Here is a 54,970-nt window from a genome sequence, read left to right on the forward strand (position 1 = left end):
GCTTAATAGAAATAAATGTAGAGTTTCGGAACCTCTGAGAGTTTCGCCTACATACTAGAAATCTACGCATAAGGAAGTGAAGCCATGATAGAAATGAAAGATGTATGGAAGACCTACCCTAATGGTGTCATGGCCATCAACGGTATTGATGTGTCCATTTCCAAGGGAGAATTTGTCTACGTTGTCGGTCCTAGTGGAGCAGGTAAATCGACGTTTATAAAATTAATGTACCGTGAAGTGAAGCCGACCAAAGGTGTAGTTATTGTAAACGGCTACAATCTAGCACAAATAAAAGAGAAACGAATCCCAATGCTACGTCGTAGTCTCGGTGTAGTATTCCAAGATTTTAGATTACTACCTACATTAACAGTCTATGAAAACATTGCCTTTGCTCTAGAAGTAATTGAGGAAAGCCCATCTTCTATTAAAAGAAGTGTCATGAACGTCTTAGATATTGTAAAAATGAAGAACAAAGCACGTTTTTTACCACATGAGTTATCAGGTGGAGAACAACAACGAGTAGCGATTGCTAGAGCAATTGTCAACAGTCCAGCCGTGCTAATTGCGGACGAGCCTACTGGAAACTTGGACCCAGATACATCTTGGGGAATCATGAAAACATTAGAGGAAATTAATAACAGAGGCACAACGATTGTTATGGCTACTCATAACAAGGAAATTGTAAATACGACTCGTAAACGTGTTATTGCCATTGAAAGTGGTTGTATTGCTCGTGATGAGCTTAAAGGAGGTTACGGCTATGAAAGGTAGAACGCTCCTCCGCCACGGAAAAGAAGGGACGAAAAATCTAGCAAGAAACGGCTGGATGACATTCGCCTCTATAAGTGCAGTAGCGATTATGTTACTTATTGTAGGTGTGTTTCTTTTATTGATTTTAAACTTAAATCACTTTGCTACTAGCGTAGAAGAAGATGTAGAAATAAGAGTTTTCATTGATTTAGCAGCAACAAAGGATCAACAAGAAGAACTTCGTAAAAAAATACAACGAATTCCTAATGTACAATCAATAACTTATTTACCAAAAGAAGAAGGATTAGAAGAATTCATTGATAGTTTAGGTGAACAAGGGGAGATTTTTGAACAATTACGAACAGAAAACCCCCTTTATGACGTCTTTATTGTGCAAGCACTCTCACCGCAACAAACTGAGGAAATCGCTAATAAAATTGAACCACTTCCATATGTAGAAGATGTTGGCTATGGAAAGGATGTTGTTGAACAACTATTCGCTTTCACTGGATTAGCTAGGCAGATTGGGCTTTTCTTAATCATCGGGTTAATGTTTACAACGATGTTTTTAATTGCCAATACGATTAAACTAACGATCATTGCTAGAAAAACAGAAATAAAGATTATGAAACTTGTAGGAGCGACGAATAGTTTCATTCGTTGGCCATTTTTCATCGAAGGATTGCTGTTAGGCTTGATCGGCTCATTCATCCCGGTTGGTATTTTAGCATATACGTACGAAAAGCTTTATGTTAGCTTTGGACAAAAGTTAGAATTAATGTTTATTGGCTTACTTCCATCTGATCCACTCATTTTCGAAGTGAGCGCAATTCTAATTGGAATTGGTGCCTTTATTGGTGTTTGGGGAAGTATGACTTCCGTTCGAAAGTTTTTAAAAGTTTAATAGATAAATCACGCCAACCATTAGTGTTTAAGGGGGAACTGAAACGATGAAACAGAGACTTTTTCTTGTGTTTACAGTCTTAATAGTAGCGATGGGAAGTTTTCTAACGACGCTAGGATCAGAAAATGTTGAAGCAAATACGCAACTGCAGCATAAAATTCAAAACATACAAGAGGAACGCGAGGGTAATAAAGACGATCTTAAGCAAAAAGAGAATGAGATTAAAGAAATCGAACGCGAAATGAATAAGGTAAAAGACGAAATTCGTGTAATTGATCATAAAAGTGAGGCAACAAATCAAGAAATTCGTGCAAAAGATAAAGAAATTGAAGCTACAAAAGAAAGAATTGAAGAGTTATTGGCAGAAATTAAGCTGCTAGAGGAAAGAATAGCTGAACGGGATGAATTATTAAAAAACCGCGTTCGTTCCATGTACAAAAATGGTGGCTCTGTCAATTATATGGAGGTTATCCTTGGAGCACAAAGTTTCGGCGACCTTATTAACCGAATTTCGGCATTGAATACGATCACTCAGCAAGATCATAATATCTTAGAAATTCACCATAATGAAAAAATGGCTGTTGAAGAAGCAAAAATTGCAATGGAAAAAGAATTAACTTCATTAGAAACTCAATTAGCTGAATTAGAGGTACTAAAAGCAACGCTAGAAAAGCAGCGTAAGGAAAAAGATCGCTTAATGTCACAATTAGAAGAGCAAGAAGGGCAACTTCATGCTGATCTAGGTGAACTTGAAGAAATTGATGAAATCCTTGCTGCACAGGAACGAGCCATGAAACAGGAGCTTGCAGCTTGGCAAGAGCGTCAAAAGCAGTTGGAAGCCGAACGGAAGCGGTTAGAGGAAGAACAAAAGCGTAAACAGGAAGAAGCATCTAGAAGCGGTTCGACTAACACCAATAACTCTACGGAATCCAGTACACCAAGTAATCCAACACCAGCGGTAACTGCTGAAGGGCAATTTATGCGTCCGACTACAGGTGCGATATCATCGCCATACGGAATGCGGTGGGGAAGAATGCACCATGGGATTGATATAGGTAAAGCTGGTAGATCTGGTGATGTTCATGTCGTCGCTGCTGAAGCTGGTACCGTAATCCGTTCATATTATTCACCAAGTTATGGGAATACGGTAATGATATCTCATAACGTTAATGGACAAGTTATTACGACCTTATATGCTCATTTAGAAAATCGCATGGTATCCGATGGTCAACGAGTGACTAAAGGTCAATTGTTAGGGTATATGGGTAATACTGGTCAATCATTTGGCGCACATTTACACTTTGAAGTACACGAGGGACCTTGGAACGGTGCTAAGTCGAACTCAGTAAATCCATTGAACTACATTCCGAGATAGTTTCGTTGATTATTGTTTGCTACTAGTGTAAAGTATTGTTTATATTAAAAAGATTAAGCTTAGTGTTTGACACCTCTCATCAAGAATCACTAACTTAAAAATTATACATTCTATAATGAGGTAGCTCGTCATATACTACTATTGAAAGAAAGGCATTGCATCATGAAAATGATGTAATGCCTTTTCCGTAAAAAATGAGGTGAAAAAATGTATATTAACCGCAAAATCGTAGCTCTTTTTATTTTCCTGGCTTTTTTAGTAGGGGCTGGGGGAACATATGCAGCGTTTGCTGTTTTTGATCTAAGTGCTCCGAAGCAAGTAAAAACTGGAGTTGTAGAGAAAGATCAAACGGAAACAACAAAAGAAGAGGTCAGTCCTGAGATATCAATGGAAGAAGTGTTAGCAAAGTTTGGGAAAGCTTATCAAATTATTAATGAAAACTACGTCGAAGAAATTGAAGATCAAAAGCTATTAGAAGGCGCCATTCAAGGCATGCTAGAAACCCTTAATGACCCATATTCTGTTTATATGGATCAACGCACAGCTAAGCAATTTATGGACTCATTAGATTCTCATTTTCAAGGAATTGGTGCAGAAGTAAGTATGACAAACGGAAAAGTAACAATTGTTGCTCCGTTTCGCGATTCTCCAGCCGAAAAGGCTGGTTTAAGGCCGAATGACCAAATTATTAAAATCGATGGTGAAGATACCGAAGGCTTATCATTACACGAAGCCGTTTTAAAAATTCGTGGGGAGAAAGGAACTGTCGTTAACCTAACAATTGAAAGGCCTGGTGTGACGGAACCAATCGAACTTCCTGTAACAAGAGATGATATTCCAATTGAAACGATTAGAACGAAATTACTTGAGCGAAACGGCAAGAAAATTGCCTTAATTGAAATCACATCATTTTCAGAGGGGACAGCAAAAGATTTTGCTGTGGCGTTAGCCGACTATGAAAAAGAAGGGATTTCAGGGCTAATTATCGATGTTCGAGGCAATCCAGGTGGCTATTTGCGAAGTGTCCAGGAAATCGGTCATTTGCTCGTTCCTAATGGCAAGCCAATCGTTCAAATTGAAAAACGTAATGGTGAACGTGAACGCTACGTGTCTTCATTAAAAGAAGAAAAAGACTATCCGATTATAACGCTTATTAATAGTGGGAGTGCTTCAGCTTCAGAAATCTTAGCTGCGGCATTGAAAGAAGCGGGCGGACATGATGTTGTCGGTGAAACGACATTTGGTAAAGGTACTGTTCAGCAGGCGTTGCAAATGGGTGACGGTAGCGAGATCAAGTTAACTTTATATCGGTGGTTGACGTCAGCAGGGAACAATATTAACGAAGTCGGTGTTGATCCTACAATTGAGATTAAGCAACCAGATTATTTCTACGTTGCACCTTTAAATATTGAAGAACCTTTGAAATACGATATGATGGGTGAGCAAATTAAAAATGCGCAAATCATGTTAAAAGGTCTAGGCTTAGAGCCAGGGCGAGTGGATGGCTATTTTGGAGAACAAACCAAAACCGCAGTTTCAGCCTTCCAACGTACGAATAACCTTGCAGTCACAGGTGAGATTGACGAGAAAACTGCACAGGAACTTCAAAGTAAAATCATTCAAGAAGTTCGCAATGAAGAGAATGATCGTCAGTTAAAGACAGCGATTGAATTAATATTACAGAAATAAAACAAATAGCTGAGGTTAAAGGAGTTATCACCTTTAATCTCAGCTATTTTTTCGAAGTTAAGTTTGGCATTTTATTAATTGAATGAATTTCATCATTACCTTAATCGAGCTATATCAATCTAAATATAGTTACGAATGGTTTTAACGCAACTACATTTAGAACCTAGTAGCGGTAATAATGAATGATGAAAATCGTTGAATTCCGAAAAAATAAATGTAATTTTAAGCCAGACTAGTTATAATGAATGTAAGTGAGTGAATTTCATCATTACCTTAATCGAGCTATATCAAAGTTGCTAATGGTTTTAACGCAACTACATCTAGAACTTAGAAGCGAAAATAATGAATGATGAATTTCATTGAAGTATGTTTTAAAATGGGAAGGGTGCTGAAAAATTGGACTTTAACGTAATCGGCATGGAACTATTAAAAGCAATAGGACTGTTTTTTATACATCCGCTATTTTATATCCTTCTAATGTTTAGCTTATTTTTGGGTTACAAACGAGTGCAAAGGGAAAGAGCTATGTTTCATACTCGAGTGTATGATGTAGTCGACGATCTCATTTACCCCGTCCTACCAGGCTTACTTGCCGGTTTTGTTCTCTCAATTTTAATCGTTGCTATTGGAGTTGTTATCCCAATTGGCATAATTGTTTTATTTGCTCTAGTTTATGGAGTTATCTTATTAACAGGACAGGCTCGGTGGTTATCGCCTGCCTATATAGGTGGAATAACACTACTAGTCGCCATGCTTCTTCCTAAGTTTGAGACAGGAACAGTGATTATTGATCAATGGATTGCTGAAGTTCATTCTGTTCATTTAGGTGGACTAGCTTTACTTGTCAGTTTGTTCCTGATTACTGAAGGTGCATTAATTTTAAAAACTGGCTATAAACAAAGCTCACCAAAATTATTGAAGAGTAAACGCGGGAAAATTATTGGAGCGCAAGAAGCGCAAAGAGTATGGATATTACCCGTATTTTTATTGCTACCAATGGGACCGCTTTTCCCAATTGAGTTTTGGCCATTATTAAATGCTGACGTACCTCAATTAGGACTTATAGCAGTTCCTTTTGCGGTTGGCTTTCAGCAGGTGATTCGCAGTACAATCCCTGTTCATGCTATTATAAACAATGGTAAACGAGTTTTACTTATCGGTATATTTGTATTAGCCTTGAGTGTTCTTAGCTTGTACTTCCCTATTTTTGTTCCGATTGTAGCAATTGCGCTAATTTTTGGAAGGGAAACACTCACATTCCTTTTAAGGTTGAAAGAAGAAAAGGAAACAAATATGTACACACAAAGAGAAAATGGACTTGTCATCCTTGGGGTTATTCCCAAATCACCAGCAGAAAAAATGGCTGTTAAAGTAGGCGAAGTAGTCACTAAGGTTAATGGAGTTCGCGTAAGAAATGCTCAGCAATTCTATGAAGGCTTGCAGCTTAACTCAGCATTCTGTAAGCTAGAAATTATTGATGAGAATGGCGAACTTCGTTTTGCACACACTTCTCTTTATACTGGCGAACATCATCAAATTGGTATCCTCTTTGTTGCTGATGAGCCTAAATATGAAAATAATGTTATGTAGGTGTCTAACCTAATCATGATAATATACGTTGGAGGGAGCAGGGAGTAAATGCTCAATGTCCTTTTAGCGCTCATTTTACCATTCTTCATGATGCTTTTTTTTACAAGAGTATCATATAGCAAATTTGGAGCGCTTTTAGTAACATTAATGATTGTCATTTTTGCCTTTGATGGCTTAAAACAAACAATCCCAGTAATAATTGCAGGAACTGTTTCTATCGCAGCTGGATATTGGATGTCGCTGCGAATTCAAAAGAAAAACCGTGGAGTATAACCGGTTTTTTTCAGAGGTCTAACAAGCCATTCATAAGCAAAACATGCGATTTCACACTAGAAATCACATGTTTTTTTATTGTTATCTGTCCCTGAAATTTCTTGAACGAGCGACTAAAAGTCGGTAGAGTTTTACACCGAAGAGAAAGGAAATTCAGCGGTCTTTATAAGAGTTCTATAACAGAAACTGAAACGATAAGGTCTATGTCGCTGAAATTTCTTGAACGAGCCTCTAAAATTCGTTAGAGTTTTACAGCGAAGAGAAAGGAAATTCAGCGACACTACAAAAAAGTAGTTGCTCTTCCCTTAGAAGAAGCAACTACCCTTAAAATCTTATGGAGATATTTTCCAATTAATAAATTAGCACTTATACTCGCAATTTTTCCTCGTATACCAATTCCAACAAACCCAAAGGCTAATGACGTAATACACGATAAAAATATACAATGCTAAATCTGCAGTCCCTGTCGTGTCAATTGACCAACCAAAAATTTTCGGGATAAAGAAGGCACCATATGCTGCAAACGCGGCAATTAAACCGAGAATTGGAGCGACTGCTTTTTCTTCAAAGATAAACGGTACCATTCTAAATGTTGATCCATTGGCGATCCCTGTTCCAGCAAATAAAATAAGAAACATAATTAGGAAGCCGTAAAAATTCTGATTGTGAAGGAAGAAAATTACACCACTTGTTGCAATAATCATACTTACAATGACCCAAAATGTAACCTTTGCACCACTGTTAACTTTATCAGATATCCAACCTCCTAATGGGCGGACACTGGCACCAACGAATGGTCCTAAAAAGGCGAAGGTAACAGCACTAACTTCAGGGAATTCAGAACGGATTAGTAAAGGAAAGGCTGCAGCAAATCCAATAAAAGATCCGAAGCACATAATATAAAGCCAAGCCATAATCCATGTATGCTTAAGCTTCAACACCGATAACTGCGCGCCAATACTTTGCTTAACGACTGGTGGCTCATCCATGAAAAATAATGTTAAGAAGAAGGCGATGATAATTGGTATCACCCATATAAATGCAGCGTTTTGAATGTAGACCTCAGTGCCGTCTGGCATAATTTGCGCGCCACCAGTTAGAGCCCCGATAAAGCCAACACCAATCACCAACGGAGCAACGAATTGAACGACACTGACACCGAGATTTCCAATGCCAACATTAATTCCATTCGCAGTTCCTTTACTTTTTTTCGGGAAAAATGGATTTAAAGTTGCTGTAGAAGAAGCTAAATTACCGCCGCCAAGACCGCATAACGCTGCTAATAGTAACATCATTGAATATGGTGTCTCTGGATTTTGAACTGCGAAGCCAATGCCGATTGCTGGAATTAACAAAACGGCTGTTGTAATCAAAGTTGTTCTTTTTCCACCTAGGATACTAGGCAAAAATGTATATACTAACCGTAATGTTGCTCCTGTTAAACCGGGTAGGGCAGCGAGGGTAAATAATTCCCCTTTAGTAAATTGAAAACCAACATCATTAAGTCTAACGGCAGTCACTGACCATAGTTGCCAAACGCAAAAAGCAAGAATGAGTGCAAATACCGATATTCGTAAATTTTTATTAGCGATTTTTTTTCCTTCATTTTCCCAAAAATGCTCGTTTTCGGGAGTCCAATTAATAAGTTTTGCCATAGTTCATTCCTCCGGTACTAATTGATCTGGCATTAACAACATGCCAATAATGCTTACTACAAGTTGAGTTTACCATTGTTTGGATTTTGTCGAATGTAATTTTTATCACAGTAGGAATATACGTTCGTAATTGATGTTTGAATGTGTTATCCTTGTGATATAATGAGTAGAGAGCATAAAACAGATTTTTTTTCACAATTATACAGCAACGCCTAAAAAATCGTTCACTAAAAATACAAAATTGGAGGGGGCAAATTTGGAGCAATTTCAGCTTGTTTCAAAGTATGAGCCACAAGGTGATCAGCCACAAGCGATCACAGAGCTAGTATCCGGATTAAAAGAAAGAAAACAGATGCAAACGCTTCTGGGTGCAACTGGGACAGGAAAAACATTTACGATCTCTAATGTTATTAAAGAGGTAAATAAGCCGACACTTGTGATTGCTCATAATAAAACGTTAGCAGGACAGCTATATAGTGAGTTTAAGCAATTTTTCCCGAATAATGCAGTGGAATATTTTGTATCGTACTATGACTACTACCAGCCTGAGGCTTACATTGCCCATTCCGATACATATATAGAAAAGGATGCGAGCATTAACGATGAAATCGATAAGCTCCGTCACTCGGCAACAAGTGCTTTATTCGAGCGCCAAGACGTCATTATTATTGCCAGTGTTTCATGTATTTATGGATTAGGTTCTCCTGAGGAATATCGTGACCTTGTCGTTTCATTACGGACGGGCATGGAAAAAGATCGTAATCAACTTTTAAGAGATTTGGTTGACATTCAATATGATCGAAATGATATTAACTTTACGCGTGGAACGTTCCGTGTCCGCGGTGATGTCGTTGAAATTTTCCCTGCTTCAAAAGATGAGCGTTGTATTCGTGTGGAGTTTTTTGGAGATGAGATTGATCGAATGACCGAAGTAGATGCTCTTACTGGTGAGATTCTTGGCGAACGTAACCATGTCGCAATTTTCCCGGCATCCCACTTCGTTACTCGTGAAGAAAATCTTAAAAAGGCGATTGTCCATATCGAAGCAGAACTTGAAGAACGTTTAAAAGAACTACATGAGAATGGAAAGCTCCTTGAGGCGCAACGGCTTGAGCAACGGACTCGTTATGACATTGAGATGATGCAAGAAATGGGCTATTGCAATGGGATTGAGAACTATTCACGGCATTTAACTTTCCGTGAGCCTGGTGCAACTCCATATACGTTAATAGACTTCTTCCCAGAAGACTTTCTAATGGTTGTCGATGAATCACACGTTACTCTCCCGCAAGTTAGGGGGATGTTTAATGGTGACCAAGCACGTAAACAAGTGTTAGTTGATCACGGTTTCCGTTTGCCTTCGGCTAAAGACAATCGTCCACTTCGTTTTGAAGAGTTCGAGAAAAAAATTAGACAAGCGATTTTTGTATCGGCAACACCAGGTCCTTATGAATTAGAACACACACCAAAAATGGTTGAGCAGATTATTCGCCCAACAGGGTTGCTTGACCCTACAATAGATGTACGTCCAATCAAAGGTCAAATTGATGACCTTATTGGTGAGATCCATGATCATGTTGAGAGAAATGAACGGGTTCTCGTTACGACATTAACGAAAAAAATGTCTGAAGACTTAACCGATTATTTAAAGGAACTAGGAATTAAAGTACGTTACTTACACTCCGAAATTAAAACGTTAGAAAGAATTGAGATCATTCGTCAGTTACGAATAGGGACATTTGACGTCCTGATTGGGATTAATCTCCTTCGTGAAGGTTTAGACATTCCTGAAGTTTCGTTAGTGGCGATTTTAGATGCTGATAAAGAGGGCTTTTTACGTTCTGAGCGCTCATTAATTCAAACAACTGGACGTGCGGCTCGTAACGCTAGAGGTCATGTCATTATGTATGCCGATAAAATCACCAGTTCAATGGATATCGCCATAAAGGAAACGAATCGACGTCGGGCCATTCAAGAGGCTTATAATGAAAAGCACGGCATTGTACCAACAACGATTCAAAAAGATATCCCAGACATCATTAAAGCGACAATGGCAGCGGAAACGGATGAAGAATACACAGCCGCTCCGATTACAAAGTTAAGTAAGAAAGAGCGTGCCGCTGTCATTGAGCGAATGGAAGTAGAAATGAAGGAGGCTGCCAAGGCGTTGAACTTTGAGCGTGCCGCAGAACTTCGTGACTTAATTATCGAGTTAAAGGCGGAAGGGTGAGTTTAGTAGAGGTCAGTTTCCATGGCCGAATGATGAAGGCCACGATTAGGCGCAATCCAAGCGGTAAATACTTCATTAGTATTTTGGTAGAAACAGAAATGGAGGAATTGACTAAAACTCATTCGTCTATCGGTGTCGATGTTGGTCTTAAAGCTTTTGCGACTCTTTCGAATGGTACCGTCTATCAACATCCGAAGTGGCTTCATTCGCTAGAACAAAAGTTAGTAAAAGCTCAACAAATACTTTCTAGACGAAACATCGGTTCATCCAATTGGTACAAACAACGAAAAAAGGTCGCTCGTACTCATGAAAAAATGACGAATGCCCGTACAGACTTCTTACACAAACTTTCAACCCATCTTGTCAAAAACCACGACGTGATTGGGATAGAAAATCTGTCTGTTCAAAACATGGTAAAGAATAAGAACCTGGCCAAGGCAATTAGTGAAGCTTCTTGGTATCAATTTCGTCACATGCTTGAATACAAAGCAAGTTGGTATGGCAAACAAGTAGTAGTTGTCGCCAAAAACTTCGCAAGTAGTCAGCTGTGTTCGTGTTGTGGCTACAAACATAAAGACGTGAAACATCTCGCTTTGCGTGAATGGGAATGTCCATCGTGTAAGAGCTATCATCAAAGAGATGTGAACGCAGGAATCAATCTTCGTAATGAAGCATTACGATTAACTGTCGGGACGACAGGGATAGCCTAATCAACTAGATACCATTAGGTGTCTTTACTTAGGAAGCCCCCCACTTCAATTTTTCGATAGAAAATTAAGTGGCGGGTAGTTCACTGAACAAGCATATAGTGGAAGGGTGACATGAATACATGGCTTTAGAAAATATTGTTGTAAAAGGGGCTCGCTCTCACAATTTAAAAAATATTGATGTAACGATCCCACGTGACAAACTAGTTGTCCTCACAGGTTTGTCTGGATCAGGAAAGTCGTCTTTAGCTTTTGATACGATTTATGCAGAAGGGCAGCGACGCTACGTAGAGTCTTTATCGGCATACGCTCGCCAGTTTTTAGGACAAATGGACAAGCCTGATGTTGATGCAATTGAAGGATTATCGCCGGCAATTTCGATTGATCAAAAAACGACGAGCCGAAATCCGCGTTCAACGGTTGGAACAGTTACGGAAATATATGATTATTTAAGATTGCTTTATGCGCGGATTGGTCGACCAGTTTGTCCGAAGCATGAAATTGAAATTTCATCGCAAACGATTCAACAAATGGTTGATCAAATTATGAGCTTTCCGGAACGGACAAAAATGCAAATTTTAGCACCTATTGTTTCTGGGCGTAAAGGTGAGCATGTGAAAACGCTTGAAGATATAAAAAAACAAGGTTTCGTCCGCGTCCGGGTTAACGGCGAAATACTTGAAGTAGCTGAAGAAATTAATTTAGAAAAAAATAAAAAGCATAGCATTGAAGTTGTGATCGACCGGATTGTCGTCAAACCAGGAATTGAAACGAGACTTGCTGACTCTCTTGAAACAGCATTAAATCTAGCGGATGGTCGCGTCATGATCGATATTATTGATGGCGAAGAGCTTCTGTTTAGCCAGCATCATGCCTGCCCACAATGTGGGTTTTCTATCGGTGAACTCGAACCTAGAATGTTCTCGTTCAATAGCCCATTTGGTGCTTGTCCGACATGTGATGGGCTAGGATCGAAGTTAGAGGTTGATTTAGATCTTGTTATTCCTGATTGGTCGAAAACATTAAGAGGACACGCAATTGCGCCGTGGGAACCAACAAGTTCACAATACTATCCCCAACTTCTTGCTAGTGTTTGTGACCATTACGGAATTGATATGGATGTTCCAATTGAACAAATTCCAAAGCATTTGTTAGAAAAAGTATTAGCAGGTAGTAGTGGCGAAAAAATCTACTTCCGCTATGAAAATGAATTTGGTCATGTTCGTGAAAATGAAGTTGAATTTGAAGGGGTTCTTTATAACTTAGCGCGTCGTTACAAAGAAACGAGCTCTGATTACATTCGTGAACAAATGGAAGGTTACATGGCACAAAAACCATGCCCAACATGTAAAGGCAATCGACTCAAGAAGGAAAGCTTAGCCGTTCTTATTAACGGCAAACAAATTGGCGCAATTACTGCAATGTCAGTAAAAGATGCGAAGCATTTCTTTGAAAGTCTTGTCTTAACAGAAAAAGAGCAGGCGATTGCTCGCTTAATATTACGAGAAATAAATGAGCGCCTTGGTTTCTTAATCAACGTTGGTCTTGATTACTTAAGTCTATCCCGAGCAGCTGGAACCTTATCTGGTGGTGAAGCGCAACGGATCCGTTTAGCAACGCAAATTGGCTCCTCGCTCATGGGAGTTCTCTACATTTTAGATGAACCATCAATTGGACTTCATCAGCGCGATAATAACCGTCTTATTGCAGCGTTGGAGCATATGCGTGACTTAGGCAACACATTAATTGTTGTCGAACACGATGAAGATACAATGATGGCCGCTGATTACATTTTTGACATTGGTCCTGGCGCAGGAGTTCATGGTGGAATGATTACTGCTGAAGGTACACCAGCCGAGATCATGGAAAATGAGCAATCGTTAACAGGGCAATATTTATCAGGGAAAAAATTTATTGCCTTGCCTACAGAGCGCCGTAAGCCTGATGGCCGCTTTCTTGAAATTAAAGGAGCGGCGGAAAATAACTTGAAAAATGTTTCCGTTAAAGTGCCACTCGGTGTATTTGTCGCAGTAACAGGGGTTTCTGGATCAGGGAAAAGTACGTTAATCAATGACATTCTATATAAATCAATTGCCCAAAACCTTTATAAAACAAAAGAAAAACCAGGGAAGCATAAATCTGTCCACGGTTTAGAGCATATCGATAAAGTAATTGATATCGACCAATCACCAATCGGCCGGACACCACGGTCAAATCCAGCAACATATACAGGTGTATTTGATGATATTCGTGATGTGTTTGCAATGACAAATGAAGCAAAAGTTCGTGGCTATAAAAAAGGTCGCTTCTCCTTCAATGTTAAAGGTGGTCGTTGTGAAGCATGTCGCGGTGATGGAATAATCAAGATTGAAATGCACTTTTTACCAGATGTTTACGTTCCATGTGAAGTTTGTCATGGAAATCGCTATAACCGTGAGACGTTAGACATCACCTACAAGGGCAAAACAATTTCTGATATTCTCGATATGACTGTTGAAGACGGCGTCGATTTTTTTGCCAATATCCCGAAAATCAAACGAAAAGTTCAAACATTATTTGATGTTGGGTTAGGCTATATGAAACTTGGACAACCAGCTACCACTTTATCAGGTGGTGAGGCCCAACGTGTAAAGCTAGCTTCAGAGCTCCATCGTCGCTCAACAGGTAAAACCATTTATATCCTCGATGAGCCGACAACAGGTCTGCATGTCGACGATATTGATCGCTTGCTCAAAGTACTACAACGCCTTGTCGATCAAGGTGACACTGTCCTAGTCATTGAACATAACCTCGATGTCATTAAGACAGTAGACCATATTATTGACCTAGGCCCCGAAGGCGGCGACAAAGGTGGGACAATCATTGCAACAGGAACACCAGAAGACGTAGCAAATACGGTTGAATCCTATACAGGGTATTACCTAAAACCAATCCTCGCTCGTGACCGCGAACGAATGGAGGATCGGATGAAGGCATTATCAAGATAACATTAACAAAGAGTGTAAAGCCTAGGTTTTACACTCTTTTTTGAGGTTAAATTTCTTGTAGAATAACTATTATCCCAATTCATAAGGATAGCAACAACTTCATACTAGAAGTCGCTGGCATTCTTTGAACGAGCCTCTAAAATCCGTTACAGTTTTACATTGAAGGAAAAGGGAGTTCAGCGACTTTGATGTTAAGGGTGAAGACGGCATGGTTATGTATAAGAAGTAGCGAAGAGAAAGGAATGCCAGCGACATTACAGTGGGAAAATTTAAGTGATTGTTGAGAAAAAATACAAATGTTGCTTTTTAATCCAATTGTTGTAAGATACCTAACACTAGAATAAAATAATAGTGGATATTTAGAAACTTTTCTTTGCTTCGATCGTAATAAAGATAATACGAATAAAGAGGAGGAGTTACCATGCAGGAAGAACGTAAGATGATTTTGAAAATGATTGAGGATGGGAAAATTACTGCAGATGAGGGAGTTGCTTTACTGAAACAATTAGGGGAAACGGAAAACAACGAACCAAAGCAAGAACAGAACACCTATTTATCAAACGATGTTGATTGGGAAAATGGTCATGATTACAGAGGTAAATACAACCAACCTTCTTTTACAAACCGCTTTACAGATTTTATTGAGCAAGCTGTTCAAAAAATTAAAGAGTTTGATCTTGATTTGAATTTTGGAAACTCGGTCGAGATTGATCATATTTTTCAGCACCATAGTAGCAACATCTTAAGGTTAGACATCGCCGTTGAAAATGGTAGTGTTCATTTTGTTCCTTGGGATGAAGACGATGTCCGTGTGGAATGTAAAGTAAAGGTGTATCGTGAAAAAGATGTAGAAGCTGCCAGAAAATATTTTTTAGATGAAGTATCCTTTAACGTAACTGATGACAAACTCCGTTTTAAGTCACGTGAGAAGTCTTTAAAAATTAATGCAACGTTTTACATTCCGCGTCAAAACTATGAAGAAGTGAAATTATATACGTTCAATGGACACTTAAACGGAGAGGTCATCGAAGCTCGTGAACTTGAAGCCAAGACAGTCAATGGACGGATCACTCTTGATAAGTTAACTAGTAGCAAGGCAACGTTAGAAACAGTAAATGGTAGTATAACGGTCAATAAGCTTGATACGGAAAAAGTAGAAGCGAAAACCGTTCATGGTACAGTTCATCTTACTGTCACTGGTGGCGTAGCTGATATTGAAACATTAAATGGTACAATTAAATATATATTAACGGAAAAAGTAAAAGCTAAAGCATATCTAAAAACAACAACAGGAAGCATTGAAATGACAGTTCCTGAGGACATGAAAACAGAAGGTGAATTTAAAACGGTTGTTGGTGGCTTTACTTGTGATTTACCACAAATGCAAATTCTCGATGAGAAAAAGGATATTGTTAATAAGTATGTAACATTCGTTTCCAATAGAGGACTTGAGCCAGTTTTTTACGTTGAAGCCGAAGCGAGAACTGGGTCAATTCTCATTCAAAATTAACAGAGAATGTTTAAAAAGAAGCATAAAAGAGCATTCAGTCGATCTTATTAAACATCCTCTAAAAGGGGATAGAGTAAAATGAAAAGATTATATCGTACACAGCATGACCGCAAACTAACTGGAGTATGTGGTGGCTTAGGTAAATATTTAAAAATTGATCCAACCGTAGTAAGAATCATTACCCTTCTTTTAATTATTCCTACTGCGTTCTTTCCGGTGGCAATTGCTTACTTAGTAGCGACTATCTTAATTCCAAACGAGCAGGATATACAATATTGATGCGTTGGCTTATCCATCTTCTCGTCAATAGTGTTGTTCTCGTTGTCGTAGCCGGTTACTTTGAAGGGTTCTACTTGGAAAGTGTTTCTGCTGCAATCATTGCAAGTGTCCTACTGTCGATCATCAACGTTATTTTAAAACCGATCTTAATCATCTTAACACTACCAGTTACGGTCATTACATTCGGCTTTTTCCTCTTTGTCATTAATGCGATAACGCTAATGATTACTGCAAGCTTAATGGGGCCTGCTTTCGAAATTTCAGGATTTGGTATGGCAGTTTTCGCAGCGATTATTATTAGTCTATTAAATATGCTAATCAATAATTTTGTAATCAAACCGATGCAAAAAAAATAGCGTAAAACGTTCAGATTCGTATGTAATCTGAACGTTTTTTACTTTTCAGGCGTAATATTGAATTTTGTCATGAAAAACTACTATTCGTAGCCCGATAATTAGTCTAGTTGAACCAGTATCTATCCAAATTAGATACTTTTCTATCCAAAACAGGTGCGTTATTAGCCAAAAACTAGCATTTTCTATCCAAACTACCAGATTTACTAGCCAAACCGAATTTTCAGCAGTAAAGCTAGTTACCAAACACATTTTAAAATGTAAATCCTACTTTCTCACCGATTAATTATGGTAAAATGTATAAGTCATCAAACAGATGTGAAAATAATGGTATCGAAAAGCGTTTGTTTTAAAATTTTGGGAACTAAGAAAAAGTGGAGGATGTTTTCATGCCTAAAGTAACAGCACATAATTTAATGGAAGAATTCAAGCTTGATTTAATATGTGGCGAAGAAGGGGTTTATCGACCGATCACTACTAGTGATATTTCACGACCGGGAATGGAAATGGCAGGTTATTTTAACTATTACCCTGCGACACGTGTTCAATTATTAGGAAAAACGGAGCTAACGTTTTTCGATCAACTTACTGATAGTGAAAAAACTGATCGAATGGAACGTCTTTGTACATACGATACACCAGCAATCATTATTTCTCGAGGGATGGAAATACCAACTCAATTAGTCGAAGCAGCAAAAAAAGTTGGCGTGCCAGTCATGCGCTCGAATTTAACAACGACTCGCTTAAGTAGTACGTTAACTAACTATCTAGAAGGTCAACTAGCACCAATGACAGCGGTTCATGGTGTATTAATCGATATTTACGGAATTGGTGTGATGATCACAGGCTCAAGTGGTGTAGGGAAGAGTGAAACGGCTCTTGACTTAGTGCGCAGAGGTCATCGTCTTGTTGCTGATGACTCGGTGGAAATTCGCCAAGAGCATGATGGCATGTTAGTCGGGAAATCGCCAGACCTAATTCGCCACCTGTTAGAAATCCGCGGGTTAGGAATCATTAATGTCATGACATTGTTTGGTGCCGGTGCTGTCCGCCTATTTACACCAATTGCTTTAGTCATCCATCTTGAAATCTGGGATCAAACAAAAGCATATGATCGTCTTGGTCTTGATGAAGAAACAATGAGAATATTTGATACCGATTTACCGAGAATTACAGTGCCTGTTCGTCCAGGACGTAACTTAGCTGTAATTGTAGAAGTTGCAGCGATGAATTTCCGTTTGAAACGAATGGGTATTAATGCAGCCGAGGAATTTTCATCACGCCTAACAAACGTCATTCAAGAAGGCGACAAAGAAGAAATTTAGACTTAAAGGAAAAATCGATGGAATTGTTGGCTGTTCTGACGACTAATACTCTAGAGATTTGTTTAAAGCGAACCTTCTCTACTTGAACAGCGTTAAAATCTTCAAAATAACAACTTAATGAATCTCATAATTCATTATCTTCGCTATTATGTTTTAAATGTAGTTGCGTAGAAACTATTCGCAACTACATTTAGATTGATATAGCTTGATTAAGGTAATTATGAATTCACTCAACTAATAAAGCTTTAAACTTGAATGAATAAAAGGGGTGCTATTATGATCTATCAAATTCAGCCTTTAAATCCGGTTGCCATTGATTTAGGTTTTACTTCAATTTATTGGTACGGGCTAATTATTGGTTTCGGTGCGTTTCTAGGTTACTTAATTGCCAATCGTGAAGCGGTGAAGCGGGGTCTTCCAAATGACCTATTTGCAGATTTATTACTTTTTGCGATACCGATTGCTATTCTTTCTTCACGTATTTATTATGTAATTTTTAAATGGGAATATTATATCCAACATCCTGGTCAAATTCTTGCTATTTGGGAAGGCGGCTTAGCGATTCACGGCGGTTTAATAGGTGCTTTAATAACGGGCTATATTTTTGCAAAAAAACGAGGTGTTTCGTTTTGGAAACTAGCTGATATTGCTGCGCCAAGTATTTTATTAGGTCAAGCAGTTGGACGCTGGGGCAACTTTATGAACCAAGAAGCACATGGAGGTCCAGTAGATCCAGCATTTTTACAGAGTTTACAAATTCCACAATTTATTATTGATCAAATGTACATTAATGGGCAGCATTATCACCCAACTTTTTTATATGAATCTCTTTGGAGTTTAGTAGGGGTAGCACTGTTAATCTATTTACGTCGTGTCAACCTCCGCCGTGGCCACCTATTTTTTGGCTATGTCATTTGGTATTCGTTCGGAAGATTTTTTATAGAAGGATTGCGTACGGATAGTTTAATGATGTTTGATCTACTAAGAACTGCTCAGGTCGTATCGCTTGTATCCATTGTTGGTGCTGTCATTTTAATTGTATACCGACATAAAATGGGATTAGACCATGAACGTTATTTAGATGCGGAACCTGAGAAAAAAGTAGTCAAGAAACAAAAGAAAAAGAAAAGCAAATAAGGAGTGAGAGATTTTGGGTAGCTTAAAAAGGGGATTACTAGTAGGATTGCAAACAACTTGGACGTTAGGAAAAATTATTTTTCCAATCACCCTTATAGTAACGATCATTGGGCATACACCGTTATTAGACTGGCTTGCTCGAATTCTCTCACCAATCATGAGTCTGATTGGCTTGTCTGGAGAAGCTGCAATTCCACTCGTGCTAGGAAATGTGCTGAACTTGTATGCAGCAATCGGAGCAATTTTAACATTGGACTTATCAGTAAAAGAAGTTTTTATTTTGGCCGTTATGCTTTCTTTTTCTCATAATCTTTTAGTTGAATCGGCGGTGGCCACAAAGGTTGGCATTCGCATGTCGGTCGTTCTCGCTGTCCGAATTGGACTTGCGCTTTTTTCAGCGGCAGCGATCAATTTTTTCTGGCAAGGTGGCGGAGAACCTGCCCAATACGGATTCGTTTCCTCAGCGCAGACAGTTGAAGTGACAGGCTGGGGGGCAATCATTTACCAAGGTTTAGAAAGTGCTGCGCTAGGCGTTTTCCAATTAGCGTTAATTGTTATTCCAATTATGGTTGGTATTCAAATCATGAAGGATTTAAACTGGCTTAACTGGTTTTCAAAAGCAATGTCTCCATTTACAAAAATGCTCGGAATGAAGGGAAATACGTCAACAACATTGGCAGCCGGGCTTGTCTTTGGGTTAGCTTACGGAGCAGGGGTCATGATGCAGGCAGTAAAAGAGGATGGCGTCAAAAAGAAAGACTTATATTTAGCGTTTATTTTCCTAGTTGCATGCCATGCTGTTGTTGAAGATACGTTACTTTTTATCCCACTAGGTATTCCAATTTGGCCGTTATTTCTGATCCGTCTCGTCACGGCCATTGTTTTAACGATCCTCGTCGCATTTATCTGGAACAGACTTGAGAAAAACAATGAACAGGTAACCGAAGAAAAAGTGATATAAGCTCGAGTTAATGTAGGATTTTTTCTGCATTAACTCTCGTATATTCCAAACCGAAAAAGGAGTTTTCTCATGAAAAAGATAGATACAATATTATTTGATTTAGATGGTACGCTAATCAATACAAATGAGCTCATTATTGCCTCATTTTTGCATACATTAGATCATTATTTTCCAAACGAATACACTCGTGAAAAAGTCATTCAATTTATTGGTCCCTCGCTTCATGACAGCTTTAGTGGGTTACTCCCAGATCGTGTCGAAGAAATGATTGATATGTACCGATCCTTCAACCATGAAAAACATGATGAATTAGTTGAAGAATACGAAACGGTTAAAGAAACAGTCAAAGCCCTTCATGAAAAAGGGTACAAGCTTGCGATTGTAACGACGAAGCGTTCAGATACAGCTCGCATGGGCTTAAAGCTAACAGGTCTTGAGCCATATTTTCCAGTCCTAGTCGGTATCGACAACGTCGAAAAAGTAAAACCAGATCCAGAACCGCTTTTAAAAGCACTTGAACAATTAGGTTCCTCACCTGAGCGCGCGATTATGGTCGGCGATAGTCAGTATGACGTTTTAGGTGGGAAAAATACAGGTACGCTAACAGCAGCGGTTGCTTGGACGATTAAAGGGAGAGAATTTATAGAAGGGTATGGGCCAGACGTCATGCTTGAAACGATGGCAGATTTACTCAGCTTTTTAGGAGAAGATTCTCGTGGCTAGAAGGACAACTCGCTATCCAGTTGTCGGTGCTAATTCCCTCTGGCAAATCTATAAGACCGTTCCATTTTTTAAGGTTATGAAAAACTTCATTGTTATCCAACTTAGTCGTTACACGCCTCATGTTCCATTTAAAAATTGGTTATTTCGGACGTTTTTACGAATGAAGGTTGGCGATCAAACAGCAGTTGCGTTAATGGTCATGATGGATATTATGTTTCCTGAAAAAATTACGATTGGCAAAAACACTGTGATTGGCTACAATACAACGATTTTAGCCCACGAATATTTAGTTGGTGAATACCGTCTAGGTGAAGTGATCATCGGGGACGAAGTGATGATCGGTGCCAATACGACAATTTTACCGGGAGTAATCATCGGTGACCGCGCAACGGTTGCAGCAGGATCACTTGTTCATAAAGATGTCCCAGCTGGCGCCTTTGTTGGCGGCAATCCAATGCAAATAATTAGAGAAGGAAACAGTCCTGCTCCGCAATAAGCGGGGGTGTAGGGCTGTTTTTTGTTTGGCTCGGGAATAGGCGCATACCATTCCCAAAGAGGTGCATAATTTAGCTGAGTCCGCTAGTGATTTACTCATAAATGAGGCTTTTTAGCTCAAAATGCTGTAATACTTAGAAAAATCTGAGTAAATAGTACAAAAAGGTTGACGGTTTTTTCCATGGGGTGTAGAATACTAAATAAGATACTTTATCATATTAGCAGAGTAAAGCAAAACGAACGGAGTGTGACTGATGTCAAAGCCATTTATGTTTGAAAAGCCAATCGGAATGCGTGATACCCTTCCGCAATTATATGAAGCAAAAAATCAAATCCGCCAAGAGATGAAGGCGGAATTAAAGCTGTGGGGATACCAGTCAATTGAAACACCTACATTAGAGTACTATGAGACGGTTGGGGTTGCTTCAGCGATATTAGACCAACAATTATTTAAGCTCCTCGACCAACGTGGTAACACCCTTGTTTTACGCCCAGATATGACAGCGCCAATTGCAAGATTAGCTGCATCAAGCTTAAAAGATGTCAGTGTGCCGTTACGACTTGCTTATGACACAAATGTCTTTCGTGCTCAGCACGATGAAGGCGGCAGACCGGCTGAATTTGAGCAAATTGGCATTGAATTGATCGGTGACGAAACGAGCAGTGCTGATGCTGAAGTGATTGCCCTCATGATTGCTTCGATGAAAAAAGTCGGTTTAACTCATTTTAAAATTGCGATCGGTCATGTTGGCTATGTTAATGCCTTATTAATCGATATCGTCGGTAATGAAGAACGAGCAAATACGCTGCGGCGTTTTCTATATGAGAAAAATTATGTTGGCTTTCGTCAACATGTAAAAAGTTTATCACTATCGTCGATTGATAAGAACCGTCTCTTACAATTGTTAAATCTTCGTGGTGATTTTTCGAAGCTTGAAGAGGCAAAAGAACTAGTATCGAATGGTGAAGGCAAAAAAGCTCTTTGTGAACTTGAGAAGCTTTGGGAAGTTCTCGATTGTTACGGAATTACAGATTTCGTTAAACTAGACTTAAATCTTGTTATGCATATGAGTTACTATACAGGACCGGTTTTTGAAGCGTATAGCGATAATCTTGGCACACCAATTGCAAGTGGTGGTCGTTACGATGAACTTCTACAAAAATTTAATCGTCCTGCACCTGCGACAGGGTTTGGAATTCGTCTTGACCTACTTGTTCAGGCGATCGGTATTAAAGCTAAGCAAACACAAGTGACATGCATTATCTATAGTAACGAGCGCAGAAAAGATGCAATTGAACTAGCACAACAAAAGCGCCAAGCAGGCTTGTCTGTCATTCTTCAAGACTTGTCAGGAGTCAAAGATGTTGACCAATTTTCTCAAGGCTATGAAGATATCATTTATTGCATCGGTAAAAATGGAAAGGGGGATAACTAAATGTTAACAGTAGCAATGCCAAAGGGCAGAATATTTGAAGAAGCTGTAGAGTTGCTTCGCAAAGCTGGTTACAATCTCCCACCAGAGTTTGAAGACAATCGTCGTTTAATTATTGACGTCCCTGAAGCTGGGATGCGTTTTATTTTAGCGAAGCCAATGGACGTTCCTACCTACGTTGAGCACGGTGTCGCGGATATTGGCGTCGCTGGCAAAGACACAATGATTGAAGAAGAGCGCGACGTTTATGAAGTACTAGACTTAAAAATTAGCGAATGCTACATGGCAGTAGCCGCGCTACCAACATATGAAAAAAGTAATGACATTAACCCTAAAGTAGCGTCAAAATATCCAAACTTAGCAGCAAGTTATTTCCGCGAGCAAGGTGAGCAGGTTGAGATTATTAAATTAAACGGTTCGATTGAACTTGCTCCATTGATTGGTCTTGCTGATCGCATCGTTGATATTGTTTCAACAGGGAAGACATTGAAAGCGAATGGTCTTGTTGAAACTGAAAAAATCGTCCCAATTACCTCACGGCTAATTGTGAACCCAGTTAGCTACCGAATGAAAGATGCCATTATTGATGAGGTCGTTGAGCGACTAGCCGCAGTCATTGAGGGGGATGAACAATGAGAATTGAGAAAGTCACGGAAAAGGTTTCGTTAAAAAGAAGTATTGAGCAAGGAACCGCCGACCAACAAAAAGTTGTCACAGCGATTATTGACCAAGTTCGTAACGAGGGCGATGATGCGATCCGCTTTTTCACTGAAAAATTTGATGGAGCTACGTTGTCAAATTTTAAGGTGACAAAAGAAGAACTAGAGGCCGCCTACGCACATATTGATGACACAGTACTTGCTGCGCTTCGCTGTGCAATGGCGAATATCCGTCGCTTCCATGAGCGCCAAAAGCGTCAATCGTGGTTAGCTACTGAAGAAGATGGCACAATTCTCGGTCAAAAAATTACCCCACTCGATTCGGTAGGTGTTTATGTTCCAGGCGGTACAGCTGCCTATCCATCTTCGATTTTAATGAACGTTATTCCAGCTCAAGTAGCTGAAGTGAAAAAAATTGTCATGGTATCACCACCAGGAAAAGACGGTACCCTCTCGGCAGGTGTGTTAGTTGCAGCGAATGAATTAGGTATTGAACACATTTATAAGGTCGGTGGTGCTCAAGCGGTTGCCGCACTAGCCTACGGGACAGAGACGATACCAACTGTAGACAAAATTGTGGGTCCAGGAAATATATACGTGGCTCTAGCAAAACGTGCTGTTTTTGGCGACGTCGCTATTGATATGATCGCAGGTCCAAGCGAAATTGTTGTGTTAGCAGATGAGGGTGCAAACCCACGTTACATAGCAGCCGACCTTTTATCACAAGCTGAGCATGATGCCTTGGCATCCGCCGTTTTAGTAACTCCTTCGCAACAATTAGCTGAAGAAGTAGGGGTAGAAGTAGAGAAGCAACTGGAGCTATTACCGCGTAAAGCGATCGCGAAAGCATCAATCCAAGATTATGGCGCAATCTATGTAACTCGTGACTTAGAAGAAGCGATAGACGTTGTCAACGAGCTAGCTCCTGAACACTTAGAAGTGCTAACAAACGAGCCGATGCAACTGTTAGGTAAAATTCGTCACGCTGGAGCGATCTTTTTAGGTCCATATAGCTCAGAGCCTGTAGGCGATTACTTTGCTGGTCCAAATCACGTTTTACCAACAAATGGGACGGCCCGTTTTTCAAGCCCATTAAATGTCGATGACTTCACGAAAAAATCGAGTATAATTTCATATAGTAAAGCTGCCTTAATCGCTAATGGCGAAAAAATCGCAGCTCTTGCCCGCCTAGAAGGGTTAGAAGCTCACGCCCGAGCAGTAGAAGTTCGCCTAAAGGACTAGAGGTGCCAATCAAAGAGGTGCCAGGCACCTCTATGTGTCTCCCATTAGGTGCCTGGCACCCTTCGTGGACATTTTTAAGCAAAAGTCCACACCAAGTGGACTAATTAGAAAAGGCTGAAAGTATGAATGGAGGAAGAAGATGAGTAGGACAGGTAGTATTGAACGAAATACAAAGGAAACGCAAATAAAGCTACAATTACAGATTGACGGGGATGGTAGTGCCAATATCCAGACGCCTGTACCGTTTCTGAACCATATGCTAGATTTATGGACGAAGCACGGATTGTTTGATTTAACAGTTGAAGCTGATGGTGATGTGGAAATTGATGACCACCACACAACGGAGGACATTGGGATTTGCTTAGGGATTGCCTTGAAAGAAGCCCTTGGCGATAAAAAAGGAATTAAACGTTATGGAAGTGCTTTTGTTCCGATGGATGAGACACTCGCACAAGTTGTAGTCGATCTAAGTAATCGTCCGCACCTCGAATTTCGTGCAGAACTACCAAGTGCAAAAGTCGGTACGTTTGATACAGAGCTTGTTCACGAATTTTTATGGAAATTTGCGCTTGAGGCACGAATGAATCTTCATGTTGTTGTTCACTACGGAACAAACACGCACCACATCATTGAAGCAATTTTTAAAGCACTAGCGAGAGCGCTCGATGAAGCAACAACCGTCGACCCACGGATTAAAGGGGTGCCTTCAACGAAAGGAATGTTATAAATGATCGGGATTGTTGATTACGGAATGGGTAATCTTCATAGCGTTAGTAAAGCGTTAGAGCGCTTAAACTATGACTATTTCATTTCCGAAAACCAAGACGAACTAAGACGTGCCGATGGCCTCATTTTGCCTGGAGTAGGCTCCTTTAAAGATGCAATGGAGATTTTACGTAGCGAGAAGTTAGACCAATTTTTAATTGAATGGGCGAAGTCAGGAAAGCCATTGTTAGGTATTTGTTTAGGAATGCAATTGCTCTTTGAAGAGAGCGAAGAAAATGGGGAAACAAAAGGCTTAGCTCTTCTCAAAGGCAAAGTCCGCCGCTTCACTGGAGTAACAAAAGCAGGCGAACGCTACAAAGTTCCCCACATGGGCTGGAACCGTCTTGCTTTCCACCAAGAGCATCCGTTACTTGATCAGGTTGAGCAAGGGCATGTTTATTTTGTTCACTCATATGTCGTGCAAGCGATGGAAGCAGGTGAACTGCTAGCAAGTAGTGACTATGACGTTGTAGTCCCAGCTGTCGTTGCTAAAGAAAATGTTCTCGGCACACAATTCCACCCTGAGAAAAGTAGTAGCGTCGGTATGAAGCTACTTGAAAACTTTGCAAGTATCGTTACAAAAGAGAAGGAGGCGAAAAAGATTTATGAGTAATTTCATCATTTACCCTGCCATTGATATTCGTGATGGCAACTGTGTTCGCCTCATTCAAGGTGATTATGATCAAGAAACGGTTTACGGCAATTCGCCGTTAGATATGGCAAGAAGGTTTGCAGAAGCTGGGGCAACTTGGATCCATACCGTCGACCTAGACGGTGCCAAAGCAGGACATCGTGTTAATCACGAGCATGTCATCGCCATCGCCAAAGAGCTGGACGTTAAAGTTCAAGTTGGTGGCGGAATCCGCACTCCTGAGGATGTTGCAGCCTACTTAGATCATGGTGTTGATCGTGTTATCTTAGGAAGCTCAGCGATTAAAGATCCGGAGTTCGTTAAAGCGATGCTAAAGCAGTACCGTGAAAAAATTGCGATTGGCATCGATGCTCGTGATGGCTATGTTGCCACAGAAGGTTGGTTAGAAACATCAAAGGTAACTGCTGAAGCGTTAGGAGTTGAATTAGCAAGTCACGGCGCTGAAGTCTTTATTTTTACTGATATTTCACGTGATGGTATGCTCTCTGGTCCTAATACCGAAGCGATTGCCGCACTAGCTCGTGCAACAGGAAAAGAAGTAATTGCTTCTGGCGGGGTCAGTTCACTAGCTGATATTACTGAATTGAAACAATTTGAAAAAGACGGCATTGGCGGCGCCATTACTGGAAAAGCCCTCTATACAAATCAATTTACCCTTCAGGAAGCGCTGGAACGAGGTGCTGCTGATGTTAGCTAAACGGATTATTCCATGCTTAGACGTCAAAGAAGGTCGTGTTGTTAAAGGTATTCAGTTTGTTAATTTACGAGACGCTGGAGATCCTGTAGAGCTTGCCGCTTTTTACGATGAGCAAGGGGCAGATGAGCTTGTCTTCCTCGATATTTCAGCCTCACATGAAGGACGCGAAACAATGGTTGATGTCGTTGAGCAAGTAGCAGGACAGTTAGCGATACCTTTCACAGTTGGTGGAGGGATCAATTCTCTTGCTGATATGAAACGAATTTTACGTGCCGGGGCCGATAAAGTCTCCTTAAATACAGCTGCGGTCACCCGTCCTGAATTAATCACTGAAGGAGCAGATTTTTTCGGGTCGCAATGTATAGTTGTCGCGATTGATGCAAAATTTGATGAGCAGTTAGGGTCGTGGCGTGTTTACACCCACGGCGGGCGAACGCCAACTGACTGGGAAGTGATTGCTTGGGCAAAGGAGGCGGTCAAACGAGGTGCCGGAGAAATCCTTCTTACAAGTATGGACCAAGACGGTGAAAAGAAAGGTTTCGATCTGCCATTAACAAAAGCAGTTGGCGAAGCTGTAACTGTTCCGGTGATTGCCTCAGGTGGAGCGGGGTCGAAAGAAGATTTTGACCCAGTATTTAAAGAAGCAAAAGCGGATGCAGCACTGGCAGCTTCAATTTTTCACTATAAAGAAACCTCTGTCGCCGAAGTGAAATGCTTTTTGAAACAGAAAGGGGTTGAAGTTCGCTAATGGTTAAATTTGATGAAAAAGGACTAATCCCTGCGGTTGTCCAGGATGCGTCGAGTAAAGAAGTGCTGACCGTAGCTTATATGAATGAAGAATCATTGCAAAAAACAATTGAAACGAAAGAAACGTGGTTTTATAGCCGTTCACGTCAGGAACTATGGCATAAAGGAGCGACATCTGGCAATACTCAGCAAGTCGTTGATATTCGCTATGATTGCGACCAAGACGCGCTTGTCGTTCTCGTTCATCCAGCAGGTCCTGCGTGCCACAAAGGCAGCTATAGTTGTTTTAGTGATTCGCTGTTACAACAGGAGACGTTCAGTACTGACGACCGCTTTGCGATTTTAAATGTACTAGAAGCGACAATTGCCAAACGTGAAGCAGAAAGGCCAGAAGGCTCCTATACAACCTACTTATTTGAACATGGCATTGATAAGATGCTCAAAAAAGTTGGTGAAGAAGCTGGCGAAGTGATCATCGCTGCGAAAAACCGTGACCCTGAAGAATTAAGATGGGAAGTGGCGGATCTACTTTTCCACCTTCTTGTCGTTCTTCGTGAGCAGAAGCTACCATTAGACGAGGTTTTAAAGACATTACAGGAAAGACATGGGAAATGACAAAAAAGAGTTGTCAGTATCGCGACAGATTGCCGCTACTGGCAGCTCTTTTTTGTTGCCGACGTGATAAAAACAGTGTAGAGCTTTGGTTGGAGCATTGGAAAAATATGCTCACGCGAAAAATATTTATGAATAGTGTGTTCATTTTACAAATTTCATGCTACATTTGACATTTACCAGAAGCTTGAAAAAGTGTTATACTACGCGAGTGGCTAATTGTTGTATTGAGGAGGGGTAGAGATGAGTAAACATAATGAGAATGTTAAGGCAATGGGATTAGTATTTTCTAATCTTCAAGATGGAGCTTATTTCTACGACAAAGGAATAGAAGCTTATCGAGAGAAAAATTTAATTAAGGCAAAACAATATCTAGAGCGTGCGATAACGTTAGATCCTAAAGAACAGGCATTTCAATGCCAGCTAGCCATTGTTCATGCAGACCTAGGAGACTTTCACTACTCTAATGATTGTTTAATAAAAATAGTAGCAGATAATTCAGGAGAAGAAATGCCTGAAGCACACTTTTTTTTAGCTAATAATTATGCCAATTTAGGGCTATTCGAGCATGCTAGAAAAGAAGCTCTTATATATATCGATAAAGATCCAGATGGCGAGTTCCTAGAAGATATTGAAGATCTTTTAGAGCTTTTGCAGGAGGAAGAAGATGACTTATTTGCAGAGGCAGAAACATTTTTAATACGCTATGAGCTAGCCTCGCATGAGCTAAAGAAACAAAACTATGATAAAGCGATTGCATATTTTATTGATTTATTGAAGGAGCGACCGGAATACTGGATGGCACATATTCGCCTAGCTGAAGCCTATTACCTAAAAGGGAATCCAGAAAAAGCGATTGAAATCCTTCGTTCAGTTTTAGATAAAGAAGATAACATCCTCGCTCGCTCGCATTTAATGAATTATTACTTTGAGACAGGTGACTTAGAAAAGGCTGAAACAATTGCACAGGCATTAGCAAATGTCTGGAGTATTGACTTTGATCAAAGTTATAGTTTAGCGATTTCGTTTGGTAAAGTTGGCGAACATGAACACGCCTATCTCCGGTTAGAGCGCCTTCATCGCAAAGGATATGGTGATTTCCCTAAGTTTAGCTACCAATTGGCAGTTGCTAACTTTTACACTGGTCGAGTTGAAAAAGCAGTAGCCCTATGGGAAAAGTTGGCGACACTCGGAAATGATGATGCATCAATTAATTTACAACTATTACAAAACGGTAATGAGATTGAACCTAGCTATAGCTTCGGTGTGAACTAGTAGTATTAAATGTATTTAAAAGGCGAAAAATAACATAGGTTCGTTTTTAGTACAAAGTAGATATACTTTGTACTTTTTCACCTTAAAATGAACTATGTGTTACATACTAAAGAATAGTTACCCTTATGAGCAGTATATTGGACTTATTTTCTTAAATTGATTACGATATATTTGAGAAGGACATTACTGTCCTAGGTATTTATGTTTATAAGGTTTTAGATAAAAAGATGAGTTCCAATAGGGAGTGAATGTAATGAGTGAAGAAAAAATTTACGATGTAATTATTGCTGGTGCAGGCCCTGCAGGGATGACAGCTGCTGTATATACGTCAAGAGGTAATTTATCAACATTAATGGTTGAACGTGGTGTGCCAGGGGGACAAATGGCTAACACGGAAGATGTGGAGAACTACCCTGGTTATGAAAGTATCCTCGGCCCTGATTTATCAACGAAGATGTTTGACCACGCGAAAAAGTTTGGTGCTGAATATGCATATGGAGATATAAAAGAGATCAAAGACGGTAAAGAGTACAAAACTGTTGTAACTGGCAGCAAAGAATTTAAAGCTAGAGCCGTTATTGTTACAACGGGTGCTAAATATAAAAAATTAGGTGTGCCAGGCGAAAGTGCCCTAGGTGGACGTGGTGTCTCTTATTGCGCCGTTTGTGATGGAGCATTTTTTAGAGGGAAAGAACTAGTAGTCGTTGGTGGTGGTGACTCTGCAGTTGAAGAAGCTGTATACTTAACCCGCTTTGCGACAAAAGTAACAGTTATTCATCGTCGTGATGAGCTTCGCGCGCAAAAAATTCTTCAAGACCGTGCCTTTGCAAACGAAAAAATTAATTTCATTTGGAATTCAGTTGTCACTTCAATTAACGAAGATAACCGTAAAGTTGGTAGTGTAACAATCAAAAATGTTTTAGACGAAAGCGAAAGCGAATTTAAGACGGATGGTGTCTTTATTTACATTGGTATGGAGCCTTTAAATGACCCAATTAAAAACCTCGGAATTTTGAATGCCGAAGGTTACGTTGAAACGAATGATCAAATGGAAACGCGAGTAAGGGGCATTTTTGCTGCAGGAGATATTCGCGAAAAAACATTACGTCAAATTGTAACAGCAACAGGTGACGGCAGTATTGCAGCTCAAGCAGCGCAACATTATATTGAAGAATTAATGGAAGAATTAAAGCAATAAATTCAAGGAAGCTGTCCTAGAATGGTTGGCGCGCCTCGGACTGATACATGATAGCAGTGTATACTTGTACACATATCTGTTTCTGGAAACGGGGGGACAGCTACGATCAGTTTGGGACAGTTTTAGCATTTGGAAGAGATCTCCAAATGACACACTTTTAATAAAACGTTACTCCGTTTTAATTCTGCTGTAACAGTTTTGAAATATAATACGGGTATGATAGGTATAAGTAATTGACCCCCTTTTTTATATACTTTCTTTGCACGAATGAACGCTATTCGTGCTCTTTTTTTGCAAAAATGTATTATATTTACATAAATGACCAATCCAGAAATACTGGCCAAAAAGTATTGTCAAATAATAGTAAGGCAAAGGCTTCACAATATTTAAGGCTATAACACTTTTTAGGAATGTTACGATTTGAAAAATATAGTATACTATAGGAAGGTATAGCTTCTTATAGATTTACTTGATTTTCGGTATAACTTCCCTTAGTGTGTTTCATTTTTATTTTTGATATAACTAGTACAGAGGTGGGGACTTTGCAAAGAATAACCAATTGTATCGTCATCAAAGACCAGCAAGTATTATTGTTGCAAAAGCCATCAAGAGGTTGGTGGGTTGCTCCAGGTGGAAAAATGGAAAGCGGAGAGTCCATTAAAGAGGCTGTAACAAGAGAACTCCGTGAAGAAACAGGATTTGAAATCCAAAACCCTGAAATTAAAGGTGTATTTACGATCGTCATCAGAGATGGAGAAACTGTCGTTGATGAATGGATGATGTTTACATTTTTAGCTACCGACATAGAAGGTGAGATGTTAACAGAATCTCCAGAAGGTAAATTGCAGTGGCAAGATCTAAACGATGTCAAAACCTTACCAATGGCTCCAGGAGATGTGTTTATTTTCAGTCACATCCTTTTTTCAAGTGAAACGATATATGGGACTTTTTATTACACACAGGACTTTGAACTTTTATCATATCAATTAGATCCAGTTAGGTAGCTTAATGCTACGTTAAATGAAGAAAATATATACATTTTAAGCTTGTCTAGCTCCGAGCCGCTAGGCGGGCGCTCTGCGTTTATTTAGTGAAAGCAAGACTTACATGCTAGTTTGTGTTACATGTATGTTTTCTTAAAAAGGGGGAAGCAATTATGTCAATAAAAAAAGATATGCAAGTCGTCATTATTACAGGGATGTCAGGTGCAGGGAAAACTGTGGCTGTGCAAAGCTTTGAAGATTTAGGCTTCTTCTGTGTTGATAATCTTCCACCAGCTTTAATTCCAAAGTTCATTGAACTAATTGAAAGCTCCGGCGATAAAATGAATAAAGTAGCATTAGTCATCGATTTACGTGGTCGAGAATTCTTTGATCAACTTTTCCAATCGATCGATTATTTAGGAACGGTTGCTGATGTTAAAGCACAAATTATCTTTTTAGATTCAAAAGATAGCAAGCTAGTGCAGCGTTATAAAGAAACGCGTCGTTCTCACCCGTTAGCACCAAGAGGTCTGCCGTTAGAAGGCATTCAGCTTGAACGAGAGATGTTAGAAGAAATAAAGGGTCAGGCGCAACAAATTATTGATACGACAGATTTAAAGCCACTTCAGCTCAGAGAAAAGCTAATTGAACGTTTCTCAGCAGCTGAGCAACACTCGTTCTCGGTCAATGTGATGTCTTTTGGTTTTAAATATGGAATGCCAATTGATGCTGATCTAGTGTTTGATGTTCGATTTTTACCTAACCCTCATTATATTGATCATATGAGGCCAAAAACAGGGTTGGAGGAAGAGGTTTCTTCCTATGTCCTCAAGTGGGCTGAAACACAACAATTTATTGAAAAACTTGATTCTTTATTAACATATATATTGCCACATTATAAACGAGAAGGTAAAAGTCAGGTTGTCATTGCAATTGGATGTACAGGTGGAAAACACCGTTCTGTGACACTTGCTGAGTACTTTGGGAAAAAATATTCTGCAGACTTTAAAACATTTATTACCCATCGTGATGTTCATAAAGGGAAGGGACATTAAGTGAAAAAAGCAAATGTTGTAGTAATCGGCGGTGGAACAGGCCTATCAGCAATTTTACGAGGCTTGAAAACCTTTCCTGTTGATATTACCGCGATTGTCACAGTTGCTGATGATGGCGGAAGCTCAGGCAGACTTCGTCAAGAGCTTGACATCCCTCCACCTGGTGATGTCAGAAACGTTCTTGTTGCCCTTTCAGAAGTAGAGCCTTTGATTGAAGAATTATTTCAACACCGCTTTGAAAATGGAGAAGGGTTATCTGGTCATTCGTTGGGAAACTTATTATTAGCAGGAATGACATCGATCACTGGTGATTTTGCCAAAGGAGTTCATGAATTAAGCAGAGTTTTGAACGTCCGAGGAAAGGTGCTTCCAGCAGCTAATCAAAGCATCATTTTAAAAGCGGAAATGTGCGATGGCAGCATTGTTACCGGAGAGTCGACAATTCCGAAAATAGGGAAAAGAATTAAGCGTGTCTTTCTTACCCCTGAACATGTGCAACCTCTGTCAGAAACGCTTCAGGCGATCCGTAAGGCTGATTTAATCGTTATTGGTCCTGGAAGCCTTTACACAAGTGTCCTACCAAATTTACTTGTACCGGGAATTGCTGACGAGGTAAAAAAAGCCCAGGCTAGAAAAGTATATATTTGTAATGTAATGACCCAACCTGGAGAAACTGATGATTATACAGCAAATGATCATGTTCAAGCGCTGATTTCCCATGTTGGAGCAGGAATTATAGATACAGTGATTGTCAATGATCAAAAAATCGATAAAAAATATCTAGAAAAGTACGAAAAAGAGGGTGCCAAAGATGTTGTTTTTGATAAGATAGAACTTCAAAAACTGCCGTATCAAATTGTCGCCGAACAATTACTGATTTATCGTGAAAACTTATTACGTCACGACGCAATTAAGCTTTCGCAGTTGCTATTATCGCTTCTATAGAGTAAAGTTTTGAGTTAATCGTTATTCCAAGTTCAGTTTTGTAGTGACAACCCCACATGACTCTAAGCAAAGCTCATACTATATTATGAAAAGGGGGTCTAGCCTTGTCTTCTTTCGCTGCTATGACAAAAAAGGAATTGACACAATTAGATGCAGATGGATGCTGTGCAAAGGCTGAATTAGCTGCCCTCATCCGGATGAATGGTTCACTATCATTTAGTAACAAGCAATTAGTTCTAGATATATCGACTGAAAATGCGGCAATCGCAAGAAGGATATATACGTTAATAAAGAAAACGTTCCCAGTTCATGTCGAACTACTCGTAAGAAAAAAGATGCGTTTAAAGAAAAATAATGTTTATTTAGTGAGAATTTCACAAGAAGCACAAAAACTATTAGCTAACTTAGGGATTATGAAAGAAGGGTTTCAGTTTGTAAGACAAATCTCCGACGATATCATCAGTGAAGGCTGTTGCAAACGTGCCTATTTACGTGGTGCTTTTCTTGCTGGGGGTTCTGTTAATCATCCTGAGACGTCATCCTATCATTTAGAGATCTTTTCTCTCTACGAGGAACATAATGAATCGCTTTGGAAGCTTGTAAATTCTTATGACCTTAATGCTAAAATCTTAGAAAGAAAAAAGGGATTTATTGTTTACATTAAAGAAGGCGAAAAGATCACCGAGTTTTTAAACATTATAGGAGCGCATCAAGCACTTCTATTTTTCGAAGATGTTCGTATTATGAAAGACATGAGGAATTCAGTTAACCGTCTGGTCAATTGTGAAACCGCTAACTTAAACAAAACAGTTGGTGCGGCAATGCGGCAAGTCGAAAATATCCGTTTTATTAAGCGAGAGGTTGGTCTAAATATCTTGCCTGAAAGGTTAAGGGAAATTGCCGAACTAAGGGTTAACCATCAGGACGTAACACTAAAAGAGCTCGGAGAAATGGTTTCGTCAGGGAAGGTAAGTAAGTCTGGTGTTAACCACCGCCTTCGAAAAATTGATGAATTTGCAAATAAACTTCGAAATGGTGAGTCCGAATTCAAGTTTTAAACGTATAGTAAGAGGTAAATAAACATCAATAATTATTTTAAGGATCCAATACCTTAATCGAGCTATATTAATCTAAACGTAGTTTCGAATGGTTCATACGCAACTATATTAGAATTTAGTAGCGAAAATAATGAATGATGAAACGAAAGTAAATGACAATTAGGAGGAGAGAAAGAGATGGTAGAGAAAAATGTCGTAGTGAACCGTAAGTCTGGATTACAAGCAAGACCTGCAGCACTATTTGTACAAGAAGCGAATAAATTTAATTCAGATATTTTCATTGGAAAAGATGGTAGAAAAGTAAATGCGAAGAGCATTATGGGAATTATGAGTTTAGCTGTAGGTTCAGGAAAAGAAATTACAATTATTACGGATGGTAAAGACGAAGTAGAAGCCCTATCAGCATTAGTATCGTTTGTCGAAAAGGCAGAATAACGATTACGTTAATAGTTATAAGTGTAGACTGTAAAGTTGTGAAGGTTAGCCATGTCGTATAGCTTTAGGCTTCATCGTACGAATGCAACTTCCAACACTTTACAATCTACACTTATCAAAAAAAGCCGTCCATTGGTGTTAATCACCTTGGACGGCTTTTTTAATATTATTTCTTCTGTGTAATTACTTCGTCGATCATACCATATTCTCTTGCTTTCTCAGCAGTCATAAAGTTATCGCGCTCTGTATCACGTTCAATCACTTCAAGTGGTTGACCAGTACGTTCTGCTAAAATCTCATTTAATTTTTCACGCATTTCGATAATACGTTTTGCGTGAATTTGAATATCAGTAGCTTGACCTTGAGCGCCACCAAGTGGTTGGTGAATCATTACTTCACTGTTTGGAAGCGAGTAACGTTTGCCTTTTTCACCAGCAGCTAGAAGGAAAGCTCCCATTGATGCTGCCATCCCAATGCAAATCGTTGAAACTTTCGGCTTAATAAATTGCATCGTGTCGTAAATCGCCATACCAGCAGTAATTGAACCGCCAGGGCTATTAATGTATAAAGAAATGTCTTTATCAGGATCTTCAGCAGCTAAGAATAGAAGCTGAGCAACAATTGAGTTTGCAACATTGTCGTCAATGGCACTCCCTAACATAATAATGCGGTCTTTTAAAAGGCGCGAATAAATGTCGTAAGCGCGTTCGCCACGGTTTGTTTGTTCAATAACTGTAGGGATTAAATTCATAAAAAACTCCTCCTTAAAATTTGTTTGGATAAGTGAGAATTTCATAATTACTTTAATCGAGCTATATCATCGAAATGTAATTGCGAATGGTTTCTACGCAGATACATTTAGAACTTAATAGCGAAATTAATGAATGATGAAATTCATAAAAGCGAATAGCGACTGCAAAATGCGGCTATTCCTTTATTGAACTAATTGTATGTATATCATAATCTAAAGGTCAGTGAAGGTCAAAGGATTTACATTGATTATGATAAATTGTTACTTAGCAGAGTGCATATGCTATTGTTACTACTTCGATATCTTTTGCTAATTTCCTTCCTTCAACTTTCCCTCATTTTTAATACATATTCATCTTAACCGAAACTATACAATTTAAACCAAGATAATTTAAGTAGTGGAGTTGTAACAACATCGGTAAGGGAGATGCTACCATTATGCCAAGAAAACGGGATCGTCATTCCTTTTTTGATATGAGAAAGTAACTATACCTGTAATATACTCGAAATATAATTAGTTAACTTTTTCTGAATAAAGACGAAGATAGTTTGAATATAAATAGTTATGAAAACGTTTACAAAACTGAAGTGAAATAACTTCACTGAAAAACGAAAACATAGTATGATAGAGTCTATGGGAGGTTGAGTAATGAATATGGATTTTGGTTTGTATCAACAACAGTCAATGAAGTTAGTTATGACAAACGAATTGCGCCTCGCAATTTCCATTTTGCAATATTCAACTCATGAATTAATGGCGTTTATTGAAGAACAACAATTAGAAAACCCACTTCTTGAAATAAAAGAAAAAGAACGAGCGAAAATTGAGATAGATTATCCAAAAACGGATGACTGGAAAACTTTCGATGGTGAACATACATCACCCCTAGATTACTTAAGTAAAAATGAAGCGAGCCTTCACAATCACTTGGTATCACAAATCCGATTCATGCCATTGACTGACCGAGACAAGAAAATTCTTCATTACTTCATAGATTCCTTAGATGATAATGGATATTTTATCGGTGATTTAGATGAGGCTGCATCCCGTTTGGGGATTACAGAAGAAAAAGCGTTATCTAGTTTACAAGTACTACAGTCGCTTGATCCGATTGGAGTTGGTGCTAGGTCGTTGCAAGAATGTCTCCTCATCCAATTGAGAAACTTTGAGCAGAGAAACAATGTGGCTGAAAAAATTGTAGAAAGCTATCTAACGATGTTCGCGAATAAAAAGTGGAAGGAAATCGCGAAAGAGTTGGCTATTTCCCTAGAAGAAATCCAGTCAGTTGCAGATTTGATTAAAACCTTGCAACCGAAGCCTGGCGCGATGTTTAACACTGAACCACTAACGTATATTAGTCCTGATGTCTTTATAGAAGTTATTGATGATCAACTTTATATCACAAATAATGACCAACTTTTGCCGAATGTAACAGTTAGCACTCAATATAAAGATCTCCTTCAAAAAGCGACCGATGAAAATTCGCAAAAATATGTTCAACAAAAATACCAACAAATCTTGTGGCTTGAAAAAAGTCTAAATCAACGTCAGCAAACGTTACTAAAAGTAACAGAAGCAATTGCCAAGCACCAGGAAAATTTCTTTAAGTATGGTTATGAATTTTTAAAGCCGTTAACACTAAAAGAAATTGCAACCGAAATTGACATGCATGAGTCGACAGTTAGTCGCGTCACGACACAAAAATATGTGCAAACACCTAAGGGCTTGTTTGAATTAAAATACTTTTTCAGTTCTAGTCTTAAAGGTGAGAGCGGAGCAACTGCTTCCTCATTATCAGTCAAGGAAACAATAAACAAAATAGTGGATCAAGAAAATAAGCAAAAACCACTATCAGACCAGAAGATTGTATCAATTTTAGAAAAAGACCACGCAATTAAAGTATCACGGCGCACGGTTACAAAGTACCGTGAAGAATTAAATATTCCGTCATCATCAAAGCGGAAACGATTTTAAAGTTGCTCGCATTAACATGGAGGTACTATGAACGTTAAATATTATACGAAGGAAAATTGCTCGTTATGTGATAAGGGACTTTTAATCCTAGAAAGAGTTTCAAAAGAAATCCCTCTAGAAATCGAAATGGTTGATATATATCAAGACGACGAGCTCCTTGAAAAATATCAAATTATGATTCCAGTTGTTGAGATTAATGATGTTGAAGTCGATTTCGGTATTCTTTCTGAGGCGAAAATCCGCGCGTTTTTAGCTAGCTTATAAATGAGTCTAAAAATAAATTAGAAATTTAAATTGGTGAAATTTCAACCCCTAAAACCATTAAAGCGCTTCCAATTGTGACAATAAAAAAAATACCTGAATTAGGCTTGATATGTAATATAATCCTTGTTACACTAACACTGTAATAAGGATTTATTTATTTTCCCAAGCGGAAACAGTGGAAAACGAAGCTGGCGTAAATTTTACGAAAGCAAAGTTTTTCTAATTTTTTAACCCTTATGGGACATAATATGTCTATGGGGGACATTGGAAGTCCCGTGTACAACATAGGTCAAAATCGATAAGGGGATTTTTATGAAGTTATTATTAGACATTCAGAAAAAGTTATTACCGGATCTTTTAGATGTGTTAGGCGTTCGCTTTCGAATTTTGCGCTTTATTCGCTTAATGCAACCGATTGGTCGCAGAAGTTTAGCAACAAATTTAGGGATGTCAGAACGCGTATTACGTAGCGAAGTGACATTTTTAAAAGAGCAAGGCTTAATCAACATGGCGACATCGGGGATGACCTTAACTGATGAAGGAAAAAGTGTACTAACAAAGCTAGAAGAAATTATGAGTGACATTTTTAATTTAAAAAATGTTGAGAACCAACTTAAGCAATGTTTAGGACTTTCTGAAGTTATTGTTGTACCAGGAGATAGTGATGCAGCACCATGGGTTAAAAACGAAATGGGGCGAGCAACTGTCCAGCTAATGAAACGAACACTAGCAGGTGAAACGTCTAAGATAGTCGCATTAACTGGTGGAACATCGATGGCAGCTGTTGCTGAAATGATGACTCCAGATAGTGAAATGAAGGAAACGCTATTTATCCCAGCTCGTGGCGGTTTGGGCGAGCAAGTGGAAAATCAAGCAAACACGATTTGTGCAACGATGGCAAGAAAAGCAGATGGGCATTACCGCTTGCTCCATGTGCCAGACCAACTAAGCCAAGACTCTTACACTTCACTGATGGAAGAGCCGAAAATCAAAGAAATTCTTGCACTCATCCGTTCGGCTAATTTAGTCGTCCACGGTATAGGTGAAGCGACGATAATGGCGGAACGTCGCAGCTCTTCAGAGGAAATTTTACAAAACCTTAACAAAAAACAGGCAGTTGCGGAAGCATTTGGTTATTATTTCAACCAAAATGGGGATATTATCCATAGAGTACTAACGATTGGATTGCAGCTAGAAGATGTCGTACATATTAAATCGGTCGTTGCTGTAGCAGGTGGTGCCTCGAAAGCTCAGGCAATCTCAGCGTTTATGAAACAAAAAACAAGTAACATCTTAGTGACAGATGAAGGTGCAGCAGAAGCAATTTTACAAATGCACTCATAAAAAGGCTACATTGATAAACACTATAACTTGTACTAAAAGAGTTTAGCGTAAGACAATTCGAGGTAGTAGAATTATATAGGTTATTTAAGGGGTTTACCCTTTATAATAAATAGTTTCAGCTTATTCTAAGGAGGAATATTAATTATGACAACTAAAGTAGGTATTAACGGATTTGGACGTATTGGACGCGTGGTATTCCGCGCAGCATTAAATAACCCTAACGTGGATGTAGTGGCAATTAACGATTTAACTGACGCTAAAATGCTAGCTCATCTTCTAAAGTACGATTCAGTTCACGGGACATTAGATGCGACTGTTGAAGCTGATGGTGAAAACCTAGTAGTAAACGGTAAAGTAATTAAAGTTACTGCTGAAAGAGATCCAGCTAAATTAGCATGGGGCGAGCAAGGTGTTGAAGTAGTTGTTGAATCTACTGGTTTCTTCACAAAGCGTTCTGACGCTGCAAAACATTTAGAAGCTGGCGCTAAGAAAGTAGTTATCTCTGCTCCTGCAACTGATGAAGATGTAACTGTAGTTATGGGTGTTAACGAAGACAAGTACGATGCTGCTAACCACCATGTAATCTCAAATGCTTCTTGTACTACTAACTGTTTAGCACCATTTGCAAAAGTAATTAACGATAACTTTGGACTACGTCGTGGAATGATGACAACAGTTCACTCTTATACAAATGACCAACAAATTCTTGACTTACCACATAAAGATTTCCGTCGTGCACGTGCGGCTGCAGAATCTATCATCCCTACTACAACTGGTGCTGCTAAAGCGGTAGCTCTTGTACTTCCTGAATTAAAAGGAAAATTAAACGGTGGTGCTTTACGTGTACCAACTCCAAACGTTTCTTTAGTTGACTTAGTTGCTGAGCTTGACAAAGAAGTTACAGTTGAAGAAGTAAATGCTGTTCTTAAAGAAGCTGCTGAAGGTCCATTAAAAGGTATTCTTGGTTACTCAGAAGAGCCATTAGTATCTCGTGATTACAATGGTAGCCCTGCGTCTTCTACAATCGATGCTCTTTCTACAATGGTTATGGAAGGTAACATGGTTAAACTTATCTCTTGGTATGACAATGAGTCTGGTTACTCTCACCGTGTTGTTGACCTTGTTGAATTCATCGCTAAAAAAGGTCTTTAATTTTTCAATAAATCCTAAAGGAATTTAATATTAATTCCTGAATAATAATAAGTTGGCAGAGAGGAGAAGGGAACGAGTTTCTCTCTCCTCTTTCCAATGTCACGTTGAATGATGAGTTACTACTAACTCTCAACTCAAACCTACATAATAGGAGGGTTCCACATGAACAAGAAATCTGTTCGCGATATTGATGTAAAAGGAAAACGAGTATTTTGCCGTGTTGATTTTAACGTACCGATGAGCAACAACGAAGTGAGTGATGACACGCGCATTCGTGCAGCTCTTCCAACAATCCAGTTCTTAATGGAGCAAGGTGCAAAAGTTATTTTAGCAAGTCACCTTGGCCGTCCAAAAGGTCAAGTAAACGAAGATATGCGTTTAAATGCTGTAGCTGTTCGTCTTGGTGAGTTACTTGGCAAATCTGTTGTGAAGACAGATGAAGCTTATGGCGAGGCAGTAGAGAACGCAATTTCAGCACTTAACGAAGGTGATGTTCTTTTACTTGAAAACGTTCGTTTTTACGCAGGAGAAGAAAAGAATGATCCAGAATTAGCAAAAGCGTTTGCTAATCTTGCAGATATTTATGTTAATGACGCTTTCGGTGCAGCTCACCGTGCCCATGCTTCAACAGCAGGGATCGCCGCGCACATTCCAGCCGTTTCCGGCCTTTTAATGGAAAAAGAATTAGAAGTGTTAGGAAAAGCGTTACTAGATCCTGATCGTCCTTTTACAGCAATTATCGGTGGAGCGAAAGTAAAAGACAAAATCGGTGTAATTGATAATCTACTGGAGAAAGTAGACAACCTAATCATTGGTGGTGGCTTAGCTTATACATTTGCAAAAGCGATGGGCCATGAGATTGGTAATTCTCTTCTAGAAGAGGACAAAATCGATCTTGCTAAGTCTTTTATTGAAAAGGCAAAAGAAAAAGGTGTTAACTTTTACATGCCTGAAGACGTTGTGATTGCGCAAGAATTCTCAAATGAGACTACGACGAAAACAGTTGACGTTGATCAAATTCCTAGCGACTGGATGGGTCTTGATATTGGTCCCAAAACAGTTGACACATATCGTAAAGTAATTCTTGAATCAAAGCTAGTCATTTGGAATGGACCGATGGGTGTGTTTGAAATGTCTTCGTTTGAAAATGGTACAAAATCGGTTGCAGTCGCTTTAGCTGATGCACAGAACACATACACAGTTATTGGTGGTGGCGACTCAGCTGCAGCGGTTGAGAAATTTGGCTTTGCTGAAAATATGGACCATATCTCAACAGGTGGCGGAGCTTCATTAGAATTTATGGAAGGTAAACAACTTCCAGGAGTTCTAGCTTTAAACGATAAATAGTAATAAGGTGCCTGGCACCTTAAAAGGTTGCTAAGTAATAGGAGGCAGTCCCCAACTAATAAGTGCCTGGCACAATTTAGAAGGTGAATGCCTCCCTAAGATGAAAGGGTGTTGAATGTGCGTAAACCAATCATTGCAGGAAACTGGAAGATGAATAAGACGATTGCTGAAGCAAAAACGTTCGTGCAAGAGGTAAAAGGTTTAGTACCTGCTAGCTCAAAAGTAGATTCAGTTGTTTGTGCGCCAGCGTTATTTTTAGATTGCCTAGTTGACAATTCAGCTGGTTCTGATTTGAAAATAGGAGCTCAAAACATGCACTTTGAAGAAAGTGGTGCGTTTACTGGTGAAATTAGCCCACTAGCGTTAAAAGATTTAGATGTTGCTTACGTGATCATCGGTCACTCTGAGCGTCGTGAAATGTTTGCAGAAACCGATGAAACAGTCAACAAAAAGACTCATGCTGCATTTAAGCATGGATTAGTTCCAATCGTTTGTTGTGGTGAAACTGATGAGCAACGTGAAGCGGGTCAAACGAATGATGTTGTTCGTGTTCAAATCGAAAATGGCTTAGCTGGTCTTACAGAAGAACAAGTGAAATCTGTCGTTATTGCTTATGAGCCAATTTGGGCGATCGGTACTGGAAAATCTTCTTCAGCGACTGAAGCGAATGAAACGTGTGCTTATATTCGTACAGTTCTTGCTGATATGTTTTCACAAGAAGCTGCTGATGCTGTTCGTATTCAATACGGCGGAAGCGTAAAGCCAGAAAACATCGCTGAGTATTTAGGTCAATCAGATATTGATGGAGCTCTTGTTGGCGGCGCAAGCCTTGACCATCAATCATTTTTACAGCTTTTGGAGGCAGGAAATGAGTAAGAAACCTGTAGCACTAATCATCTTAGACGGATTTGCTTTACGTGATGAAACAAAAGGTAATGCCGTTGCTCATGCAAAAAAGCCAAACTTTGATCGCTACTGGAATGAGTATCCACATGCACAATTAGCGGCTTCCGGTGAAGCAGTAGGATTACCAGATGGACAAATGGGCAATTCTGAAGTTGGACATTTAAATATTGGGGCTGGCCGTGTTGTTTATCAAAGTTTAACTCGCGTAAACAAATCAATCCGTGAGGGTGAGTTTTTTGAAAATGAAACATTTTTAAATGCCATCAATCATGTCAATGAAAAGAACAGCAGCCTTCATATTTATGGACTTTTATCTGATGGTGGCATACATAGCCACATTCAACATTTATTCGCTCTACTTGAGCTTGCTAACAAAAACAAAGTAGAACGTGTCTATGTTCATGGCTTTTTAGATGGAAGAGACGTTGGACCTACAAGTGCAGAGGAATATATTATTGCCCTTGAGGAGAAAATGAAACAGTTAGGAACAGGTAAGTTAGCATCGATTTCAGGACGTTATTATGCAATGGATCGCGACCAACGCTGGGAACGTGTTGAAAAAACATATCGTGCGATGGTTTATGGAGATGGTCTTAAGTATAAGAGTAGTGTTGAAGCACTACAAGATTCTTATAAAAATGAAATCCATGACGAGTTTGTATTACCATCAGTAATGACAAATGAAGATGGCTCACCTGTAGGGACGATTGAAGATAATGACGCAGTTATTTTCTTTAACTTCCGCCCAGACCGTGCAATTCAATTGTCTCAAGTTTTTACAAATAAAGATTTCCGTGGGTTCGAGCGTGGTGATAAACACCCGATTAACCTTCACTATGTATGTTTGACTCGTTTTAGTGAAAGTATTGATGGCTTTGTTGCGTTCAAACCAACAAACTTAGACAATACGCTTGGAGAAGTATTAAGCCAACAAGGTTATAAGCAACTTCGAATTGCTGAAACAGAAAAATATCCTCATGTAACGTTCTTCTTTAGTGGTGGACGTGAGGAAAAATTCCCTGGTGAAGAGCGTGTTTTAATCGACTCACCTAAGGTAGCAACATATGATTTAAAACCAGAAATGAGCGCATACGAAGTGACAGACGCACTTCTTAATGAAATTGCAGCTGACAAGCACGATGCGATTATTTTAAACTTTGCTAACCCTGATATGGTTGGACACTCTGGAATGCTTGAGCCTACGGTAAAAGCTATTGAAGCCGTCGATGAGTGCCTTGGTAAGGTTGTTGATGCAATTACGGCTAAAGGCGGTTATGCAATCATTACAGCTGACCACGGGAATGCCGATGAAGTTATCACATTACAAGATACACCGATGACAGCTCATACGACAAACCCAGTTCCAGTAATCGTTACGAAAAAAGGCGGAACACTTCGTCAAGATGGAATTTTAGCCGATCTATCACCAACAGTTCTTGCCCTATTAGGAGCGGAGCAACCAGAGGAAATGACAGGAAAATCTTTGTTAGTTTAGAGTGTAAATCTTGAGTTGGTCGCTCATTTCGTGAGCAATTAACGAGCGTTTACACCTTGATAAAAAATATTAAAGTTGAGATTACTCAATTTTACACAATAAAAAGGAGTGTTTTTAAATGACAATTATTACTGATGTTTATGCACGCGAAGTATTAGACTCTCGTGGAAATCCAACAATCGAAGTTGAAGTATATCTTGAAGGTGGCGCAATGGGACGAGCAATGGTACCAAGTGGTGCGTCTACTGGAGAGCATGAAGCAGTAGAATTACGTGACGGCGGCGACCGTTACATGGGTAAAGGTGTTTTAAAAGCAGTTGAAAATGTTAACGAAGAGATCGCACCTGAATTAGTTGGTTACGACGCTCTTGATCAAGTTGGTATTGACCAATTAATGATCGATCTTGATGGTACTCCAAACAAATCTAAACTAGGTGCTAACGCTATTCTTGGTGTTTCTATGGCTGTTGCTCGTGCTGCTGCTGACGCTTTAGACATTCCTTTATACGTGTACCTTGGTGGATTTAACGCAAAAACTTTACCAACACCAATGATGAACATCATTAACGGTGGTGAGCATGCTGACAACAACGTAGACATTCAAGAATTCATGGTTATGCCAATCGGTGCTGAAAAATTTGCTGACGCTCTACGTATGGGTGCAGAAATTTTCCACAACTTAAAAGCAGTTCTTAAGTCTAAAGGTTACAACACAGCTGTAGGTGACGAAGGTGGATTTGCTCCAAACTTATCATCTAACGAAGAAGCTCTTCAAACAATCATCGAAGCAATCGAAAAAGCTGGTTACAAGCCAGGTGAAGAAGTTGTTCTTGCAATGGACGTTGCTGCTTCTGAAATGTACGAAGATGGAAAGTACAACATGAAAGGTGAAGGCGTTGTAAAAACAGCTGAAGAAATGGTTGAGTACTATAGCCAATTAGTAGCTAAATACCCAATCGTATCGATTGAAGACGGCCTTGACGAAAACGACTGGGATGGCTGGAAGAAGCTTACTGAAGCATTAGGAGACAAAGTTCAATTAGTTGGTGACGATTTATTCGTAACAAACACTTCTAAGCTTTCTGAAGGTATTGAAAAAGGAATTGGTAACTCAATCCTTATCAAAGTTAACCAAATCGGTACATTAACTGAAACATTTGATGCAATCGAAATGGCAAAACGCGCTGGTTACACAGCAGTAATCTCTCACCGTTCTGGTGAAACAGAAGACAGCACAATTGCTGACATCGCTGTTGCAACAAACGCTGGACAAATCAAAACAGGTGCTCCATCACGTACAGACCGCGTTGCGAAGTACAACCAATTACTTCGTATCGAAGACGGCTTAGACTACATCGGTCAATACGCTGGTAAAAAAGCATTCTACAACCTAAAAAACATCTAATTATTGGTGCCAGGCATCAATAAAAGTGATAAACGGCTCCAAAGACAGTTTAAACAGTCTTTGGAGTCGTTTTTTTTGTCTTAATTTAGTGAAAGTGCTCATGTTATTATTCAAAAATGAGGCAATACTGTCTAAAAATGATAAAAGTTTATTGAAATACATCACTGTCGAAAAATGAAGAGAAACCATTCAAATATATCGATTTACTATCCAAACCTAACCATTTACTATCCGAAAATGAAGAGAAACTATCTAAAATACCGATTTACTATCCAAAATGAATACTTTACTAGCGAAACGCTATTTTAGTTGGATGGTGAAAGTAACTTTCATTGGTGCCTGGCACCAAAAAAGGCACCAAAAAAAATGAGCCTCAGATTAAATTCTGATGGCTCATTTTTATATTTTTAGTAAAACTGAGATGATATTACGACCCTAGGCCTAGCCTAGACTAGTTTCTCGTAATTTTAAGCTACTTTCTTCTCGTCAGCATCTAACTTAAAGTTCTCAAGCTGACGATTGAGCTTCAGTTTATAAGCAAATAATACAAGGACAATAACTGTTGCTACCGTAGCAGCTACATAAGATGTAGCCATTGGTAATCCAAAACCGATTGGTGCGTTAAAGATGAAGGTAAAGGCTACCATTGTCATAAAGGTTGCTGGTATAGTTGCCACCCAGTGCATTTTGTACTGAATAGCTAAGTACATGGCTCCAACAAATAAGGCGATCGCACTTATTGCAGCGTTTGTAACTCCAAAGTATCTCCAAAGAAGCGTGAAGTCCATTTTTGTTAAAGCAAACGAAATCGCGAATAAAGGTAATGCAATCCAAAGACGGTTAGTGATCTTAATTTGTCCTATATTAACATACTCAGCAATGATCATACGCGCAGAACGGAAGGCTGTGTCGCCTGATGTGATTGGAAGGACGATAACGCCAAGAACTGCTAATGTTCCACCGATTGCTCCTAACAAAGCAAATGATACTTCACTAACAACAAGGCCAGCACCACCAGATGCAATTAATGCGCTTAAGTCAGTTCCGTAGAATAGACTCATCGCAGCCGCTGCCCAAATCATCGCAATAATCGCTTCAACAATCATCATGCCGTAGAAAACTTTACGACCATTTTTTTCGTTTTGTAATGTTCTAGAGATAATAGGTGATTGCGTTGCATGGAAACCAGAAATCGCTCCACAAGCAATTGTAATCATTAAAATTGGGAAAATAGCTGCTCCTGCAGGGTGCATATTTTGTAATGTTAATTCAGGGATTGGAGCACCTGTAAATACAAGCATTCCACCAATTCCAATTGCACTAATTAATAGTAGTGCCCCTAAAACTGGATAAATGCGACCGATAATTTTGTCAACAGGAAGCATTGTAGCAAGAATATAGTATACAAAAATAATTGTCGTAATTACTCCTAATGCCATCCAACCATTCATCACGTTAAATAAAAGACCAGCTGGTGCGGTAACGAACACAGTACCAACAAGAAGTAAAAGGAGAACTGCAACGAAATTCACGACGTGCTTCATCGTTTTTCCTAAAAATTGACCTGCAAGCTGTGGTAAGTGGGCACCGTTATTTCTAATCGAAATCATACCCGTTAGGTAGTCATGAACAGCACCTGCAAAAATTGCACCTGCCACAATCCAAATGAAAGCGACTGGGCCATATAAAGCACCCATGATCGGTCCAAAAATTGGGCCTACACCTGCAATGTTCAATAACTGAATTAATGAGTTTCGGTTTGTTCCCATCGGAATGTAATCGACACCGTCTTTCATGCTGTAAGCTGGAGTTTGCCTGGCTTCTTTTACTCCAAAAATTTTCTCTATTAACTTTCCATACGTAAAATATCCAACAATTAATAGTGCGATAGATGCTAAAAATGTAATCATTTGAAGAACACCTCTTTCTATTTTTGGTTACGCTTTCATTATAGTGCTGATTGCGTATAGAAAGATAAAAACGTGTTCAACATGTAAAATTTAGCCATTAACATGTCTGTTTTAGCGGTTAACGTGCATCAATTTTTACAGCTCCAAACGCTCTCTTAGTGATTTTACGTAGTTTCTACTAACAGGAATTTCATCTCTTCGACCAGCGACCTTCAATTGGTAAGCGCCGTTAAACCATGGAATAAGCAGTTCAACTTTATCGAGATTGACAAGATAGCTTTTATGAGTTCGGAAAAATGGATAGCCTCGTAGCTTTTCTTCTAGATCCTTCATCGGTAACTTTGAGTAAAACTTACGATCAACCGTACAAATGATTGTTTCACGATCTTCTCGAAAAAGATACGTAATATCTGAAGGCGATAAATAAACGATCGACCGTTCATCCTCAACTGCTAGCTTTGCAATTGTTGGTTCTGGTTTTTCTACTACCTTATTCTTATTTAAACGTTCCTTGACGCGCTTCATCGTCTCGTCTAGCTCTTCCTCGTTAAAAGGCTTTAGCAAGTAGTCGAGCGCATCGACGCGAAAGGCCCTTGCCGCATAGTTTGGATAGGCGGTTGCAAAAATAATTAACGGTATCTTTCTCATACTTTTTAACGCTGCTGCCAAATCGAGTCCAGACATTTGTGACATCTCTATGTCAACAAAGATTACATCAGGTTCTTTTGTGATGATGACCTCCAACCCCTTCTCACCAGAGTCAGCCTCACCAATCACTTCAATGTCACTGTATCGCTCGAGTAAAAATTTTAGTTCGTCACGACTATAAGGTTCATCATCAATAACCACTGTACGGATTGGAACTTTCATCTTTTTTGCCTCCTTCTCTTACTGAAAAAGAAATAGTAGTTCCTTGATTTTCTTCGCTTTCTATAAGAAAATTCGTGTCGTCACCATACATCATATTTAAGCGCCGACGCGCATTATATAGTCCGATTCCTGTTCCTGTGGTCGATGCGACCTGCTCTTTCCCGAGTGTCTCAAGCCGAGACGGACCAACCCCAATCCCATTATCGGTGATGCTTATATGGACATGGTCAGCTTCCTTACTTACTTTAATTAAAATAAAATGATCGTTTCGCAGCTGTTTTAACCCATGCTTCATCGCATTTTCAACGATCGGCTGTAACGTCATCGGCGGAAGTTTTGTTGTTAGTGCATCTTCATCAATTTCGTATCGAACGGTTAACTTGTCTGAAAAACGCGCTTCTTCAATTTCTAAGTAAGCTTTCACATGCTTTAATTCCTCTTCCAGCGACGTTTCCGTTGCACTCGTTCCAGCTAAGTTTTGTCTAAAATAATGTGAGAGCGATATTAATAGTTTTCTTGCTTTCATAGGGTCAGTTCGAATTAGGGAAACAATTGTATTTAACGCATTAAATAGAAAGTGTGGGCTAACTTGTGCCTGTAGCGCTTTAATTTCCGCTTGTTTCGCAAGCTCCAAATGGCGGTCAACCTCGGATAACTCTAACTGGTGACTTAGTAATGTCGATAGCCCCTTACTCAATTCAATGATCATTGGCGATAATTCTTTTTCAGATTTAAGATAAAACTTTAATGTACCAATCGTTTCATCCTTAATTTTTAAAGGCGCAATAATCGCCACAGTGAAAGGGCACCTTTCACAGCTACAAATAATCTCGTCTTTTCTAGCAATGACAAGCTCGCCTTTCTTTAAGACACGTTTTGTGGCAACCGTTTGAATGTCTTCATTTTTTAAATAGTGTTCTTGACCTTCACCAACGAACGCGAGTACCTTTTCTTTATTGGTAATCGAAACGGCATCGACATCTATCTCTTTTAATAGAATCTGACAAGTCGGTAGCGTCGACTCTGCTGTTAGTCCTTTACGTAAAAATTGCAACGTTAAATCTGCTAGTTTCAAAGATTTTTGTGCTTGTAGCGAGCCGATTTTTTCCTCCTCGTGAAGAACATTTCTGATGATCATTATAAAGATTGCTGTTCCTAGTCCATTTGCAACAATCATCGGCACCCCGATACTTTGAACGAGTATCAAAGCTTGGTCAAAAGGCCTAGCGACAATCAAGATGACAACCATTTGCACTGCTTCGGCTAACATTCCGACAAATAAGGCTGTCTGTAGCGAAATGATCCGTTTATTTTTTTGATTACGATAAATATATCCAGCAATAAGACCAGCAATGATCGTCGACACACCACAAGCGAGCCCAGTGAAACCACCAAGGGTATATCGATGAACACCAGCGATTACACCTGCCCCTAAACCAACCTTCCAGCCTCCTAGTAAACCAGCGACTACAATTCCAATCACTCGCGAATTCGCAATCGCTTCATCCTTACCAAGTTCAATCACCCAACGCGAATACGTATGGGCCTCCGTATTCACAGTAACCCCTGTATAAGTTCCAATAATGCCAAAAAGCCCAAACAGCACGATTGCACTAATTTGTTGTCGCTTTGATAACTTCCTTTTATCTATTAAATGACGCACAAACTTTAAGCGCGTCATCAAAAATGCTACTGAAACAATAATTCCTAGACGCTCTAGCATCACCAATAATAATTCCAACATCTTCTAGCCACCCCCTGAAATCTATTTTATCGCAAATTGTTAAAAGATGGTCGATAAAAGTGTTTAAACTGTTCTCCTTTAAAATTGAAATTCCTTTTTTGTATCATTTTTATTAAAAAATAAAGCTAGTATTGAAGTAATAAAAGGTTCGAAAAAACAGGTGATTAGTCATAAAAAATAATGACTTCAATATAAGTAAAAAGTCCTACATATGAATGTCTAATTTAAAATATTAATAATAGATTAGTTAGAAATTTGTTGAAATCAGGCGAGAACATCCTACTATAGAATGGTTGTAATATTCAGAATATTGAAGTTATAATTAATAGTGGTTGTACTAAACTAATACATAGTTTATTAGGGGGTGTATAGCTACATAGTTTACAAGGTTACTACAATAAAAATTTACTACGAAAGGTTGGATTTGATGATCGGTAAAAAAATGGCACGTTCATTACTTATTTTATTAACATTCGCTCTAATATTATCTTCATTTAGCATGGGGGTATTTGCGAATGGAAGCAAAGGTAACCTTACTGCTACACCATTAGAAGTAGCAGAATTATTTGGAGAACATAACCTTAAATCTTCAGACCTTACGACTGTAATCGTTGAATTAAAAGCAGATTCTATTGTTGAAGCAAAAAATAAAGGAAAAAAACAAAGCAAAGCAAACTTAAAGAAAGAAAGAGACCAAGTAATCGGAGCGCTTAAAGGAAGCGCAGCAAAGGTTAAGAGAGAATACGACCATGTATTCTCAGGATTTGCAGTTGAGTTGCCTGCAAATCAAATCCCTCAACTATTATCAACACCAGGGGTAAAAGCTGTTTACCCTAACGTAACATATACAGTTGATGCATTAAATCTTCAACCAGTTGACTTTGATTCTGTACCAAACATGTTGGAAAGTGCTCCTTTCATTGGATCTGACCTTGCATGGGAAGCAGGCTATACTGGTAAAGGATTAACAGTTGCCATTATTGATACTGGAGTAGACTACACTCATCCTGATTTAGCTCACGCATTTGGTGACTATAAGGGGTATGACTTTGTAGATAACGATAACGATCCTCAAGAAGGACCTGGTCAATATCATGGTACACACGTAGCTGGAACAGTTGCGGCTAACGGTGGTATTAAAGGTGTTGCGCCTGAAGCGAGCCTATTAGCATACCGTGTGTTAGGTCCTAATGGTGGAACGACTGCTGATGTAGTTGCTGGGATCGAGCTAGCTGTTAAAGACGGTGCTGACATTATGAACCTATCTTTAGGTAATACGTTGAATAATCCAGACTGGGCTACTTCAATTGCTTTAGACTGGGCAATGGCTGAAGGTGTAGTTGCAGTTACTTCTAACGGAAACAGCGGTCCAAACAACTGGACAGTTGGCTCACCTGGTACATCTCGTGATGCAATTTCTGTTGGAGCTACACAATTACCTTACAATGTATTTACATCTACAATCTCTACTTCTGAAGGTTCAGAGTATCCTTCAGCAAAAGTAATGGGCTTCCCAAGTGAAGATGAATTACTTGCACTTAATGATGGTGAATACGAATTTGTTTATGTTGGCTTAGGTTATCCTGCAGATTTTGAAGGTAAAGATTTAACAGGTAAAATCGCCTTAATCTCTCGTGGTGAATTTGCTTTCGTTGATAAAGCGACGAACGCGAAAAATGCTGGAGCTGTTGGAGCGATCATCTTTAACAACGTTGCTGGAGAACATGCCGATGTTCCAGGAATGGCTGTACCAACAATTAAAACAACATTAGCAGACGGACAAAAGCTACTTGCTGAATTAGAAGCAGGAAACAACACTGTTTCATTCAACATTGAATTCGATAAAGCTGTCGGCGAAACAATGGCGGGCTTCTCTTCTAGAGGACCAGTTGCACTAACGTATATGATCAAACCAGATGTATCTGCTCCTGGTGTTAACATTGTAAGTACGTTCCCGGGCGAAACCTATGCGGCTCTTCAAGGAACAAGTATGTCAGCTCCACACGTAGCTGGTGCTGCAGCAGTAATTTTACAAGCGAACCCATCTTGGGGTCCAGATGAAGTGAAAGCAGCCTTAATGAATACGGCAGAAGATATGATTGATCCTGCAACTGGAAAAGTGTACCCACACAATTCGCAAGGTGCTGGAAGTATTCGTGTATTAGATGCTATTAACACTACTACTCTTGTAGTACCTGGAAGCCATTCTTTCGGTAAATTTGTAAAAGATAGTGGTAAGCAAGTAGAAAGACAAAGCTTTACGCTTAAGAACCTTTCAAACGAAAGAAAACGTTATAGCTTTGAAGTTGAATTTGCAGGGAAACCTGAAGGAATTAAGGTAATGACAAGTAATAACCTTAATGTACCTGCTAATAAAACACAAAATGTGAACTTTAATGTTCAAGTTGATACTTCAAAATTAACGCCTGGTTATTATGAAGCAACAATTAAAGTGAGCGATGGAAAAACAACAATTGATGTCCCAGCAATTCTTTTCGTAGGTGAGCCTGATTACCCACGTGTAACGGGAGCTTTCATGGGTAAAGAAGCTGAAGGATCATATTATGTTGGTTCTTACTTACCAGGTGGTGCTGAAGTGATTGAGTATGATCTTTATGAATTAACTGCAAGCGGAACAATTGGTGGTATGGTTGATACAATTGGAGCATTTGCCAATATTCCTGCTCCAATCCATGAATTTTCTTGGGACGGAACAGTACAAAATGGTATTGAGCTTCCAAATGGAGATTGGGTACTAGGTGTTTATGTTGAAAAAGCTGGAGTTACTGAATATAAAGCATATTTAGTTACTAAAAACTAAAGATTGAAAAAGCCAAGTCATTGTGACTTGGCTTTTTCAATTACATATCATTCACGATTTCCCAACTCTGAATGAAAAAATCTGCTCGCTGTTTGTTACCCAGTTTTTGTGTAAGAGGCTCAGTTAGTCAAGAACCAGACCGAAAATTAAAAAAACTCCCACCAAAGTGAGAGTTTTACATTACTTTTTATGCGAAATAAGCAACTAAAACAGCTAGTACGATAAATAATGTTGCTAATACAACTGTTGCTTTTTGAAATACTGCATCTATTCCACGAGCTTTTTGCTTACCAATTAATTGTTCTGCTCCACCTGAAATGGCGCCAGATAAACCAGCACTACGACCAGATTGTAATAAAACAACGGCAATAAGTAATATTGAAACGATGACTAATAATACGGTAAAGAAAGTATGCACTACATACACCTCCAACATAAGTTTCCATTATTCTAAATTTACCACAACCCAAGCTATTGTACAAGTGTATCAAAATGCCAATCCTCGAAAAAAATGAAACATAATCAATGACACGAGCGTATAACTAGAGTAAGATTGTAGTCACAAGTATTTCCAATATATTCTACACATCCATAATGGGGGATGAAAAATGATTGGTTGCTTATGTATTCACGGCTTTACTGGGGAAGCTAAAGAAGTAGAGCCACTTACAAACTATTTAAAACGAAAAAAAGGCTGGTTAGTCTATTCACCTACGCTGCCAGGCCACGGAAGTAAGGACGGTTTGAGGAAAGCGAATTTCAAGCATTGGTTATATGCTGCAGAAGTAGCTACTGAGGAGCTATTAAGTCGCTGTGAGAAAGTCTACATTATTGGGTTTTCGATGGGAGGAATGATCGCTTCCTACGTTGCCTCTAAATACCCAATTCATAAACTCGTCCTGTTGAGTGCCTCCGCATACTATTTAAACCCAAAACAAATTATTCAAGATATGAAGGGCTGGATCATTGAAGGCTGGCGAGGTGAGCTTGAGAATGACATTCTTTTTAAGCTCTATCGCAGAAAAATAACTGATACCCCTGTCAAAGCTACGATCGAATTTGCAAAAACAGTGTATATAACAAGACCAATTTTAAAAAAAGTAAAAGTACCGACTTTAATCGTTCAAGGCGAGTGTGACGGGCTTGTTCCTCCAAGAAAAAGTGCAGAGTACTTATATGAAATGATTAGCTCTAGTGAAAAACAATTATATTACTTTAAAAATTCCAAGCATTATATATGGCTAGGCGAAGAACGAGAAGATCTTTTAGAGATTATAAATCATTTTCTCGAAAATTAACGGAGGTTCTAATAAATGAAAGTTGCAGCACCAAAACCATTTTTATTTGAAGGCGGTAATCGTGCCGTTTTACTCCTTCATGGCTTTACAGGAAGCTCTGCAGATGTGCGAATGCTAGGGAGATTTTTGCAAAAGCAGGGTTATACATGCCATGCTCCCCAGTATAAGGGCCATGGCGTACCACCTGAAGAATTAGTTCATACAGGCCCCGAGGATTGGTGGCAGGATGTCGTTGCTGGCTATAACCACCTAAAAGAAAGAGGTCATGACGAAATTGCCGTTGCTGGCCTTTCGCTTGGAGGGGTATTTTCCTTAAAATTAGGTTACACTTTACCTGTAAAGGGAATAATCCCAATGTGTGCGCCAATGCACATTAAAAGTGAAGAAATCATGTATAAAGGTGTCCTCGCTTATGCAGAAGAATATAAAAAACGCGAACAAAAAACAGAGTCTGAAATTAAAGCCGAATTGGACGAGTTCAAAAAAACACCAATGACCACGTTAAAGGCCCTTCAAGGCCTCTTACAGGAAGTGCGCGACAACGTAGATATGATTTATACACCAACATTTGTCGTCCAAGCACGCCACGATGAGATGATCAATACTGAAAGTGCAACAATTATTCATGATGAAATTGAGTCAGATGAGAAACAATTGAAGTGGTATGAAAATTCCACACATGTGATTACACTCGGATCTGAAAAAGATCAACTCCATGAAGATGTTTACCAATTTCTCGAAACATTAGATTGGAAGTAGGGTGCTTCACGTCAGGTACCATACAAGTTAGGTGCAATGCCCAATGAAAGTTCACTTTCACCAACACGGATGTAAATATGATTGACACATAACATCCAATCGAAGAAAGTGAACTTTCTTGTAGATACTATTTACAGGATAGGCACCAAATTCAGAAGCATTTATTACAGGCTAATACCTGATGAAACAATAAAGTAAATCCCAAAAAGGAGGGAACAACCAACATGGATT

48 protein-coding genes and 1 pseudogene are annotated in these 54,970 nt (G+C 39.2%); 43 read left to right on the forward strand and 6 right to left on the reverse strand.

Annotated features, from left to right (window positions below):
- Positions 1-84: 84 nt before the first annotated feature.
- The 6 genes from ftsE to ACK4M9_RS17485 all read left to right on the forward strand — a co-directional run bounded on the left by ftsE (position 85) and on the right by ACK4M9_RS17485 (position 6,581).
- Positions 85-771 carry a cell division ATP-binding protein FtsE gene (ftsE, locus tag ACK4M9_RS17460; RefSeq protein WP_409853356.1) on the forward strand — a complete coding sequence of 229 codons (687 nt, stop codon included), beginning with the start codon at positions 85-87 and terminating at the stop codon, positions 769-771.
- Positions 761-1,654, forward strand: a complete 894-nt coding sequence (ftsX, locus tag ACK4M9_RS17465; RefSeq protein ID WP_409853359.1) for a permease-like cell division protein FtsX — start codon at positions 761-763, stop codon at positions 1,652-1,654. The genes ftsE and ftsX overlap by 11 nt, the downstream gene beginning before the upstream one ends.
- 46 nt (positions 1,655-1,700) lie before the next feature.
- Positions 1,701-3,029, forward strand: coding sequence for a murein hydrolase activator EnvC family protein (locus tag ACK4M9_RS17470; RefSeq protein WP_409853362.1), 1,329 nt, complete (start codon positions 1,701-1,703; stop codon positions 3,027-3,029).
- 213 nt (positions 3,030-3,242) lie between these two features.
- Entirely contained in the window at positions 3,243-4,718 is a 1,476-nt protein-coding gene (locus tag ACK4M9_RS17475; protein ID WP_486303945.1) for a S41 family peptidase, read from the forward strand.
- Positions 4,719-5,114: 396 nt separating this feature from the next.
- Complete coding sequence (locus tag ACK4M9_RS17480; RefSeq protein WP_409853368.1) at positions 5,115-6,308, forward strand: PDZ domain-containing protein; 1,194 nt, start codon at positions 5,115-5,117, stop codon at positions 6,306-6,308.
- A 48-nt stretch (positions 6,309-6,356) separates the two neighbouring features.
- Positions 6,357-6,581 carry a DUF2198 family protein gene (locus tag ACK4M9_RS17485; protein ID WP_409853369.1) on the forward strand — a complete coding sequence of 75 codons (225 nt, stop codon included), beginning with the start codon at positions 6,357-6,359 and terminating at the stop codon, positions 6,579-6,581.
- A 359-nt stretch (positions 6,582-6,940) separates the two neighbouring features.
- Here ACK4M9_RS17485 and ACK4M9_RS17490 read toward each other — a convergent pair whose 3' ends face one another.
- Positions 6,941-8,236 (reverse strand): MFS transporter, encoded by a 1,296-nt coding sequence (locus ACK4M9_RS17490; RefSeq protein ID WP_409853372.1) that lies wholly within the window; start codon positions 8,234-8,236, stop codon positions 6,941-6,943.
- A gap of 256 nt (positions 8,237-8,492) precedes the next feature.
- Between ACK4M9_RS17490 and uvrB the strand changes: the two genes are divergently transcribed.
- The 26 genes and pseudogenes from uvrB (at position 8,493) to ACK4M9_RS17620 (ending at position 34,699) form a co-directional block, all read left to right on the forward strand.
- Positions 8,493-10,466, forward strand: coding sequence for an excinuclease ABC subunit UvrB (gene uvrB / locus ACK4M9_RS17495; protein ID WP_409853375.1), 1,974 nt, complete (start codon positions 8,493-8,495; stop codon positions 10,464-10,466).
- A 23-nt stretch (positions 10,467-10,489) separates the two neighbouring features.
- Positions 10,490-11,176: pseudogene (locus tag ACK4M9_RS17500) on the forward strand (RNA-guided endonuclease TnpB family protein); the annotation flags it as partial.
- Positions 11,177-11,295: 119 nt separating this feature from the next.
- Positions 11,296-14,160, forward strand: a complete 2,865-nt coding sequence (gene uvrA, locus ACK4M9_RS17505; RefSeq protein WP_409853378.1) for an excinuclease ABC subunit UvrA — start codon at positions 11,296-11,298, stop codon at positions 14,158-14,160.
- A gap of 421 nt (positions 14,161-14,581) precedes the next feature.
- Entirely contained in the window at positions 14,582-15,670 is a 1,089-nt protein-coding gene (locus ACK4M9_RS17510) for a DUF4097 family beta strand repeat-containing protein (protein WP_409853381.1), read from the forward strand.
- A gap of 78 nt (positions 15,671-15,748) precedes the next feature.
- Positions 15,749-15,949 (forward strand): PspC domain-containing protein, encoded by a 201-nt coding sequence (locus tag ACK4M9_RS17515; RefSeq protein ID WP_409853383.1) that lies wholly within the window; start codon positions 15,749-15,751, stop codon positions 15,947-15,949.
- Positions 15,949-16,305: a phage holin family protein gene (locus ACK4M9_RS17520; RefSeq protein ID WP_409853474.1), complete on the forward strand. Its 357-nt coding sequence runs from the start codon at positions 15,949-15,951 to the stop codon at positions 16,303-16,305. Before ACK4M9_RS17515 ends, ACK4M9_RS17520 begins: the two co-directional genes overlap by 1 nt.
- Before the next feature lie 386 nt (positions 16,306-16,691).
- The gene (hprK, locus tag ACK4M9_RS17525) at positions 16,692-17,627 is read left to right on the forward strand and encodes an HPr(Ser) kinase/phosphatase (protein ID WP_409853386.1); all 936 of its coding nucleotides are present in this window, start codon (positions 16,692-16,694) and stop codon (positions 17,625-17,627) included.
- 276 nt (positions 17,628-17,903) lie between these two features.
- On the forward strand, positions 17,904-18,764 hold the full coding sequence (lgt, locus tag ACK4M9_RS17530) for a prolipoprotein diacylglyceryl transferase (RefSeq protein ID WP_409853389.1): 861 nt from the start codon (positions 17,904-17,906) through the stop codon (positions 18,762-18,764).
- 13 nt (positions 18,765-18,777) lie between these two features.
- Positions 18,778-19,725: a nucleoside recognition domain-containing protein gene (locus tag ACK4M9_RS17535; RefSeq protein ID WP_409853391.1), complete on the forward strand. Its 948-nt coding sequence runs from the start codon at positions 18,778-18,780 to the stop codon at positions 19,723-19,725.
- A gap of 69 nt (positions 19,726-19,794) precedes the next feature.
- Positions 19,795-20,448 carry a pyrophosphatase PpaX gene (gene ppaX / locus ACK4M9_RS17540; RefSeq protein WP_409853393.1) on the forward strand — a complete coding sequence of 218 codons (654 nt, stop codon included), beginning with the start codon at positions 19,795-19,797 and terminating at the stop codon, positions 20,446-20,448.
- On the forward strand, positions 20,441-20,944 hold the full coding sequence (locus ACK4M9_RS17545; protein ID WP_409853396.1) for an acyltransferase: 504 nt from the start codon (positions 20,441-20,443) through the stop codon (positions 20,942-20,944). The genes ppaX and ACK4M9_RS17545 overlap by 8 nt, the downstream gene beginning before the upstream one ends.
- A 253-nt stretch (positions 20,945-21,197) precedes the next feature.
- Complete coding sequence (locus tag ACK4M9_RS17550; protein ID WP_409853398.1) at positions 21,198-22,379, forward strand: ATP phosphoribosyltransferase regulatory subunit; 1,182 nt, start codon at positions 21,198-21,200, stop codon at positions 22,377-22,379.
- Positions 22,380-23,012: an ATP phosphoribosyltransferase gene (gene hisG, locus ACK4M9_RS17555; RefSeq protein ID WP_409853401.1), complete on the forward strand. Its 633-nt coding sequence runs from the start codon at positions 22,380-22,382 to the stop codon at positions 23,010-23,012.
- A complete protein-coding gene (gene hisD, locus ACK4M9_RS17560) occupies positions 23,009-24,277 on the forward strand; it encodes a histidinol dehydrogenase (RefSeq protein ID WP_409853404.1) in 1,269 nt (422 codons plus the stop codon). Before hisG ends, hisD begins: the two co-directional genes overlap by 4 nt.
- Before the next feature lie 139 nt (positions 24,278-24,416).
- The gene (gene hisB, locus ACK4M9_RS17565) at positions 24,417-25,004 is read left to right on the forward strand and encodes an imidazoleglycerol-phosphate dehydratase HisB (RefSeq protein WP_409853405.1); all 588 of its coding nucleotides are present in this window, start codon (positions 24,417-24,419) and stop codon (positions 25,002-25,004) included.
- The gene (gene hisH / locus ACK4M9_RS17570) at positions 25,005-25,655 is read left to right on the forward strand and encodes an imidazole glycerol phosphate synthase subunit HisH (protein WP_409853408.1); all 651 of its coding nucleotides are present in this window, start codon (positions 25,005-25,007) and stop codon (positions 25,653-25,655) included.
- On the forward strand, positions 25,648-26,391 hold the full coding sequence (gene hisA, locus ACK4M9_RS17575; RefSeq protein WP_409853410.1) for a 1-(5-phosphoribosyl)-5-[(5-phosphoribosylamino)methylideneamino]imidazole-4-carboxamide isomerase: 744 nt from the start codon (positions 25,648-25,650) through the stop codon (positions 26,389-26,391). The genes hisH and hisA overlap by 8 nt, the downstream gene beginning before the upstream one ends.
- Positions 26,381-27,139: an imidazole glycerol phosphate synthase subunit HisF gene (gene hisF, locus ACK4M9_RS17580; RefSeq protein ID WP_409853412.1), complete on the forward strand. Its 759-nt coding sequence runs from the start codon at positions 26,381-26,383 to the stop codon at positions 27,137-27,139. The genes hisA and hisF overlap by 11 nt, the downstream gene beginning before the upstream one ends.
- The gene (gene hisIE / locus ACK4M9_RS17585) at positions 27,139-27,753 is read left to right on the forward strand and encodes a bifunctional phosphoribosyl-AMP cyclohydrolase/phosphoribosyl-ATP diphosphatase HisIE (RefSeq protein ID WP_409853415.1); all 615 of its coding nucleotides are present in this window, start codon (positions 27,139-27,141) and stop codon (positions 27,751-27,753) included. The genes hisF and hisIE overlap by 1 nt, the downstream gene beginning before the upstream one ends.
- 240 nt (positions 27,754-27,993) lie before the next feature.
- Complete coding sequence (locus ACK4M9_RS17590; protein ID WP_409853417.1) at positions 27,994-29,025, forward strand: tetratricopeptide repeat protein; 1,032 nt, start codon at positions 27,994-27,996, stop codon at positions 29,023-29,025.
- 253 nt (positions 29,026-29,278) lie between these two features.
- Positions 29,279-30,223 (forward strand): thioredoxin-disulfide reductase, encoded by a 945-nt coding sequence (gene trxB / locus ACK4M9_RS17595; RefSeq protein ID WP_409853420.1) that lies wholly within the window; start codon positions 29,279-29,281, stop codon positions 30,221-30,223.
- A gap of 533 nt (positions 30,224-30,756) precedes the next feature.
- On the forward strand, positions 30,757-31,227 hold the full coding sequence (locus tag ACK4M9_RS17600) for an 8-oxo-dGTP diphosphatase (protein WP_409853422.1): 471 nt from the start codon (positions 30,757-30,759) through the stop codon (positions 31,225-31,227).
- A 152-nt stretch (positions 31,228-31,379) separates the two neighbouring features.
- On the forward strand, positions 31,380-32,261 hold the full coding sequence (rapZ, locus tag ACK4M9_RS17605; protein WP_409853424.1) for an RNase adapter RapZ: 882 nt from the start codon (positions 31,380-31,382) through the stop codon (positions 32,259-32,261).
- Complete coding sequence (locus ACK4M9_RS17610; RefSeq protein ID WP_409853426.1) at positions 32,262-33,206, forward strand: gluconeogenesis factor YvcK family protein; 945 nt, start codon at positions 32,262-32,264, stop codon at positions 33,204-33,206.
- A 122-nt stretch (positions 33,207-33,328) separates the two neighbouring features.
- Complete coding sequence (gene whiA / locus ACK4M9_RS17615) at positions 33,329-34,264, forward strand: DNA-binding protein WhiA (protein WP_409853477.1); 936 nt, start codon at positions 33,329-33,331, stop codon at positions 34,262-34,264.
- A 177-nt stretch (positions 34,265-34,441) separates the two neighbouring features.
- Positions 34,442-34,699: an HPr family phosphocarrier protein gene (locus ACK4M9_RS17620; RefSeq protein WP_409853428.1), complete on the forward strand. Its 258-nt coding sequence runs from the start codon at positions 34,442-34,444 to the stop codon at positions 34,697-34,699.
- A gap of 166 nt (positions 34,700-34,865) precedes the next feature.
- Here the strand turns inward: ACK4M9_RS17620 and clpP are convergent, their stop codons facing one another.
- On the reverse strand, positions 34,866-35,450 hold the full coding sequence (clpP, locus tag ACK4M9_RS17625; RefSeq protein ID WP_409853431.1) for an ATP-dependent Clp endopeptidase proteolytic subunit ClpP: 585 nt from the start codon (positions 35,448-35,450) through the stop codon (positions 34,866-34,868).
- Between the two features lie 648 nt (positions 35,451-36,098).
- On the opposite strand from clpP, the gene rpoN reads away from it, so the two are divergent.
- From rpoN to eno, 8 genes are all read left to right on the forward strand, one after another.
- A complete protein-coding gene (gene rpoN / locus ACK4M9_RS17630) occupies positions 36,099-37,424 on the forward strand; it encodes an RNA polymerase factor sigma-54 (RefSeq protein ID WP_409853433.1) in 1,326 nt (441 codons plus the stop codon).
- Positions 37,425-37,451: 27 nt separating this feature from the next.
- Complete coding sequence (locus tag ACK4M9_RS17635; protein ID WP_409853436.1) at positions 37,452-37,688, forward strand: glutaredoxin family protein; 237 nt, start codon at positions 37,452-37,454, stop codon at positions 37,686-37,688.
- A gap of 312 nt (positions 37,689-38,000) precedes the next feature.
- On the forward strand, positions 38,001-39,032 hold the full coding sequence (locus ACK4M9_RS17640; RefSeq protein ID WP_409853438.1) for a sugar-binding transcriptional regulator: 1,032 nt from the start codon (positions 38,001-38,003) through the stop codon (positions 39,030-39,032).
- Positions 39,033-39,176: 144 nt separating this feature from the next.
- Positions 39,177-40,184: a type I glyceraldehyde-3-phosphate dehydrogenase gene (gene gap / locus ACK4M9_RS17645; protein ID WP_409853441.1), complete on the forward strand. Its 1,008-nt coding sequence runs from the start codon at positions 39,177-39,179 to the stop codon at positions 40,182-40,184.
- A 162-nt stretch (positions 40,185-40,346) separates the two neighbouring features.
- Complete coding sequence (locus ACK4M9_RS17650) at positions 40,347-41,531, forward strand: phosphoglycerate kinase (protein WP_409853444.1); 1,185 nt, start codon at positions 40,347-40,349, stop codon at positions 41,529-41,531.
- A 117-nt stretch (positions 41,532-41,648) separates the two neighbouring features.
- Positions 41,649-42,407 carry a triose-phosphate isomerase gene (gene tpiA / locus ACK4M9_RS17655; RefSeq protein WP_409853447.1) on the forward strand — a complete coding sequence of 253 codons (759 nt, stop codon included), beginning with the start codon at positions 41,649-41,651 and terminating at the stop codon, positions 42,405-42,407.
- The gene (gene gpmI / locus ACK4M9_RS17660) at positions 42,400-43,932 is read left to right on the forward strand and encodes a 2,3-bisphosphoglycerate-independent phosphoglycerate mutase (RefSeq protein ID WP_409853450.1); all 1,533 of its coding nucleotides are present in this window, start codon (positions 42,400-42,402) and stop codon (positions 43,930-43,932) included. The genes tpiA and gpmI overlap by 8 nt, the downstream gene beginning before the upstream one ends.
- Before the next feature lie 118 nt (positions 43,933-44,050).
- On the forward strand, positions 44,051-45,337 hold the full coding sequence (gene eno / locus ACK4M9_RS17665) for a phosphopyruvate hydratase (RefSeq protein ID WP_409853453.1): 1,287 nt from the start codon (positions 44,051-44,053) through the stop codon (positions 45,335-45,337).
- Between the two features lie 467 nt (positions 45,338-45,804).
- Here the strand turns inward: eno and ACK4M9_RS17670 are convergent, their stop codons facing one another.
- From ACK4M9_RS17670 to ACK4M9_RS17680, 3 genes are all read right to left on the reverse strand, one after another.
- The gene (locus ACK4M9_RS17670) at positions 45,805-47,247 is read right to left on the reverse strand and encodes a carbon starvation CstA family protein (protein ID WP_409853456.1); all 1,443 of its coding nucleotides are present in this window, start codon (positions 47,245-47,247) and stop codon (positions 45,805-45,807) included.
- Positions 47,248-47,382: 135 nt separating this feature from the next.
- A complete protein-coding gene (locus tag ACK4M9_RS17675; protein ID WP_409853459.1) occupies positions 47,383-48,117 on the reverse strand; it encodes a LytR/AlgR family response regulator transcription factor in 735 nt (244 codons plus the stop codon).
- Positions 48,086-49,861 carry a LytS/YhcK type 5TM receptor domain-containing protein gene (locus ACK4M9_RS17680; RefSeq protein ID WP_409853461.1) on the reverse strand — a complete coding sequence of 592 codons (1,776 nt, stop codon included), beginning with the start codon at positions 49,859-49,861 and terminating at the stop codon, positions 48,086-48,088. Before ACK4M9_RS17680 ends, ACK4M9_RS17675 begins: the two co-directional genes overlap by 32 nt.
- 427 nt (positions 49,862-50,288) lie before the next feature.
- Between ACK4M9_RS17680 and ACK4M9_RS17685 the strand changes: the two genes are divergently transcribed.
- On the forward strand, positions 50,289-52,682 hold the full coding sequence (locus tag ACK4M9_RS17685) for a S8 family serine peptidase (protein ID WP_409853463.1): 2,394 nt from the start codon (positions 50,289-50,291) through the stop codon (positions 52,680-52,682).
- A gap of 187 nt (positions 52,683-52,869) precedes the next feature.
- Here the strand turns inward: ACK4M9_RS17685 and secG are convergent, their stop codons facing one another.
- On the reverse strand, positions 52,870-53,100 hold the full coding sequence (gene secG / locus ACK4M9_RS17690) for a preprotein translocase subunit SecG (protein ID WP_409853465.1): 231 nt from the start codon (positions 53,098-53,100) through the stop codon (positions 52,870-52,872).
- A 190-nt stretch (positions 53,101-53,290) separates the two neighbouring features.
- On the opposite strand from secG, the gene ACK4M9_RS17695 reads away from it, so the two are divergent.
- Complete coding sequence (locus ACK4M9_RS17695; RefSeq protein ID WP_409853467.1) at positions 53,291-53,980, forward strand: alpha/beta hydrolase; 690 nt, start codon at positions 53,291-53,293, stop codon at positions 53,978-53,980.
- A gap of 15 nt (positions 53,981-53,995) precedes the next feature.
- The gene (locus ACK4M9_RS17700) at positions 53,996-54,739 is read left to right on the forward strand and encodes an alpha/beta hydrolase (protein ID WP_409853469.1); all 744 of its coding nucleotides are present in this window, start codon (positions 53,996-53,998) and stop codon (positions 54,737-54,739) included.
- The last annotated feature ends 231 nt before the right edge of the window (positions 54,740-54,970 follow it).

Origin of the sequence: Anaerobacillus sp. (genome assembly GCF_046314235.1) — a bacterium.
Classification (GTDB): Bacteria; Bacillota; Bacilli; order Bacillales; family Anaerobacillaceae; genus Anaerobacillus.

Excerpts from the sequence above, each read along its gene's own strand:
- ftsE (WP_409853356.1), top strand. The coding sequence starts at position 85 with ATGATAGAAATGAAAGATGTATGGAAGACCTACCCTAATGGTGTCATG.
- ftsX (WP_409853359.1), top strand. The coding sequence starts at position 761 with ATGAAAGGTAGAACGCTCCTCCGCCACGGAAAAGAAGGGACGAAAAAT.
- ACK4M9_RS17470 (WP_409853362.1), top strand. The coding sequence starts at position 1,701 with ATGAAACAGAGACTTTTTCTTGTGTTTACAGTCTTAATAGTAGCGATG.
- ACK4M9_RS17485 (WP_409853369.1), top strand. The coding sequence starts at position 6,357 with ATGCTCAATGTCCTTTTAGCGCTCATTTTACCATTCTTCATGATGCTT.
- ACK4M9_RS17490 (WP_409853372.1), bottom strand. The coding sequence starts at position 8,236 with ATGGCAAAACTTATTAATTGGACTCCCGAAAACGAGCATTTTTGGGAA.
- uvrA (WP_409853378.1), top strand. The coding sequence starts at position 11,296 with ATGGCTTTAGAAAATATTGTTGTAAAAGGGGCTCGCTCTCACAATTTA.
- ACK4M9_RS17510 (WP_409853381.1), top strand. The coding sequence starts at position 14,582 with ATGCAGGAAGAACGTAAGATGATTTTGAAAATGATTGAGGATGGGAAA.
- ACK4M9_RS17515 (WP_409853383.1), top strand. The coding sequence starts at position 15,749 with ATGAAAAGATTATATCGTACACAGCATGACCGCAAACTAACTGGAGTA.
- ACK4M9_RS17520 (WP_409853474.1), top strand. The coding sequence starts at position 15,949 with ATGCGTTGGCTTATCCATCTTCTCGTCAATAGTGTTGTTCTCGTTGTC.
- hprK (WP_409853386.1), top strand. The coding sequence starts at position 16,692 with ATGCCTAAAGTAACAGCACATAATTTAATGGAAGAATTCAAGCTTGAT.
- lgt (WP_409853389.1), top strand. The coding sequence starts at position 17,904 with ATGATCTATCAAATTCAGCCTTTAAATCCGGTTGCCATTGATTTAGGT.
- ppaX (WP_409853393.1), top strand. The coding sequence starts at position 19,795 with ATGAAAAAGATAGATACAATATTATTTGATTTAGATGGTACGCTAATC.
- ACK4M9_RS17550 (WP_409853398.1), top strand. The coding sequence starts at position 21,198 with ATGTCAAAGCCATTTATGTTTGAAAAGCCAATCGGAATGCGTGATACC.
- hisG (WP_409853401.1), top strand. The coding sequence starts at position 22,380 with ATGTTAACAGTAGCAATGCCAAAGGGCAGAATATTTGAAGAAGCTGTA.
- hisD (WP_409853404.1), top strand. The coding sequence starts at position 23,009 with ATGAGAATTGAGAAAGTCACGGAAAAGGTTTCGTTAAAAAGAAGTATT.
- hisB (WP_409853405.1), top strand. The coding sequence starts at position 24,417 with ATGAGTAGGACAGGTAGTATTGAACGAAATACAAAGGAAACGCAAATA.
- hisH (WP_409853408.1), top strand. The coding sequence starts at position 25,005 with ATGATCGGGATTGTTGATTACGGAATGGGTAATCTTCATAGCGTTAGT.
- hisA (WP_409853410.1), top strand. The coding sequence starts at position 25,648 with ATGAGTAATTTCATCATTTACCCTGCCATTGATATTCGTGATGGCAAC.
- hisF (WP_409853412.1), top strand. The coding sequence starts at position 26,381 with ATGTTAGCTAAACGGATTATTCCATGCTTAGACGTCAAAGAAGGTCGT.
- hisIE (WP_409853415.1), top strand. The coding sequence starts at position 27,139 with ATGGTTAAATTTGATGAAAAAGGACTAATCCCTGCGGTTGTCCAGGAT.
- ACK4M9_RS17590 (WP_409853417.1), top strand. The coding sequence starts at position 27,994 with ATGAGTAAACATAATGAGAATGTTAAGGCAATGGGATTAGTATTTTCT.
- trxB (WP_409853420.1), top strand. The coding sequence starts at position 29,279 with ATGAGTGAAGAAAAAATTTACGATGTAATTATTGCTGGTGCAGGCCCT.
- rapZ (WP_409853424.1), top strand. The coding sequence starts at position 31,380 with ATGTCAATAAAAAAAGATATGCAAGTCGTCATTATTACAGGGATGTCA.
- whiA (WP_409853477.1), top strand. The coding sequence starts at position 33,329 with ATGACAAAAAAGGAATTGACACAATTAGATGCAGATGGATGCTGTGCA.
- ACK4M9_RS17620 (WP_409853428.1), top strand. The coding sequence starts at position 34,442 with ATGGTAGAGAAAAATGTCGTAGTGAACCGTAAGTCTGGATTACAAGCA.
- clpP (WP_409853431.1), bottom strand. The coding sequence starts at position 35,450 with ATGAATTTAATCCCTACAGTTATTGAACAAACAAACCGTGGCGAACGC.
- rpoN (WP_409853433.1), top strand. The coding sequence starts at position 36,099 with ATGAATATGGATTTTGGTTTGTATCAACAACAGTCAATGAAGTTAGTT.
- ACK4M9_RS17635 (WP_409853436.1), top strand. The coding sequence starts at position 37,452 with ATGAACGTTAAATATTATACGAAGGAAAATTGCTCGTTATGTGATAAG.
- ACK4M9_RS17640 (WP_409853438.1), top strand. The coding sequence starts at position 38,001 with ATGAAGTTATTATTAGACATTCAGAAAAAGTTATTACCGGATCTTTTA.
- gap (WP_409853441.1), top strand. The coding sequence starts at position 39,177 with ATGACAACTAAAGTAGGTATTAACGGATTTGGACGTATTGGACGCGTG.
- ACK4M9_RS17650 (WP_409853444.1), top strand. The coding sequence starts at position 40,347 with ATGAACAAGAAATCTGTTCGCGATATTGATGTAAAAGGAAAACGAGTA.
- gpmI (WP_409853450.1), top strand. The coding sequence starts at position 42,400 with ATGAGTAAGAAACCTGTAGCACTAATCATCTTAGACGGATTTGCTTTA.
- eno (WP_409853453.1), top strand. The coding sequence starts at position 44,051 with ATGACAATTATTACTGATGTTTATGCACGCGAAGTATTAGACTCTCGT.
- ACK4M9_RS17670 (WP_409853456.1), bottom strand. The coding sequence starts at position 47,247 with ATGATTACATTTTTAGCATCTATCGCACTATTAATTGTTGGATATTTT.
- ACK4M9_RS17675 (WP_409853459.1), bottom strand. The coding sequence starts at position 48,117 with ATGAAAGTTCCAATCCGTACAGTGGTTATTGATGATGAACCTTATAGT.
- ACK4M9_RS17680 (WP_409853461.1), bottom strand. The coding sequence starts at position 49,861 with ATGTTGGAATTATTATTGGTGATGCTAGAGCGTCTAGGAATTATTGTT.
- ACK4M9_RS17685 (WP_409853463.1), top strand. The coding sequence starts at position 50,289 with ATGATCGGTAAAAAAATGGCACGTTCATTACTTATTTTATTAACATTC.
- ACK4M9_RS17695 (WP_409853467.1), top strand. The coding sequence starts at position 53,291 with ATGATTGGTTGCTTATGTATTCACGGCTTTACTGGGGAAGCTAAAGAA.
- ACK4M9_RS17700 (WP_409853469.1), top strand. The coding sequence starts at position 53,996 with ATGAAAGTTGCAGCACCAAAACCATTTTTATTTGAAGGCGGTAATCGT.